Origin of the sequence: Aureimonas sp. ME7 (assembly GCF_903970965.1) — a bacterium.
Taxonomy (GTDB): Bacteria; Pseudomonadota; Alphaproteobacteria; order Rhizobiales; family Rhizobiaceae; genus Aureimonas.
On record NZ_CAJCKW010000003.1, the window covers coordinates 1 to 52,646 of the forward strand.

Sequence of the window (52,646 nt, forward strand, 5' to 3'; positions counted from 1 at the left end):
CGCCCGGTCAGTCGCTTTCCGCCGCGGGCTCGCCATCCGCCTCCATCGGCGACGCCCCAGCCCCCAGACCGAAACGCCGCGCCACACCCGGCGCATAGCGCTCAAGATCCCCCCGCAGACGAAACAGCGCCAGATCCTTCGCCTTCGCTTCCAGCATCACGTCGAAGTCCAGCCCCTCCGCCAGCCCCATGAACATCGAAAACTCGAACGCGTTCACATAGTCCGCATGACCCGTCGATACCGGCGGAACCAGCCGCTTCACCTTGCGGCCCGTCGCCTTGTCCACTACCACCTGCTCGCGCAGCTCCGTGCGCGGCGAGGAATAGTGGACCTTGGCAACCTCGCCCGCAGGCCACGTCGCCAGGATCCCCGCCAAAGCCTCCCGAACCCCAAGCCCTTCCGGGTTCCAGCACCAGTGATGCTGATGGTCGAACACGCACCGGACCCCCGTGCGAGCCGATATCCACAATACGTCCGACGCCGAAAACCGCAGGTCGTCATGCTCCAAAACCAGACGAGACCGTACCCGCTCCGGTAACCCCTCCCACACCCGAACCCACCGCTCCCGCGATAAACCTACATCCCCGTAAACGCCGCCAACGTGAATGACGAGGACGGCAGACGCGTCCAGAGACATAAGGTCGGAAGGTTTTCGAGCGCTCCCCCGTTCGATCGTCATTCTTATGTGCTAGGAGCCGAAGGCATTCAGACCTTGGATTCATCGGAACGTATCAGCCGCTCCCCGCTCGCAGCGTGGAACATCGAAGCCGCTGATGGTTTCCCTTTTCGAAGGCCAACAGGAGAACAGGCATGCTGACCGACGCCCAGACCGACGAGATCTCCGAGAAGATCTCCACCTTATTCCAGGGAATGGAACTCGACGATGTCGCCAGCATCTTGAAGATCCAGCTGGCGATGCTGGTCACCCAAGGGAGCGAGGATGCCGACGGGGCCATGGAGTTCCTCGACGAGATCTACGAAGACGTGGAGCAGATGGTCGACGCCTTTCCGTTCGACGATGATGGCGAAGAGGGTGGGGACGAGGCCGAGACCGATCCCAAGACGCCAAACTGATCGAAGCGACTGGGAACTCGGCACCGCTTCTTGCCGTCTCTCTTTCGAAAAGAAGAGAGACGGAGACGCCCATGTCGAACATCGAGGAAATTCCAGGCTCGGGCGAGCGTGATCCATCCCCGCCCGACAGCCTTCCGCCGGCGGTGGAACCGGGTCGGGATATCATTCAGTCCGACGATATCAGGGAGCCCTCAGACCCAGCCCCACCGATCGAGCCCGATCCGCAAGAAGGCGATCGGACCATACCGGACGATATCGAGCGCGCTTGATCGACACCGCGCCAACGTTTCCACGAGCGCCCGCCATCATCGAACGATGGCGGGCGTCTTGGTAACAAGGGTTCATCGACCCTGTTCGACATGGCGCGCAGGCGCGAGGGTCCTTTTCCAAACGCCGTCTTAACGTGGTCTTCAGCGCCTGACGGCATCATCGAACGCCATGCGAACCGACGTTCCTCCGATCCGCCGCGGTATGCTCGCACGGTTCGTGGCCGGGTTGAGCCTCGGACGACACCGCTCGACGGCCCGATCCATGACGGCCATCGCGGTCACCGGTCCTCAGAGCGCCGCCGTTCGCACGGTGCTTGCCGCCGTGATCATGGCCCTCCTGTTCGTCACCTTCGAGCCGTATCAGTCGGTCTTCACCGGTCCCGAAGGGAGCGGCAACGTCGTGAACCAACTCGGCTATGGCGGGCTTGGGATTCTCTCCCTTCTGATCCATGCCTGCGTCACGCCGAAGTCGGTCGTCGCCGGTCTTCTACGGCCCGCGTGGTTGTTGATGGCCGGACTTCTCTTCCTGTCGTCGTTCCAGTCCATCTGGCCGGAAGCCTCGCTGCGTGCCGTGGTGTTTTCGCTGGCCGCGATGCTGGCCATGACCGCCGCCTTGTGTCTGCCGCCGGACGAGCGCGCCTTTCGGCGGATGCTGGCCTTCGCCGCACTCGCCGTTCTCGCCCTGTCCTATGGCGGGGTTGCGCTGCTGCCGTCCGCCGCGATCCACAACGAGGCGCTCGAAGGGCAGAACATCGGTCTTTGGCGGGGGATCTATTCCCACAAGAACGTCGCCGGCCCGGTGATGGCCATCCTGTGTCTGATGGGGCTGTATCTGATGCGCTGCGGTCAGCGCTGGCTGGGCGCTTCGATCGCCGTCGCCTCGATCGTCTTCGTTCTCCAGACCGGCTCCAAGACCACCGCCGCCTTGCTGCCCTTCGTGACGCTTCTGGTGGTCTTCGGGCGTGCCTTCGGCGGGCGCCGCCTTCCGGTTCTGGTTCTGGCGGCAACCCTGGCCGTGATGGGAACGATGACGCTGGGGGCAGCCTTGTCGCCGCTTCTCTACGATCTCCTGCAATGGGCGTTGCCGGGCACGACGTTCACGGGGCGCCTCGACCTGTGGCGCTTTGCAGTGGATGTCTTGGGCAACCGGATCTGGACCGGCGCCGGCTTCGAGGCATTCTGGACGACACCCGCCGTGATGCAGACCGAGCCGTCGATGGAACTGAGTTGGGATCCACGTGGGATCGTCAACGCGCACAACGGCTATCTCGATCTGGTGATTGCCATGGGACTGCCCGGGCTGGCGCTGGGACTGGGAATGCTGGTGGTTCTGCCGTTCTCGGATTTCGCGCGGATCGACCAGCCCACCGAGGCGGAGTCGCGCCTGGCCGATTTCTTTCTGATGGTCCTGAGCTTCACGCTTCTCAACGCATTCCTGGAATCGTTCCTGTTCGCGCGCGGAAACCCGGTGTGGATGGCGACCTGGATGTCGATCGTCGGGCTGCGGCTTCTGGCGCGGCGGGGAAAGGCGAGGGATGCGCCCGCCCGAGACCCGGCTGCCCGACACCCGCAAGCTCCGGACCCTATCGAAATAGCGCATCGAAGCTTCGCGCGATAATGGTACTTGTCGGTGTTGATATGACGACTTGCTACCACTAATTGTCGGCCTTATGCCGGCTGGCGCCTGCGCGCGGCCGCCTTCGTGAAAATGGATGTATCAAGGTGACAGTTGTGAAGAGTGAGCGGGACCCGATCGACGTTCATGTCGGCGGGCGTCTGCGGTTGGTGAGAACGTCGCGCCGCCTCTCGCTGGAAGATCTCGGACGCCAGATCGGCGTCACCTATCAGCAGATCCAGAAATACGAGACCGGCGCCAACCGCGTCAGCGCGGCGACGCTGTTTCGCCTGTCGCAGGTCTTCGAAGTCAGCCCGACCTTCTTCTTCGACGGTCTGGCGTCGGAAGGCACCGAGGACGAGACGGCGATGGCCAGCCCCGAGGCGCTGCAGTCCTCCATCGCGTTGGGGCGCATTCCCGACGGCGAGGTGCGCCAGCGCCTTCGCCTGCTGATCGACGCGCTCGACCCGTCCAGCAACCGCTGAACCGGCTCAGAGCCTGAGCGCCCGCTCGGTCAGTCGGACCCAAAAGGACGATCCGAAAGGGATCGCCCCGTCGTCGAAATCGTAGGCCGGGTTGTGCAGTCCCGCGCTCGGCCCGTTTCCGATGAAGACGAAGGCGCCGGGCCGCTCGCGCAGCATGAAGGAGAAGTCCTCCGCCGCCATCAGCGGCGGGGCCGCGGCGTCCACCGCATGCGAGCCGCCGATCTCGGTGGCGACGTCCGCGCAGAAGGCCGCTTCGGCGGCCGTGTTCACCGTCACCGGATAGTTCCGTTTGTAGGTCAGCTCGGCGATCGCCCCGTGCGCGGCGGCAATGCCTTGAGCGATCTCGCCGATCCGCCGTTCGGCAAGATCCTGCGAGGCCTCCGTCAGCGAGCGCACCGTGCCCGAAATCTCCGCTTCGCCGGGGATGATGTTGCGCGCGAAGCCCGAATGAAACTGCGTCACCGACAGAACGAGCGAATCGAGGGGATCCACGTTGCGCGCGCTGACCTGCTGCAGCGCCTGGACGAGCGCCGCGCCGGCGAGGATCGGATCGACCCCTTGCTGGGGGATGGCGGCATGGCTGGCCCGGCCGGCGAGCGCGATGTGGAATTCGTCGGTCGCCGCCATGATCGGGCCCGGCCGCATGGCGAAGTGCCCGACCGGCAGGCCCGGCAGATTGTGCATGCCGTAGACGGCTTCGATGCCGAAGCGGTCCATGAGCCCGTCCCGGATCATCGCGAGCGCGCCCGCGCCGCCTTCTTCGGCCGGCTGGAACACGAGGGCGACGTTGCCCCGGAACCTTCGCGTCGCGCACAGCTGCCGCGCAGCGCCGAGCAGCATGGCCATGTGCCCGTCGTGGCCGCAGGCGTGCATGGCTCCGGGCCGGCGCGACGCATGCGCCGCGTTCGTTCGCTCCTCGATCGGCAGCGCGTCCATGTCGGCGCGAAGCGCGATCGTGCGCCCGGGCGCCGCCCCCCGCACGAGGCCGACGACCCCCGTCTGCCCGATCCCCGTCGCCACCTCGTCGCAGCCGAAGTCGCGAAGCCTGTCGGCGACGAAGGCGGCCGTATCGGGCAGGTCGTAGAGGATCTCGGGCATCGCATGGAGCGTGCGTCGCCAAGTGGTGATCTCGGTGGCGCGGGCGGCGATGTCGGGGAGGATGGCCATGAAGTTCGTCCGTGCGGCGCCATCAAAAGGCGACAAATGTTTGTCTTGAGAAAGAAGCTTGTTTCATCTTGCCACGATATGAACGCGGGTGCGAAGAGGATCGTGGTGCCTCGGCGTATCGTTGAGAAGGGTTCCATGACAGCCAGACGTCGGTTCCTCTCGATCCGTGCCCTGGGCGCGTTCCTGGCCCTGACCGGTGCGACGGCGGGGCCCGCCCATGCGGTGAACACGATCGTGGTGGACGTGGCGACCGGCAAGGTCCTGTCGGAAAGCAATGCTACGCAGCGCTGGTATCCCGCTTCCACGACCAAGCTGATGACCGCCTATCTCGCCCTGCACGCGCTGCAGGAGCAGAAGGCCTCGCTGGATACGCCCGTCGTCGTCACCCGAGTGGCCGCCGCGCAGGCTCCGTCCAAGATGGGCTATCCGCCGGGGTCGGTGATTCGCTTCGATATGGCGCTGCGCATGATGCTGGTGAAGTCGGCCAACGATATCGCGATGGCGATCGCCCAGACGCTGGGCGGCGGGTCGGTGGACACGTTCGTCGCTTCGATGAACGCGACGGCCGAGCGGCTCGGCATGCACGACACGCATTTCATCAACCCGAACGGGCTGCCGGGGCCGGGGCAATATTCCAGCGCCAAGGACCTCGCGATCCTCGGCGTCGCGATCCGCCGCGAGTTTCCCGCCTTCACCGACTACTTCTCCACCGAAGCCATCGCCTCGGGCGAGGCGGTGATGAAGAACGGCAACGGGCTTCTCGGTCGCTATGCCGGCGCCGACGGCATGAAGACAGGCTATATCTGCGCGTCGGGCTTCAATCTCGTCGCTTCCGCCACGCGCGACAACCGCACGCTGGTCGCCGTGGTGCTCGGTGCCGAAGGGCCGATCGTGCGCGAGCGCACGGCGGCCGAGATCATCGAGAACGGCTTCAACACCAATCCTCGCTCGATCCGCGAAACGGTGGCAGAACTTCCCAACGGCAGCGGCGCGCCCGGCGACATCAGCGCCGAGGTCTGCTCGCAGGCCGGGCGCACCGCCCGCGCCAACGAGCGCGAAACCGAGGAAAAGCGCCCGGAAACCTTCGGCTCGCCCTACCTGACCGAAATCGAGCGCCCACCCGTGACCCTACCCGTTTCGCTCGGCAACGCGGCGGCGGGTCCCGGCATCGAGGCCGGCATTCCGCTGATCGCCGCCTATGGCATTCCCGTTCCGACCTGGCGCCCGGCGCGCCCGGGCGAGCCGGGATACGAGGGCGAGGCGCTGCCCGGCGAGGCGAGCGCCGCAGCGGCGAGCCCAGGTGCCAGCGCCGACGTCAGCGGATCGACGCCGTGAAGGCGATGACGGCGCCGGTTCCCGTCACGGTTCTGACCGGCTTCCTGGGAAGCGGCAAGACGACGCTCCTGAACCGCCTGCTGCGCGATCCCGAGCTCGCCGACACGGTGGTGATCGTCAACGAGTTCGGCGCGGTCGGCCTCGACCACCTTCTCGTAGAAGCCTCGGGCGAGGGGATCGTGGAACTCTCGGACGGGTGCATCTGCTGCACCGTGCGCGGCGATCTCGTGGACACGCTGGCCGACCTCGTGGATCGGTTCCAGACCGGGCGCCTGCGGGCGATGCGGCGCGTGGTGGTGGAAACGACGGGGCTGGCCGACCCGACGCCGATCCTCGCTTCCCTGATGGGCCATCCCGTTCTCGTCCAGCACTACGCGCTCGACGGGGTGGTGGCGCTGGTGGACGCGCAGTCGGGACGCAGGACGCTGCGCGAGCGGGCCGAAGCGCGGCGGCAGATCGTCTGCGCCGATCGTCTGGTCCTCACCAAGACCGATCTCGTGGCGGACACCGACGATCTCGTTCATGCCCTTCGCCATCTCAATGCGCGCGCCCCGCTGGTCGAGGTCGACGTCGCGTGCGTCTCCAAGCTCTTCGGCTGCGGGCTGATGGACCCCGAAACCCGGCAGGCCGATATCGCCCGCTGGCTGGGGCGGGACGCGGTCGGACACGAGGCCTGCGAGGATCCCCATTGCGGCCACGATCACGGCGGCGACGCTCACTCGCACGGCAACGTCACATCGCTTTCCCTCCGCCATGACGGCCCGATGTCGCTCGGCGATGCGCAGGCCTTCGTCGGCCTTCTCACCGAGCGCATGGGGGCTGGCCTTCTCCGGATGAAGGCGGTGGTGTGGGTTCGCGAGGATCCGAGCTGCCCTTTGGTGCTGCACGGCGTTCGAACCTATCTCCATCCGCCCGCAATGCTCGCCGCCTGGCCGGCCGGAGAGGCGCCGCGGACCGCCTTCGTGCTGATCGGCGAGGGACTGGATGCCGCCCTGGCGCGCGACCTCTTCGCCGCCTTCACCGCCGCGCCGCGTATCGACACGCCGGACCGCGCCGCGCTTCTCGACAATCCGCTGGCGCTCGCCTCGCGCGGGTTCTAGCTGCCCTCCGCCACGAGGATGTGAAAGCGCCAGCCGCCTCCGGCAAGCTCGCTGATGGTCAAGGCATGCCCTTCCGTGCGGCAGAGATGGGCGATGTCGATCGGCGCGAGCGGGTCGTCGGCGAGGATGGCGATCTCGGCCCCGCCGCATGCCTGCGACAATGCCTTGCGCGCTCGAAGAACGGGCAGGGGGCACTTCAACCCGCGAAGGTCGAGCGCCGATTCGCCCTCGCCGTCTTTTACGGGCGCGGTCGGCCCCCTATCTTGCGCATCGGACAAACCCTTCGAACCTTTCCTGTTCCATCCGAAAAAACGGCGTCATGAGCGAATACTCGATCGATCCCCAGTCCGTCGTCGACTTCTGGCGCGATCTCGGCCCTGAGCGATGGTTCGTCAAGGACGAAGAACTGGATGCCACGATCGTCCGCCGCTTCCGAGACGTCTACGAGCGGGCCGCGCTCGGCGAACTGGATGGCTGGGCGGCCGAGCCGAACGGCTCGTTGGCGCTGGTGATCCTCCTCGACCAGTTCCCGCGCAATATGTTTCGCGGCACGCCGCGCGCCTTCGCCACCGATCCGAAAGCCCTGGCACTGGCCAAGACGGCCCTGGAGCGCGGCGACCAGTGGCATGTCGGCGAGGACGTGAACCAGTTCCTGGCCATGCCCCTGATGCATTCGGAGGCCTTGGCCGACCAGGAGGCTTGCATCAGCTGGATGCGGGAGATCGGCGAGGAAAACGTCCCCTTCGCGATCGAGCATCGCGACATCATCGAGCGGTTCGGGCGCTTTCCGCATCGCAACCGGGTCCTTGGTCGCACCTCGACGCCCGAGGAACAGGCGTTTCTGGATTCGGGCGGCTTCGCCGGCTGAACACGAAGCCTTAACGCGGCAAACCCTATCGTTCGTAGGATAGGCCATAGAGGGCGTCCCCTCGCGGGCAGAGGACGGTTTGAGCGTGACGCTGCTTCGAAGCTTGAAGGCCGACAGTCCCGCGCGCTCCGCCGCGTGGCCGCTCGGCCTAAGCGAGGGCGTGCCGCGGCCTGGCGATTTCGCCGTGTTCGACACGCCGCCCGATACGCGGCGCGTCGATATCTACGAAGCGCATGCCGTGTTCGATCTCGTCGAGGAACTCGAGTTTCTCGGTGCGCGCGCCATCGAGGCGAACGTCTTCTTCACCCCGCGCTTTCTCGCTCCCGCCATGCCGCGCCTCGACGAGCGCCGGGTCCGGCTCATGGTGGCGCGCGACGAGAACTCGCAGCGCTCGCGCCTGCGCTTCCTGATGCCCTTCTCGGTGGAGCGCCTCGGCGCGCCGTCGCGGATGACGGCGGTGCGCGCCTGGACCCACCCGTTCGGCCCCCTCGGCTCTCTCCCGCTCGACGGCGACGCGCCGGACCGTACGGCTGCCGGCCTCCTCGATGCCCTTCGCGAGCCAGGCCATGCGCTGCCCAGGCTCCTGGTCCTGCCGGACCTTCCCGTTTCGGGGCGTCTGGCCGACGTGCTCCTGCGCGCGGCCGAAGGCGCCGGGCTCGCCCATGCCTGGACGGACCGGCGGGCGCGCGCCTTTCTGGACGCGGAAACCGGCGATCCCGGCGATGTCCTGCGCCGGCACCTGGGTGCCAAGGGACGGCGCGACCACGCCCGCCGTCTTCGCCGCCTCCAGGCCATGGGCGCGGTGCGCTTCGAGGTCGCGGCCGACCCCGAACCCGTGCGCGCGGCGCTGGAGGACTTTCTCCATCTCGAAGCCTCCGGCTGGAAGGGGCGGCGGCGCAGCGCTCTTCTGATCGACCGCCACCGCGCCGCCTTCGCGCGCGAGGCGGTGAACGGCCTGTCCGAGGCCGGCATGGTCCGCATCTACACGCTGCGCCTCGACACCCGAGCCGTCGCCAGCCTCGTGGTGCTCCATTCCGGCGGCCATGCCGTCGCCTGGAAGACCGCCTTCGACGAGGCCTATCGTTCCTGCCGCCCGGGCGCGCTCGTCGCCGCGCTGGCGACGGAGGCGCTTCTCGCCGACCCCGTGATCCGAAGCGTCGATTCCTGCACCGTGCCCGACCACGGCGTGATGAACCTGCTCTGGCCAGGGCGCCGCGAGGTCGGTACGCTGGTGATCGGTCTGGAGCCGGGGATGGACGGCGCGGTGGCGGACGGCGCGCGCGCGATCGAGGACGGCCGCCACCGTGCCAACCGTCGCCGGATCTGGCGCGAGCGTCTCGCGCGGCTTTGGCCGAGGCGGAGCTAGCGTTTCAGCGTTCGCGTTCGCGCTCGAGATCAAGAACCGCCTCGCGGATGGCGCCACCGTTTCGTGCGAGAGCATCGAGCGCCTGCCTCTCGTCGCATCCAGCCAACTCGCCGACGATCCGGGCGGCCCGGTCGCGCAGCTTGGCGTTGGAGGCACGCATCTCCACCATACGCCCGCGGAACACGCGCCCGAGCTTTGTCATCAGCAGTGTCGAGAAGAGGTTCAGCGCCGCCTTCTGCGCCGTGCCGGCCGCAAGCCGCGTAGAGCCCGCGAGGACTTCCGGGCCGGTGCGCAGGAGGATCGGATGCTCGCCGGCTGCAAGGAGCGGAGCGTCGGCGTTGTTGGCAAGCGCCACCGTCAGCGCGCCCGCCTCGCGCGCCGTTCGGATGGCGTCGAGGGTGAAGGGCGTGCGCCCGCTCGCTGCCAGCCCGACGACCACGTCGTTGGAGCCGGGGCGAAGGGCTCGGATCGCGTCCGCCGCCGCGCCTGCATCGTCCTCGGCGCCTTCCCTGGCCCGCAGAAGGCTCCCTTCGCCGCCGGCCAGGATCACGACCCGGCGCGCGTCCGGCCAGTCGAAGGTTGGGCCGAGTTCCACGGCGTCGAGAAGGCCGATGCGCCCGGACGTGCCGGCCCCGCAATAAACGAGACGGGCGGTCGGATCGTGCCGGAGGCGTTCGGCCGCCGCCGTTGCCGCCCGTTCGATGGCCGGCAGGGCCGCTTCCACGGCATCCAGCGCCCCGCGCTGCCCGGCGAGGAGGGCGGCCAGGATTTCGCCGGGCGCTCGCGTTTCCAGATCCGCAAAGCGTGCCTCCGCCCGTTCCGTTTCGTCCATTCCCGCCGTCCTCGCTTGTTTGAGCGACAGCGAAACGAAGGGAGGGGCCATCGGTTCGAACCGACGCGAACCGGCGGTCGGGAAGGCGAGGGAAAACGATAGGGGTGGGCGGGCAAGGACCGGTCCAGCATCAAGGACCGGTGGTGCGGGTGGTCGGAATCGAACCGACACTCCTTTCGGAACCGGATTTTGAGTCCGGCGCGTCTACCAGTTCCACCACACCCGCATGCGGCGGACGCCCGATGGGCGTTCACGAGCGTTCTCATGCCATGAAAGGGCGCAAGCGTCCAGCCTGCCCGGCTCCGTCTTGCGTCGGCTCGAACCTGTGCTAGAGGCAGGGCCGATCGGCATGGCGCGGCCCGCCAAGGGTCCGAAAGGCATCGACACGGATGGTTGAGCGCATTCCCTTGAAAGCCGGCACCGGCTTTCGCCAGACTTTGGCGGCCGCGATCCTGGCCGCGGGCATGGCGGCGACGGTCGGCGGCGCCCTCCTGTTCCAGCATGTCGGCGGCTACATGCCCTGCGCGCTCTGCCTGGAGCAGCGAACGCCCTATTACATCGGCGTGCCGGTGGCGCTGGCGGCCCTCCTCGCTTCGTGGCTGAAGGCGCCGCCGATCGTGACGCGCGGACTTCTTCTGGCGGTCGGCGGGCTGATGCTGTGGGCGATGGGGCTCGGCATCTTCCATGCCGGCGTCGAATGGGGCTTCTGGGCCGGGCCGACGGACTGCGCGGCCGGGGCGCCGATCGACCTGTCGGGCGATCTCCTGTCTTCGCTCGACGCCGTGCGTCCTCCGTCCTGCAGCGAGGCGGCCTTGCGCATTCTCGGCCTGTCGCTCGCCGGCTGGAACGCGATCATCGCGGCCTGCCTTGCCGCGATCGCGCTGCGCAGCGCGCTGGCGCGCGGCGACCGCTTCGTCCGATCGGTGGCCCGATAAGGAAAAGCCCGCGCGAACCGGTGGGGTTCGCGGCGGGCTTTTATTCCGGCTCCAGCTCGGAGTCCCAGTAGAGGTAGTCGAGCCAGCTTTCGTGCAGGAAGTTCGGCGGGAACTGCCGGCCGTTGTTGTGCAGGTCGTGGACCGTCGGCTGGTAGGGCACCTGATGCGGGTGCATCCCGGCGTCCTTGGGCATCAGGCCGCCCTTCCTGAGGTTGCACGGAGAGCAGGCGGTGACGACGTTTTCCCAGGTGGTCAGCCCGCCGCGCGAGCGCGGGATCACATGGTCGAAGGTCAGCTCGTGCGGCGAGCCGCAATACTGGCACTGGAAGCGGTCGCGAAGGAACACGTTGAAGCGCGTGAAGGCCGGGTGGCGCGCCGGCTTCACGTAGGACTTCAGGCACACGACCGACGGCAGGCGCATGGAGAAGGTCGGGCTGTGAACGGCCCGGTCGTATTCGGCCAGGATCGTCACCCGGTCGAGGAACACGGCCTTGATCGCGTCCTGCCACGACCAGAGCGACAGCGGATAATAGCTGAGCGGCCGGTAGTCGGCGTTCAGGACGAGCGCGGGAGACAGAGAGGACGGCACTGCGATCGTCAAGGAGCTTCTCCTTCACGCAAGGCAGCGGTTCCGCTCGAACGGGAGCCGGTTTTGCGAAACCGTATGCTCATGCACGTTTCATAGGCGTCTTCACTATCGTGGCGTATCGTGTCGCCTTTGTGAAGCCGTTGACGGCGCTGCCAAAACGCCATGCACAGCCATGATCTAGGAATTCGTGTCTCCGCCCGCCAGCGGGGCCACCCCTCCCGCCGGTGCGGCGTCGCGACGCGTGATCGCATGGTAGTAGCGCCAGAGGAGGCGCGCGGCGAGCGAGCGCACCGGGCGCCACGCGGCCGCGATGCGCACCACCTCGCGTTCGCTCGGCCGCGCGGGAACTCCGAGCGCATGGCCGACGGCGACCCGGAGGGCGAGATCGCCGGCCGGGAAGATGTCGGGATGCCCCAGCGCGAAGAGGAGGTAGCATTCCGCCGTCCAGCGTCCGATGCCCGGCAAGGCGACGAGTTCGGCGATCGCGTCGTCCGGCTCGGCGCGCTCGATCCGGGCGAGGTTGAGCGAACCGTCGCCGATCGCACGGGCGAGCGCGAGGAGCGTTCGCTCCTTGGCGGCGGACAGGCCGACGCGCCGGAACGTTTCGGGCGGGGCGGCAAGCACGGCGGCCGGCTCGGCGAGATCCACCGCAAGGGCGAGGCGGGCGAAGATCGCATCCGCGCTGGCGCGCGACACCTGCTGGGCAACCACGGTCGCCGCCAGTCCCGCGAACCCCGGCTGCCCGGCCCGCAGCGGCACCTCGCCCGCGACAAGGCAGACGGCCTCCATGCGCGGGTCGATCGCCCGCAGGCGAGCGAGCCCGCGTTCCACGTCGGCCTCCGTGCGGATCATAGGGAATGCGGGCACGCGGCTCTGCCTCGACTTTTCTTCGGTGGGCTTTCCCCTCACATAAGGGAGGCATGACCGCATCGGAACCTTCCCCCCGCATCTTCCGCTTCGCCCCCAGTCCCAACGGCCGGCTGCATCTCGGCCATGCCTATTCCGCCCTTCTGAACGCCGATCTCTCCGCTCGGGCCGGAGCCCGGCTCCTCCTGCGGCTGGAAGACATCGACACCACGCGCTGTACGCCCGAGCTGGAACAAGGGCTTCTGGAGGACCTCCAATGGCTGGGCTTCCGGCACGAGAGCCCCGTGCGCTGCCAGTCCCGGCACTTCGCGGACTACCAGGCGGCGCTGGGTGCGCTGATCGAGGAGGGGCTCGCCTATCCCGCCTTCATGACGCGCGGCGAGATCCGGCGCTTCGCCGAAGGCTTCGCGGAGCGGGAAGGGCGCCCATGGCCGGCGGACCCGGACGGGGCGCCGCTCTACCCCGGTCTCGACCGGGCACTGGCGCCAAGCGAGCGGGAAGGGCGGATCGCCGCCGGCGAGCCCTATGCCTGGCGCCTCGACATGGAGGCGGCCTTGGCAAGGCTCGGAGAGGATCTGGCCTTCGTCGAATGGGACGACGAGGCGCAGGTGAGCGTTCGGGCCGAGCCGGGCGTATGGGGCGATGTGGTCCTTGCGCGCCGCGACGTGCCGACGAGCTATCACCTGTCGGTGGTGATCGATGACGCGCTGCAGGGCGTCTCCGACGTCGTGCGCGGGCGCGACCTCTTACCCTCCACCTCGGTTCACCGCGTCCTCCAGGCGCTGCTCGGCCTTCGCGCGCCGCGCTATCGCCACCACGACCTGATTCTCGGGGCCGATGGGCGCAAGCTCGCCAAGAGCCGGGGCGACGTTTCGCTGCGCGCCTTCGCCCGATCCGGCCTGACGCCGGCCGACATCCGGCGGATGGTCGGCCTCAGTGCATCAACGCCAGCCAGCCTGTGAGGGTAACAGCCGAGGCGACCGTGGAAACCAGGATCACGCTCGCCGCCAGCCGCTCGCCGGCCCGGAAATGGGTGGAGAACAGGTAGGCGTTGACCCCGATCGGGCAGGCCGCGCCCACCACCGCCACGGATAGCCAGAGCGGGGGAAGGGCGAGAAGTGTGCCCACCGCCCAGACGATCGACGGCTGGACGAGAAGGGTCAGTACGGTCAGGACGCCGGGAACCCGAAGCTGGCCGGCGATCCGGTAGCGCGGCAGCGACATGCCGAGCGCGAAGAGCGCCAGCGGCCCCGCGGTTTCCGCCACGAGGCGGATCACCTCGCCGTGGAGCCCGTTCAGCGGCAGCCCGGTCAGGCGCCACAGGGCGCCGAGCGCTAGGCCCACGACGATGGCGTTGCGCGACAGGTTGCGCGCGACCTCGCCGATCACCTTGGCCGGCGAAAAGGCGCCCTCCGCTCCGCCCTCGCGCGCGTCGCCGAGCGCCGCGCGCTCCAAGAGCAGGGTCGAGACGAGCATCATCACCGGCGTGTGGATCGCAAGGATGAGGGCGAGCGCATCGAGGCCCGGCCGGCCGAACGCCTGCTCCGTCACCGGAATGCCGACGAAGATCAGGTTGGAGAAGCTCGCCGAAACGCCGGCGATGACCGCCGCCCGCCGGTCTGCCCCCGTGAAGCGACGCGCCACGATCATCCCGGCGGCATAGATCGGCGCCACGCCGCTGAAATAGGCGAGCCACAGGATGAGCGGATCGGCCCCGCCGAAATCGGCGGTCGCCACCGTGCGGAACAGGAGCGCGGGAACGGCGATGCGAAACACAAAGGTCGACAGGGCGTCGCCGATCGAGGCGGGAAGATACCGCAGCTGGACCGCGATCGTCCCCAGCGCGATCAGCGTGAAGATCGGGGCGACGATGGTGAGAACAAGCAGCATGACGCTCCCGAAGCCGACGGTCTCCCCCGCGCATAGCGCGGCCCGCGGCCGGACGCGAGGGCTTGCGGACGGCCCGAGGGCTTGACGCCGTCCCGCCGGCTGGTATCGCGAGGGCGGAAGGGCTCCGATCGGCGCCTTGCTGGCGTTCACCGAAAGGGCAAGGCCTTGGCCCGGCTGCTGCCGTTCTTCCCTGCGATCTTCGTGTTTCTCTGGTCCACCGGCTTCGTCGGCGCGCGCTATGCGATGCCGCATGCCGAACCCTTCACCTTCCTGTCGCTGCGCTATGCGCTGGCGCTCGTGATTCTCCTGCCGGTGGCCGGTTTCGCTTGGGCACGGGCGCGCGCAGAGGTCAGCGCGCCCGCGCTCGCCCATGCGGCCTTTGCCGGAAGCCTGATCCACGGCGTTTATCTCGGCGGCGTGTTCTTCGCCGTGCGCCACGGGCTGCCGGCCGGCATCGCGGCGCTGGTGGCCGGGCTGCAGCCGCTCCTGACCGCGCTGATGGCCTCTTCGCTGGTCGGCGAACGGGTCGTGGCGCGCCACTGGCTGGGGCTCGCGGTGGGGCTTCTGGGGGTGGCGCTCGTGGTCGCCCCCAAGCTCGGGGCGGCCGGGGGCTTCACCTTCGGCCAGCTCGCCCCCGCGCTTCTGGCGGTGCTTGCGATCTCGCTCGGCACCGTGTGGCAGAAGCGGTTCGTCGGCACTCTCGATCTTCGCGTCGGCACGGCGGTCCAGTATGTCGGCGCGCTGGTGCCGACCTTCATGGCGGCGTACGCGTTCGAGACGATGCGCGTCGAATGGACGGGCGAACTCGTCTTCGCCCTTCTGTGGCTGACCGTAATGCTGTCGATCGGGGCGGTGTTCCTGCTTCTCTACCTGATCCGCCAGGGCGCTGTGTCCAAGGTCGCGTCCTTGATGTATCTGGTGCCCGCCGTCACCGCGATCCTCGCTTTTCTCCTGTTCGGCGAGGCGCTCGCGCCCGTGCAGCTTCTCGGCATGGCGCTGGCGGCCGGCGGGGTCGCGGCGGCGACGGGAGCACTGCGCTTTGGTCGCGGCGTCAGGTCATGAGGTCGCAAGCGCTCGCGCCGGTGCGCGGATGCGCTTATATGAGGGTGGGGCCGGAGCCCTTCGGATAAGGCCAGATGTCGACGATCTTCTCCATTCTCGCCGTGGTCTTCATGATCGCGGTCGCCGTGGTCTTGGTGATGGGCCTCGCCAACATGATGCGCGGCGGCCCGGGCAACACGTCGCAAAAGCTGATGCGCGCGCGCGTCATGCTTCAGGCCATCGCCGTCGCGGTGATGGTGGGCGCGCTCTACTTCGCGCGCTGACGGACGAACGCTCCCCTTCGCGCGCGTTCGTCCTAGTTGTGGACGGACACTGGCGGATGGGGATGCGAAGGCGATGGTGCGGCTCACCAAGATCTATACGCGCACGGGCGACAAGGGGACCACGGCGCTCGGCAGCGGCGAGCGACGCCTGAAGAGCGATCTGCGCGTCGAAAGCTACGGGACGGTGGACGAGTTGAACTCGGTGATCGGGGTGGCGCGCCTTCATTCCGATCCCGAACTCGACGCCCTCCTGTCGCGCATCCAGAACGACCTCTTCGATCTCGGCGCCGATCTTTCGACGCCTGAAACCGGCGAGCCCTTGCCGTTCGAGCGCCTGGCCATCGTCGCCTCCCAGGTCGAGGCGCTGGAACGCGCGATCGACACCTTGAACGCTGATCTCCAGCCGCTCAACTCCTTCGTCCTGCCCGCCGGCTCCCCGGCATCTAGCCATCTCCACGTCGCGCGCACCGTGGCGCGGCGCGCCGAGCGGCAGATGGTGGAGCTGTCCCGGCGCGAGGGGGAGCGCGTGTCGGAGGATGCTCTCAAATACGTCAACCGCCTGTCCGACTTCCTGTTCGTGGCCGCCCGCCACGCCAACGGCCGCGGGCAGGCGGACGTGCTCTGGGTTCCCGGCCAGAACCGCTAACCGTGCAACGCGAAGAACTTTGACCTTTACGTAAGTCGACCCTAGTCTGCGAACGAGCAAGGACGCACTGTCCGCCTCGCTTGAACCCCCGCGTCGCTCTTCGTATGAAGGGAACGACCCTGTTGACCGGCCTGAACGCGCGTTCAGGCGCGAAAGCCACGGAAGAGCCCCATGAAGATCCTCGTCTGCGTGAAGCGTGTCGTCGACTACAACGTCAAGGTTCGTGTGAAGGCGGACGGGACGGGCGTCGAGCTCGCCAACGTGAAGATGAGCATGAACCCGTTCGACGAGATCGCGGTGGAGGAGGCGATCCGCTTGAAGGAGAAGGGCGCGGCAAGCGAAGTGGTGGTCGTGTCGGCCGGCGTGCCCCAAGCGCAGGAAACGATCCGCACGGCGCTCGCCATGGGCGCGGACCGGGGCATCCTGGTGAAGGCGGAAGGTCGGCTGGAGCCGCTGACTGTGGCCAAGCTTCTCAAGGGCGTCGTCGAGGCGGAAAAGCCCGATCTCGTCATTCTCGGCAAGCAGGCGATCGACGACGACTGCAACCAGACCGGTCAGATGCTGGCGGGGCTTCTTGGCTGGGCGCAAGGGACGTTCGCCTCCAAGGTCGAGCCGGCGGACGGTGGGCTTTCGGTGACGCGCGAGGTGGATGGCGGCCTGCAGACCGTGTCGCTGAACCTCCCGGCGATCCTGACCACCGACCTGCGTCTCAACGAGCCGCGCTATGCTTCGCTCCCCAACATCATGAAGGCGAAGAAGAAGCCGCTCGAGGAAAAGGACGCGGCCGAGTTCGGCGTCGACCTCACGCCGCGCCTCGAGGTCGTGAAGGTCGCCGAGCCGAAGGGTCGGCAGGCGGGCATCAAGGTCGGCTCGGTGGACGAGCTGGTCTCGGCCCTGAAAGGCGCCGGGCTGGTCTGAACCATCCGCGACCGCTTCCCCCTTCCCATCCAGTTTCCGCGAGATCCGCTCCATGACCACGCTTCTGATCGCCGAACACGACAACGCCCACCTGTCTTCCGAAACCGCCAAGGCGCTGACCGCCGCAACGCAACTGGGCGGCGAGGTGCATGTCCTCGTGGCCGGCGATGGCTCCGCCGCTGTTGCCGAGGCCGCCGCCAAGCTCGGGGGCGTCGCCAAGGTGCTGCATGCCGACGCCGCTGGGCTCGGCCATCACCTTGCCGAGCCGCTGGCCGCGCTCGTCGTGCAGCTTGCCCCCTCGTATGAGGCCATCGTCGGACCCGCTTCGGCCTCCGTGAAGAACGTGCTGCCGCGCGCGGCCGCCCTTCTCGACGTCATGCAGGTGTCGGACGTCATCGCCGTGCACGGGGCCGACACGTTCGAGCGGCCGATCTATGCCGGCAACGCGGTGGAAACGGTGCGCTCCACCGACCGGGTCAAGGTCCTGACCATCCGCACCTCGGCCTTCGAGGCGGCCGAGACCGGCGGCTCGGCCCCGGTCGAGGCCGTATCCGCCGCAGCCGATCCCGGCGTGTCGCGCTTCCAATCCGAGGAGGTCGCCCATTCCGAGCGTCCCGAGCTCGGGGCGGCCAAGATCGTGGTGTCGGGTGGCCGGGCGCTGGGTTCCAAGGAGAAGTTCGAGGAGGTCATGCTGCCGCTCGCCGACAAGCTGGGCGCGGCGGTCGGCGCGAGCCGCGCGGCGGTGGACGCGGGCTACGCCCCGAACGACTGGCAGGTCGGCCAGACCGGCAAGGTCGTCGCGCCGGACCTGTATGTGGCCTGCGGTATTTCGGGTGCGATCCAGCACTTGGCCGGCATGAAGGATTCCAAGGTCATCGTCGCGATCAACAAGGACGAGGACGCCCCGATTCTCCAGGTCGCCGACTACGCGCTCGTCGGCGACCTCTTCACCATCCTGCCCGAGCTGACGGAAAAGCTCTGATTCTCGAGCCCAAGGCCCAGCGGAGACTGCCGGAGATGACGGATATCGGGACGGTCGGCGTCGTCGGCGCCGGCCAGATGGGGGCGGGCATCGCGCAGGTTTCCGCCGTCGCCGGCTACGACGTCGTTCTCTACGACGTGAGCCTCGAACTCGCGACCAAGGGCGTCGAGAAGATCGCGGCGGGGCTGGGTCGCCTCGTCGCCGGCGGCAAGCTGAACGCGGCCTCGCGCGATGCGGCGCTCGCCCGGCTCAAGCCCGCCGACGGCGTGAACGATCTCGCCCCTTGCGACCTCGTGATCGAGGCGGCGACGGAGCGCGAGGAGGTCAAGCGGCGCATCTTCGCGCAGGTCTGCCCCGTCCTCCGGCCCGAAGCGATCCTCGCTTCCAACACGTCTTCCATCTCGATCACGCGGCTGGCCGCCGCCACCGACCGGCCGGAGCGCTTCCTCGGCATCCACTTCATGAATCCGGTGCCGGTGATGAAGCTCGTCGAGCTGGTGCGCGGCATCGCCACCGACGACGCGGCGTTCGAAGCCTCCAAGGGCTTCGTCGCAAGCCTCGACAAGGTGATGACGATTTCGGAGGATTTTCCGGGCTTCATCGTCAACCGCGTCCTGATCCCGATGATCAATGAGGCGATCTACACATTGCACGAAGGCGTCGGTTCGGTGGAATCGATCGACGCATCCCTGCGGCTCGGCGCCAACCACCCGATGGGGCCGTTCCAGCTTGCCGACTTCATCGGCCTCGACACGTGCCTTTCGATCATGCAGGTGCTGCACGACGGGCTCGCCGACACGAAGTACCGTCCGTGCCCGCTTCTGGTGAAATATGTCGAGGCTGGATGGCTTGGCCGCAAGACCAAGCGCGGCTTCTACGACTATCGCGGGGAAACCCCCGTGCCGACACGCTGAAGGCGCGGGAGACATCATGAGCGAGACGACGTGTGATTCCAACGGGACGCCGCTGTCCGACGGCGACAGCGTGACCCTCGTCAAGGACCTCAAGGTCAAGGGCACCAGCGTGACGCTCAAGCGCGGCACGCTGGTGAAGAACATCCGCCTCACCGGCGACCCGGACCTCATCGAATGCCGGGCCGAGAAGGTGAAGGACCTCGTCCTGCGAACCGAGTTCCTGAAGAAAGCCTGAGCGGCCTCAGGCCCCGCCGCCCTTCAGGGCGTCGATCAGCCGGATGCCGTCCGGGCTCGCCCATTCGGCCGGCCCGTTCATCGCCGCGCGCGCGCATCCCTCAGCGTCCACCAGAAGCGTCACGGGGAGCCCGAGCGCGGTGCCCGAGCGCTTGAGATCGTTGAAGACGCCCATCGTCTCGTCCCGGAAATAGGGCAGGGAGCGAAGGCCCGTTTCCCGGTAGAAACCGCGGGGCCCCGCGTCGTCGCCCATGTCGACATTGATCGGCACGACCGCGAAGCTCTCGTCGCCGGCTTCCCGCTCCAGCTCGTCCAGCGCCGGCATCTCGGCGCGGCAGGGCGCGCACCACGTCGCCCACAGATTGACGAGAAGCGACTGGCCCCGCATCGCACCGATCGTCGTCGCCGCCCCGTTCGTGTCCTTGAAGGCGAGGCTGGAAACGTCGAAGGGCGCTTCCAGCGGGCGCATCGCGGCAACCTCGCCGCGCGCCGTGCCGTCCAGCGCGGCCGCGAGCGCCGCTCGGGCCGGGCACGATCCTGCCGTCTCGTTGCCAGAGCGCGTTTCCATCACGTATACGCCAAGGGCGCCCGCGGCGAGACCGGCGAGGAGCGCAAGGCTCAGGATCCGCTTCGTTCCCATGTGCCGGGGGGCGGGGCTCTGGTTCTGGTCGGACATCGGCAGGAGACCCTTTTGGTGAACAAGACGACCAGCAACGAGATGTGGGGCGGACGTTTTGCCTCCGGTCCCAGCGCGATCATGGAAGCGATCAACGCCTCGATCGACTTCGACAAGCGCCTTTACCGCGAAGACATCGCCGGGTCGATCGCCCATGCCGACATGCTGGCCGCGCAAGGCATCATCTCCGATGCCGACGCGGCGGAAATCGGGCGGGGTCTCGAGGCGATCCGCGCCGAGATCGATGCCGGCACCTTCGTCTTTTCCAAAGCGCGCGAAGACATCCACATGAACGTCGAGGCGCGCCTTGCCGAGCTGATCGGCCCGGCGGCGGGGCGCCTGCACACCGCGCGCTCGCGCAACGATCAGGTGGCCGTCGATTTCCGCCTCTTCGTGAAGTCCGCCTGCCGGGACCTCGACCGCGCGCTTCTCGGCCTGCAGGAGGCGCTTCTCAGCCGCGCCGAGGAGCATGCGGCGACCGTGATGCCGGGCTTCACCCATCTCCAGGCCGCCCAGCCCGTCACCTTCGGCCACCATTGCCTCGCCTATGTCGAGATGGTGGCGCGCGATCGGGGGCGGGTGCGCGACGCGATTCAACGCATGGACGAATCGCCGCTCGGCGCCGCCGCGCTCGCCGGCACCGGCTTTCCGATCGACCGGCACCGGACGGCGGAAGCGCTCGGCTTCCGCGAGCCGACGCGCAACTCCCTCGATTCCGTCTCGGACCGCGACTACGCGCTGGAGTTCCTGTCGCTCGCCTCGATCTCAGCGACCCACCTGTCGCGCCTCGCCGAAGAGATCGTGATCTGGTCGACGCCCCAGTTCGATTTCGTGCGCCTGTCGGACGCCTTCTCCACCGGCTCCTCGATCATGCCGCAGAAGAAGAACCCGGACGCCGCCGAGCTGGTGCGCGCCAAGACGGGGCGCATCAACGGCTCGCTGGTGGCGCTCCTCACCATCATGAAGGGCCTGCCGCTCAGCTATTCCAAGGACATGCAGGAGGACAAGGAGCAGGTCTTCGACGCGGTCGACAACCTCGCCCTCGCGATCGCCGCCGTCACCGGCATGGTCAGCGATCTCCAGGTGAACGCGGCCAAGATGCGCGCGGCGGCCGGCGCCGGCTTCTCCACCGCCACCGATCTCGCCGACTGGCTGGTGCGCGAGCTGGGGCTTCCCTTCCGCGAGGCCCATCATGTGACGGGCCGGGTCGTGGCGCTGGCCGAGGAGCGCCGCGTGGCGCTGGAGGACCTGCCGCTCGCCGACCTGCAAGCGGTCGAACCGCGGCTTAACGAGGCGATCTATTCCGTCCTGTCGGTGGACGCCTCCGTCGCCAGCCGCACGAGCTACGGCGGCACCGCGCCGGACAACGTGCGCCAGCAGGCGGCGAACTGGCGCGAGCGTCTCGGCCGGGACGGCTGATCGCTGGTGATTTCGCGCGCCGAAGGGTTTAAGCACGAAGGCGAAGCGGGCCGGGCGCCCGAGGGGTTGGGAAACGGGATGCCGGGCACGATGACGAGATCAGGTTACGCGGTTTGTCTCGCGCTTGCGGCTCTGACGGTGCTCAGCGGTTGCGGCCGCAAGGCGGTGCCCGTGGCGACGCTTCCCGGGGGCCAAGTGTCGCGCGCCGTGGTGCCCGATCAGGCCGGCACGGCGCGCCTGCCCAAGATCGCGCCGCTCGCCACCGACCGTTCGGTCCTGCCGACCGAGGTCACCACCAATCCCAGTGCCGAGAAGAAGCGTTTCGTTCTCGACGGTCTCCTGAACTGATCCGGCCATGAACCACTTCGAATACCGCGACGGCATCCTCCATGCCGAGGGCGTCGATGTCAGCGAGATCGCTGCCGAAGTCGGCACGCCCTTCTATTGCTACTCCACCGCGACCCTGACGCGGCACTACCGTGTCTTCGCCGAGGCCTTCGCCGATATCGACGCGACCGTCTGCTACGCGATGAAGGCGAACTCGAACCAAGCCGTCCTGCGCACGCTGGCCCAGCTCGGCGCGGGCGCCGATGTCGTCTCGGGAGGCGAACTCGCGCGCGCGCTCGCTGCCGGCATTCCGCCGGAAAAGATCATGTTCTCGGGCGTCGGCAAGACCGTGGCCGAGATCGACGCCGGCCTCCAAGCCGGCATCTTCTGCTTCAACATCGAATCCGAGCCCGAGCTTCGGGCGATCTCGGCTCGCGCCAGTGCGATGGGGCGGACGGCGCACGTGTCCTTCCGCATCAACCCGGACGTGGATGCGAAGACGCACGCCAAGATTTCCACCGGCAAGAAGTCGGACAAGTTCGGCATCGCCTTCGAGCGCGCCGAGGCGATCTACGATCTGGCCGCCACGCTTCCCGGCATCACGGTCTCGGGCATCGACATGCATATCGGCTCGCAGATCGTCGAGCTCGAGCCCTTCGACCTCGCCTTCGCCAAGCTCGCCTCCCTCGTGCGGCGTCTGCGCGAAAAGGGGCATGCGATCACCCATATCGATCTCGGCGGGGGCCTCGGCGTTCCCTATCGAAACTCCAACGAGCCGCCTCCCGGCCCCCCGGCCTATGCCGAAACGGTGAAGCGGCACGTGCGCGATCTCGGCGCCAAGGTGATCTTCGAGCCCGGCCGCTTGATCGCGGCCAATGCCGGCATCCTGGTGACGGAAGTGATCTACGTGAAGGAAGAGGCGGGCCACCGCTTCCTGATCGTCGATGCGGCAATGAACGACCTGATCCGCCCGACGCTCTACGAAGCCTGGCACGAGATCCGCCCCGTTGTGGAGCCGGACCGCGACACCGCCTACGCCACGGTGGACGTCGTCGGCCCGGTCTGCGAGAGCGGCGACTTCATGGCCAAGGACCGCTCGCTGCCGGAGGCGCAAGCCGGTGACCTTCTCGCCATCGCCTCGGCCGGCGCCTATGGCGCGGTGCAGGCCTCCACCTACAACACGCGTGCCCTGGTGCCGGAGGTTCTTGTTCGGGACGACGCCTTCGCCGTGGTGCGGCCGCGCGTCGCGGTGGAGGACCTGATCGCCCTGGACCGCATCCCCTCCTGGCTGTGACGGCAGGCATCACGCCCGCGTCATCGCCTCGCCTTCGCCTCAAAAGCTGCTAGTCTGCCGAGAACAGAGGCGGTGCCGGGACGAAGATGCCCCGGCGCCCGCGCAACGGGTTGCGGCGACGGCGCGCGAGATTGGCGCCGCTTTCCCAGCCGTTTCGAAAGCGCCGGTATGGATCGTTCGCCCCCGACTTCCGTGACGCCGAGCGCCGCGTCGATGCGCGTGCGCGGCGTCGCCGCCCTGTCGATCCTGGTCGAGCGCGCCTGGCCGACGCTCCTGCGTCTCGGCGGCCTCGTTTGCCTCTTCCTGATCGTTAGCTGGTTCGGCGTCTTCGCCGCCGTGCCGGACTGGTTCCGGATCGCCATTCTCGGCGCTCTCGGCGCCCTCGTTCTCGCCGTTCTCTGGGCCGGGCGCGGCGTTCGCTGGCCGAGCCGTCTCGACGTCGCCCGGCGGATCGAGGCCGACAGCGCGCTCGCGCATCAGCCCCTCCAGGCGCAAAGCGACCATGTGCCGGCGGGCGATGCCTTCGCCGCCGCCCTTTGGCGAGAGCATCAGCGCCGCATGGCCGAGCGCCTCGGCGCCTTGCGCGCGTCCGCGCCGCGCACCCGCACCTATGCGCTCGACCCCTATGGGCTGCGCGCCTTGGTGCTTCTTCTGGTCGCCACCGGTTTCGCCTTTTCCTTCGGTCCCGCCGGCGGGCGGCTCGCGGACGCGCTGGCGCCCTTGCGCACCGAGCTCGTGGCCGGGGTTCGCGTCGATGCCTGGGCGACGCCGCCCGGCTATACCGGCCGCGCGCCGATCCTTCTGTCGGCCGACGAGCCGGGCGAGCGCTGGATCGAGGTGCCCGAGGGCACGATCCTGTCCTTGCGGCTTTCGGACCGGATGGGCAGCGAGGTCACCTTCCAGCCGGACGGCGGCGGGGAGGCAGCGGCGATCGAGCCGGCCGCGCCCGAAGGGAATGGTGCGGCGGAAGCCGTCACGCATGGCCCCGTCCCCGGCGAGTACGAGCAGCGCCTCGAGCGAAGCGGCACGGCCCGCGTCGCCACCGCCTTCCGCACGCTCGGCAACTGGAACTTCACGGTGACGCCCGACCGCGCGCCGACGATCGCCTTCAAGGGCGAGCCGAAGCCCGGCCGCAACGGCTCGCTCGACCTCGCCTTCATCGTGAACGACGATTACGGCATCGCCGGCGGCGAGGCGAAGCTCGCCCTTCGCGAGCCGGTAGCGCCCGGCGCGCGCGCGCTGATCGCTCCGCCGGAACCGGCTTTGTCGCTGCCGCGTCGGCGCGCCGGCGAGGCGGAAGGGCGCACCACCCTGAACCTTGCCGACAGCCCTTATGCCGGCGCCAAGGTGGCGCTGACCCTGGTCGCGCGCGACGATGCGGGGCAGGTCGGAGAAACGCCGCCGCTGGAGGTCACGCTGCCCGAGCGCCCCTTCGCCGACCCCTTGGCGCGCGCCGTGGTGGAGCAGCGGCGCATCCTGGCGCTCGATGCCAACGCCGCCCCGCGCGTCGTCGAGCTTCTGGACGCGGCGACGCTGCGCGGCGACGAGTTCATCGCCAGCTCATCCCAGTATCTGGCGCTGCGCGCCGTGCGCGAGCGCGTCGCCAACGCAAAGGATGACGAGACGCTCCTATCGGCGGTCGATTTCCTTTGGCAGATCGCGCTCGGGATCGAGGACGGCGATCTCGGTGCCACCGAGCGACGCCTGCGCGATCTGCAGGAACAACTGTCTCAGGCGCTGGAGAACGGCGCGGGCGAGGAAGAGATCGCCAAGCTGATGCAGGAGCTGCGTCAGGCCATGCAGGAGTATATGCAGGCCATGGCCGAGGCGATGCGCAACATGCCCCCGCAGAGCCTGTCGCAGATGGGCGAGATGCAGGAAATCCGCCCTCAGGATCTCGATCGCATGCTGGACCGGATCGAGGATCTCGCGCGCTCCGGCTCGAAGGACGCGGCCCAGCAGCTCCTCTTCGAACTGCGCGAGATGATGGACAGTCTGCAGGCCATGCGGCCCAATCCCGGCCAGCAGCAGTCGGGCCAGCAGAACCCGATGCAGGAACAGATGAACAAGCTCGGCGAGATGCTGCAGCGCCAGCAGAAGCTGATGGACGAGACGTTCGAACTCGGCCGCCAGGGGATGCGCCGCCAGATGGAGAACGAGCGCGGCACCGCCGAGCGGCAGGAGGGCGGGGAGGGCCAGCCGGGCCAGCGCTCGCCGATGTCGGAGGAGGAGCTGCGCGCCATGCAGGAGCGCCTCCAGGCCGAGCAGGGGCAGCTGCAGAAGGACCTTCAGGCGCTTCAGGAGGCGATGAAGGGCCAAGGCATGCAGCCGAGCGAGGATCTCGGCCAAGCCGGCCAGTCCATGGGCCGGGCTGAGGGCGCTCTCGGCCAGGGCGACGACGGTGAGGCCGTCGGCCAGCAGGGCGAAGCGATGAGCGCGCTCCGGCGCGGCGCGCAGGACGCGATGAACCAGATGCAGGCGATGCAGGGCCAGGGTCAGCAGCCGGGCCAGCCCGGCCAGGGCCAGCAGCCCGGCCCCGGCCAGTTCGGGCAGGGCTACGGGCCCGGCCAGCAGCGCTCGGGGCGCGATCCGCTGGGGCGCGAGCGCCAGACGCAAGGGCCCGATTTCGGTCAGGACGTCGGCGTCCCCGACGAGATCGACATCCAGCGCGCCCGCCGCATCCTCGACCAGATCCGCGACCGCCTCGGCCGCCAGCTTTCCCCCGAGCAGGAGAGGCAATACCTGGAACGCTTGCTGCACACGCCGTGATCGGTTAGGCGATGCGCGCGAGGATTGCGCTGATGTGACCGGGCGGTGTGGAAATGGCGAAGCCGACGGACGCACCTGACCTGCCGCTGGACTTTCCCTTCGTGCGTCTTCGCGATGCGAAGGTTCAGGCGTTCACCGCTCCGATCGTCGATTTTCCCGTCGGCTTCCGAGGCGGCCCCGTGCTCGGGGACCGGCATTCCGAATTCCGGCACTTGCGAGCGTGGAGGCCTTACGACCGGCCGGACGATCGGGCGGACTACGACGAGCGCCTTTCCGGCAGCTTCACCTATGCCGGGCCGCTCTACGACCATTTCGGCCATTTCATTTCCGAGATGGTCCACCGGATCCTGCCCGGACGGGCGCAAGGTCTGCCCTCGCGCCTTCTCTTCGTGACGGCGCGCGGGCATTCGGTCCATCGCAACTGGGCCGGGCTGCCTCCTCATGTCCGCTCGGTGCTCGAGTTTCTGGATGTCGGCGAAGAGGACATCGTCGTTCTCGATCAAAACGCGATCGTCGACGACCTTTTCGTCCCCAGACAGGGCGCCGTTCTCAACGGGCCACCGACCGAGGCCTATCTCGACCTCCTGCGAACCCACTCCACCAGACGGCTCGATCGGATGTTCGGCGATCGGCCGCGGCCGGAGCGGATCTACGTTTCGCGATCGGCATTGGGCGTGCCGGGCGGGATCCTGGGCGAGCGATACCTCGAACACCAGTTCGCACGGGAGGGCTTCACGATCTTCCGTCCGGAGGAGCATTCCTATCCCGAGCAGATCGATCACTACCGCAAGGCTGAAACGGTCGTCTTTGCGGAAGGGTCGGCTTGTCACGGCGCCGAACTTCTGGGTCGTGGGATGATGGGGAACACGGTTCTCGTTCCGCGAACGGGATGCCAGACGCCGTTGTTCGTGCCGGTGCTCCAGCCGCGCTCGCGTCGGTTCAGCGTCCTTTCGGCATCGCACTATCTCGGCACGCTGTTTGCCGATCCCGCCACCAAGGCTCCCTTGTTCCATCGCGGCGTCGCCCTCGTCGACAGTCGCACTATTGCGGACGAACTCGCCGGCTTGGGGGCCGCCAGCTTCGCCTCTTTCTCGCACAGGCGATACGCGGCGCATGCCGCGAGGGACTTCGTGAGATGCCTGATCTCGGAGCGCCGTGAGCGCTGGGACCGGGTGGAAGCCTCCCGCCTTCTGCGCCGCTTCGGCGCTTCGTTCGTCCGCTCGCTGCAACGAGCAAAACCTGCCGGAAAGCTTGCCCGATGACCGACTGGAACCCCGCGCTCTACTCGCGTTTCGAGGACGAGCGGACGCGGCCGGCGCGTGATCTCCTGGCGCGGTGCCGGCTGGGGGATGGCGGCGGGGCGGGGCTTCGGATCGCGGATCTGGGGTGCGGGCCGGGCAACTCGACCATGCTGCTCGCCGAGCGGTTTCCGCAGGCCGAGATCATCGGTTTCGATACGTCGGAGGCGATGCTGGAGGCGGGGCGGCGGCGGTTGCCGAACGTGCGCTTCGCGCAGGCCGATATCGAAACATGGGCGCCGGACGCGCCCTTCGATCTCGTCTACTCCAACGCCGCCCTCCAATGGGTGAAGAACCACGAAGCGCTGATCCCACGGCTTTTCCGGACCGTTCGCCCGGGCGGCCTCCTGGCGGCGCAGATGCCGGACAACCTGGCCGAGCCCGCACAGGCTCTCATGCGCGATCTGGCACGCGAGGAACCGTTCGCCGCCGTTCTCGGCGATATCTACGAAGCGCGGGAACTCATCCCGTCACGCGCGAGCTACTACGACTGGCTGGCGCCGCTCGCCGCCGAGACGGATGTGTGGACCACGATCTACGACCATCCGATGGACAGTGCCGAGGCGATCACGCAGTGGTTCTCGTCCACCGGGCTGAAGCCGTTCCTGGATCCGCTGGACGACCCGATGCGGGCGCTGTTCGCCGATCGCTACACGCGGGGCATCGAAAGGCTCTATCCCCGGCGTGCCGATGGACGACGGCTTCTCGCCTTTCCCCGCCTGTTCCTCGTCGCGCGCCGCGCCTGAACGGGCTCAGGCGTAGCGGCGAAGAGGCAGGGGCTCGGCATTGCCGGCGCCCTGCCGGAGGGCCGCTGCGACCCGCCCGCGGATCTCCGCGATGGTGAAGGGCTTTTCCACGACGCCGAGGATAAAGGCCGACAGGTCCTCGGCGGCCTCCTTCTGCTCGGCATAGCCGGTCATCAGGAGGATAGGCAGGTCCGCAAACGTCGCGTGCGCGGCGTGCGCGAGCTCGATCCCCGTCATGCCGGGCATGCGGATGTCCGAGAGGAGGAGGTCGAAGGCGCCGTTTTCCTCGGCCAGGATATCGACCGCCATCTCGCCGTCTTCGGCGACGGTGACATCGTGGCCTTCGAGACGCAGGGCGCGCGCGACCAGAAGCCGGATGCCGGTGTCGTCTTCGGCAATCAAGATTCGGGCCATGCGTCGCTGCTCCTGACTTCGGCCGGCGGGTGCCGACAGGACGCGAGGGGAAGACCCGGTCCGTAAGCCGGAGTATGAAGGCCTATCCTTGTGCGAAGCCTTACCGAACAGGGCTAACGGAAGGTGAAGCACGAAAAGCTCAGCCGATGACCCGCCCGACGAAGGGAAGCTCGCGGAACGCGTGGCCGACATCCATGCCGTAGCCGACGACGAAATGGTCCGGACACGCGAAGCCGACATAGTCCGCCTCGATCGGCGCGACGCGCTTCATGCTCTTGTCGAGAAGCACCGCGATCTCGGCACCGGTCGCCCCGCGCGCCAGCATCAGGTCGCGGGCGAAGAGAAGCGTGCGGCCCGATTCCAGGATGTCGTCGACGAGAAGCACCTTGCGCCCTTCGATCGCCCCTTCCACGTCGCGAACGATGCGAACGTCGCCGCCGACCGTTCCCGAGCCGTAGGAGGAGAGCGAGATGAACTCCATCTCGGGCGCGACGCCGTGGCGATGGAGCGCGCGGATGAGGTCGGCCGCGAAGACGAAGGAGCCCTTGAGGACGGCCACCACGAGGAGGTTGTCCGGCCGGCGAGCGGCGATCTCGCCGGCGAGGCGGTCGATCTCGCTGGCGATCGCCTCTTCGGAGAACAGGACTTCGAGCGACTTGCCGCGAAGCGTGATCACTGTACGGTCCTCGCATGGGCGATTTCCGCCCGATGGCCGGCCCCGTCGCCCGGCCCGGCCGGCGCCAGGAGCAGGACGGCGAGGCCGAACAAGGCAAGACCGGCGGGAAGGGCGATGCGCGGGCGGCGCATCGAGGCGGCCGCCGCGTCGGCCGCGCGCAGGGCCGAGCCCCACACAGGCTCGGCTGGCGCGGCGCGCGATGCGGCGGGTCCCCTCGTGTCTCGCCCGATGACCCGAGCCTCGCCCTCGATCACAAGATGGCGTGCCTCGCGCCAGAACTGGGCGCGCGGGGCCCGCAAGCTCGGGGCGGTTTCGTGTCGTGCCATGATGGGCTCCCGGCCGCTACGGACTGCCCCGTTCGAGGGCTTGGTCAGGAACGGTTAAGCTCTCATGGTTAACGGAAGCTTGTGCGCATGGTGCGCGGCCCGAATGCGGCCGGATTGGTGGATCAGGGAAAGGGCGAGGCCGCGCTCCGAGCGACGCGCGGGAAGCTCCAGGGGATGCGTGGCGGCTTGATACGGTTCGAGAACGTGGGTCTGCGATACGACATGGGGCCGGAAGTCCTGCGCGACCTGACCTTCGAAATCCGCTCGCGCTCCTTTCAGTTTCTGACCGGGCCCTCGGGCGCGGGCAAGACCAGCCTCCTGCGCATGCTCTTTCTGGCGCTGAAACCGACGCGCGGCATGATCACCGTGCTCGGCAAGGACGCTTCGACGCTCCGGCGCACCGACCTGCCGGCGATCCGCCGGCGCATCGGCGTCGTGTTCCAGGATTTTCGCCTGCTGGACCACCTGACCACCTACGAGAACGTCGCGCTCCCCTTGCGCGTGCGCGGCAAGGACGAGGCGAGCTATCGGCACGACGTCGTGGAACTCATCAAGTGGGTCGGGCTCGGCGAGCGGATGGACGCTTCGCCCGTGGTCCTGTCGGGTGGCGAGAAGCAGCGCGCGGCGATCGCGCGCGCGCTGATCGACCGGCCGGACATTCTTCTCGCCGACGAGCCGACCGGAAACGTCGACCCGCCGCTCGCCCGCCGGCTCCTACGCCTGTTCATGGAGCTGAACCGGACGGGAACGGCCGTCGTCATCGCCACGCACGACCTCGCCTTGATGGATCAGGTCGAGGCGCGCCGCCTCGTTCTCGCCGATGGCCGGCTGCAGATCTATGACTGATCCGCGCGCGCTCCTCGATCGCTGGCGGCGACGCGGCGAGGCGCGGTCGAACCCGATCGTGCCGCCCGGCAACGTCGCGGGCCGCGCGCTCCTGACCGTCATCGCCATCATGACCTTTCTCGCCAGCCTGACGCTCGGCGCGGTGACGCTGGTGGCCGACACGGCGGCGGACTGGCAGAGCGAGATCGCGCGCGAGGTGACGATCCAGGTGCGGCCCGACGAGGGGCTCGACATGGCGGGCGCGCTGCAACAGATCCAGGTGATCGCGCTTTCGACGCCGGGCGTCGTGTCGGCGAGCATCCTCGACGACGCGGCCACAAGCCGGCTTCTGGAGCCCTGGCTCGGCGAGGGGCTCGATCTCAACGAGCTCCCCGTGCCCCGTCTCGTGATCGTGGGCATCGACGAGCGCGCGCCGCCCGACTTTGCGAAGCTCCGCGACGCCGTGCGTGCGGGCGTGCCCCAGGCGAGCCTCGACGATCACCGCGCCTGGGTGTCGCGCCTCGTGTCCATGGCGCACGCCACCGTCCTGATCGGGGTCGCGATCCTCGCCCTCGTGATGATCGCGACCGTCCTGACCGTCGTCTTCGCCACGCGCGGCGCGATGACGGGCAACCGGCACATCATCGAGGTCCTCCATTTCGTCGGCGCGCGCGGCGGCTTCATCGCCGGCGAGTTCCAGCGGCACTTCCTGAAGCTTGGGCTGACGGGCGCGCTGGTCGGGGGCTTCTGCGCGTTCCTCGTGTTTCTAGCCGTCGGGCAGTGGACGCGCGCCAACCAGGCGACGCCCGAGGCCGACCAGATCAACGCCCTGTTCGGCTCCTTCGCCATCGGCTGGTGGGGCTATGCCGGCACGCTCGGCCTCGTCGTCCTGATCGGCGTCCTGACGGCGGTGACCTCGCGTCTCACCGTCACCAGTCAGCTGGCCGCCATCGACATGCTCTCGCCGGTGGACGGATGAGCGCGCTTGACATGCAACCGGTGTCGCCCCGCGGAATTAACCGATCGAGGTTCATTCGTGCCGGGGGAGGCGATCGATGACGAGGGCTGACCGCCCCGTTCGAAAGGGAAATCGTTGGCCGCGCCGCTTCGCATGGCTGGCGCTGGCGCTGGCGCTCGCCGGCAGCGCCTATCTGGCGGGCGGCTTCGTGCGCTTCGCGCGCGACGTCGCGGCCTTGTCGGCACCCCCGGTGGAGGGCGAAGCCGACGGGATCGTGGTGCTGACGGGGGGCGAGCAGCGCCTTCGCAAGGCGATCTCGCTCCTGCGCGAAGGGCAGGGGCGGCGGCTCCTGATCAGCGGCGTCAACCGGGACACGAGCCCGGGCGCGATCGCGCGCGCGACCGAGACGGAGCGCGCGCTGATCGATTGCTGCGTCGATCTCGACTACGAGGCGATGGACACGATCGGCAATGCCGAGATGACGGCGCGCTGGGCGCGCGAGCACGGGTTCGACCGGCTGCTTCTCGTCACCAGCGACTACCACATCCCGCGTTCGCTTCTGGAAATGAGCGGCATCGAGGGGGCGCCCGAGATCGTTCCCTATCCCGTCTCGCCCGACAAGCTCTGGCGGCAGGACGGCTGGCCGACGCGCCTCGGCCTGCGCCTTCTGGCCACCGAGTACGCCAAGGTTCTGGTGGTCAAGGCGCGCCTGTCCTTCGGGGTCGAACTGCCTGGGCTTTCGACCCATCACCGGATGGCGTCGCGCGCGCCCTGACCGGAGCCTTTCCTCCAGGGGCGAAGCCTCGTATGACGGGCGACGGGGGCGAGGCGCGCCCCGGCCAACCGTTCCGATCCCCGAATGCTGCTGTTTCGCTCCGTCCTCTTCCAGATCCTGTTCTATGCCAACCTCGTCGGCCAGCTGATCCTGTATCTGCCGGTGTTCTTCCTCGTGCCGGAGCGCTGGTGCTGGGCGATCGTCAAGGGCTGGGCGCGCTCCAGCCTCTGGCTCCTGCGCGTCGTGGCGGGCACCGCGTCGCGCATCGAGGGGCAGGAGCGGATTCCCGCCGGCCCCTGCTTCGTCGCCGCCAAGCACCAGTCCTTCTGGGAGGTGATCGCGCTTTGCCCCGAGGTGGAAAAGCCGACCTTCATCCTGAAGAAGGAGCTGATGCGCATCCCCGTGTTCGGCTGGTATGCGAGCCGCATGGGGATGATCCCGGTGGATCGCTCGCGGCGCGGGGCGGTTCTGCCCTCGCTTCTGGCCGGCGCACGCAAGGCGCTGGGGGAGGGGCGGCAGATCGTGATCTTCCCGGAAGGCACGCGCTCGGCCCCGGGCGCCGCGCCCAACTACCGGCCGGGCGTCCATTATCTCTATGCCGCGCTCGGCCTGCCGGTGGTGCCGGTGGCGCTGAATTCCGGCCTGTTCTGGCCGCGTCAGGCGGTGCGCCGCCAGCCCGGCACGATCCACGCCGAGTTCCTGGATCCGATCCCGCCGGGCCTGGCGCGTGAGCCCTTCATCGCCGCGCTCCGAGACCGGGTGGAGGAGCGCTCGCTGGCGCTTCTGAAGCAAGCCTATGCGGAGCGGCCGGACCTGCCGGTGAGCCCGCTCGTCGCCGAGCTTCTTGCCCGCCACGATCCTCATCCGGCGCCCCGGCACACGGCGCCGGAAGGCACGCAAGGACTTTAAAGCCGCGCCACCACGCTTTCCAGCCAGCGGTCGCTGAGGCCCATGGCCTGGATCTCGGTGAGGGCGGAGCGCACGTATTCGTCGTTCGGGCCGGACTGCCCGTGCGAGCGGGCGACCAGCGCGGCGGCTTCCGCGATGCCGATCCGCCCGGCATATTGCGTATGGCCGCGATCCACCACGTAGGCGAGCGCGCGCACCGAGCGCCCGTCCTCCAGGCGAACGGGAAGCGTGGTTTCCAGATAGACGTTGGTCACGAGCTCGCGCTCGCGCAGGTAGGCGACCGTTTCCTCGCGCCGCGCTCCGCCCACGCGGAACGCCATGCCGACGCAGGAGCCGCCGCGATCCAGCCCGAACACGAGGCCGGGGCGCTCGGGCGTTCCCCGGTGGACGTGGGAATAGATGCAGAGCGAACGATGGAACCCGGCGAGCCGGGCCTTTGCCCGCTCCTCGTACTCGAAGCCCGGCCGCCAGATCAGCGAGCCGTAGGCGAACACCCACAAGTCATCCATCGCTCTTGCCATTCCCTCGGGCAGTCCTTCATGAAGACGCCGGTTCGAGGGCGAGAGAAAGGATGCGAGCGATGGCAAGGTCAAGGGGGTATGGCGAGCCCGTGCGTCGTCGCTCCGCGGCAAGCCGCGTGTTTGCCGGCGTCTTCGCGCTGGTGATCGTCCTGGCGGCGGCGTTGACCGGCGCGTGGTACTATCTGGCGGGCGAGCTCGACCGGCGCGTCGCCTCCGCGCTCGACGCCTCGGCCGGCGGCGGCACGGCGATCACCTGCGACAACCACGCCGTCTTCGGCTACCCCTTTCGCATCGGCCTGCGTTGCGACGCGGTGGGCGTCGATGCGCCGCAAAACGGCATCCGCCTGTCCGGCGGCTCGCTTCGCACGGCGGCGCAGGTCTACGCGCCCTCCCATATCGTCGCCGAGCTCGCCGGCCCCTTGCGCGTGTCGGCGCCCGACCTGCCGCCGCTCGACGTGAACTGGTCGTTGGCGCAGGCCTCCACCAGCCTGTGGACGCAAGGCTTGGAGCGCGTCTCGATCGCGGTGGACGCACCGGTGGTTTCGGTCGTCGCCGAGGCCGGCGCCCTGACGCCGCTCGCCCGCTCCGACCGGCTGGAGGCCCATGCCCGTCAGAACGGCGCGGCGCTGGACTTCGCCTTTTCCGACGCGGCCGTCGTCGCCACCATTCCGGCGCTCGGCGAGATTCCCGCCTTCGACCTGTCCGCCGACCTGACGGTGGACGGGGCGGCCGGCTGGCTGCGCGACGGCGTGCCGGGGGGGCAGATCGGCCCGGCGCTGCGCGGCGAGGCGGGCGTCGTGCGTTCGCTGCGGCTCCAGTCGTCCGTGGGTGCCGTTCTCGAGATCTCCGGGCCCTACCGCGTGGCGGAAACGGGCGAGGTGTCCGGCGACTTTCGCGTCGGCGTCGAGAACCCGCAGGCGATCGCGGCGCTCGTCGCCGCTCTCGTGCCGGGCTCGGCCGGCATCGCCTCGACGGTGGCGGGCGGCATCGGGCTTGCCGGGCGCGAGGAGAACGGGCGCACGATCCTCGACATCCAGGTGCGCGACGGCGAAGCGCGGCTCGGCTTCATTCCGCTCGGCCGCCTGCCGCGCATCTGATTCCTATTCGCCGGGTGCGCCTTCGTTCCAAGGGTCCTTGCGCGGCTTGAGGCGGCCGAAATTGGCCTCCTCCGTGTCCTGGCCGGCCTGGACGATGGAGCGGCGGATCGTGCGCGTGCGGGTGAAGAGGTCGAACAGCGCCTCCCCGTCGCCCCAGCGGATGGCACGCTGGAGCGAGGCGAGATCCTCCGAAAAGCGCGCCAGCATTTCCAGCACCGCCTCGCGGTTGGTCAGAAATATGTCGCGCCACATGGTCGGGTCGGACGCGGCGATGCGCGTGAAGTCGCGAAAGCCGGAGGCCGAGAACTTGATGACCTCCGACTGCGTCACCGTTTCGAGGTCCGCCGCCGTGCCGACGATGTTGTAGGCGATGAGGTGGGGCACGTGGGAGACGATGGCGAGCACGAGGTCGTGGTGCTCGGGCGTCATCACCTCGACCATCGCGCCGGTCGCAAGCCATAGGTTACGCAGGCGCTCGGTCGCCGCCTCGTCGGTTTCGGGAAGCGGGGTGAGGATCGTCCAGCGGTTCTCGAAAAGCTCAAGGAAGCCGGCGTCCGGGCCGGACTGCTCGGTGCCCGCGATCGGGTGGCCGGGCACGAAATGGACGTGGGCCGGTAGGTGCGGGCGCATCTGGTCGACCACGGCACCCTTCACAGAGCCGACGTCGGACACGATGGCGCCGGGTTTCAAACGCGGCGCGATGGCCGCCGCCGCCGCCCCGCAGGAGCCGACCGGCAGGCACAGGATCACGAGGTCGGCACCCTCGGCCGCATCGGCCGGGTCGAGATGGTAGCTCGTGCCGAGTCGCAGTTCCTCGGCGCGGCGCAGCGTCGCCTCGCGGCGCGTGGCGATTGCCACGTGGCGGGCAAGGCCCCGGTCGCGGATGTTGATGGCGATGGAGGAGCCGATGAGGCCGATGCCGATCAGAGCGATCTTGTCGAACAGGGGCTCGCTCATGCGCGCAGGAACTCGCCAAGCGCGACGAGAACCCCTTCGTTGGCCTCCGCCGAGCCGATTGTCAGGCGCAGCGCGTTCGGGAAACCGTAGCCCGACACGCGGCGCAGGATGAAGCCGCGCGTGGTCAGGAACGCGTCGGCGTCCGCCGCCGTGCGCCCTGCTTCATCGGCGAAGTGCACGAGCAGGAAGTTGCCGACCGATGGGGTGACGCGAAGGCCGAGCGCGGTAAGTCCGCGCGTCAGCTTTTCCAGCCACTCGTCGTTGAAGCGCACGCTCTTCTCGACGTGCTCGCGGTCCGCGATCGCCGCCGCGCCGCCCGCGATCGCCATGGCGTTGAGGTTGAAGGGGCCGCGAATGCGGTCGAGCGCGTCGACGATCGCCTCCGGGCCGACCATCCAGCCGATGCGAAGCGCGGCAAGGCCGTGGATCTTGGAGAAAGTGCGCGTCATCACGACGTTGTCGAACTCTTCGACGAGTTCGAGCCCGGATATGTAGTCCTCGCGCCGGACGTATTCGGCATAGGCCGCGTCGAGCACCAAGACCACATGCGAGGGCAGGCTAGCATGAAGGCGGCGGATCTCACCTTCCGGCAGGTAGGTGCCGGTCGGGTTGTTCGGATTGGCGAGGAACACGATCTTCGTGCGCGCCGAAACGCGGCCAAGAATCGCGTCGACGTCGGCGCGCTCGTCCCGTTCCCGCGCCACCACGGGCGTCGCGCCCGCCGCGCGAATGTAGATGTCGTAGACCAGGAACCCGTGCTCGGTGTGGATCGCCTCGTCGCCCGGCGCCAGGAACGCCTGCGCCAGGAGCCCCAGAAGCTCGTCCGATCCGTTGCCGCACAGGATGCGCTGAGGCTCCAAACCATGGGCCTTCGCGATCGCGCTCTTCAGGGCGCCCGCCTGCCCGTCGGGGTAGAGTTCGAGATGGCCGGCGACGGAGCGCAGCGCGTCCTGCACGCTCGGCGACGCCCCGAAGGGCGTCTCGTTCGACGACAGCTTGTGCAGCTTGACGCCGTCCGGCGCCCGGCTCTTGCCCGGCACATAGGCTTCGATGTCGAGAACGCCGGGTTTGGGCGTTGGACGCGCGCTGGAGTTCGACATGGGAGATCCTGTGGTTCGTCGAAGACTTGCGAAAATCGCGAGGAATCGCTTGGCGCATAGCGCCGCCCGCCCTTCCTGTCGAGGCAAGCGCGCAAAGATGCGTTGCTTTGGCGGACGTCTGGCGATAGCACGAGCCATGTCCATCATCGCCGATCCCGTCACGCAGGAGAGCTTGAGCGCCCGCGAAGCGCGCCAGCCGTCCTCCAAGGTCGCCTTCTTCGGGGAAGACGAGCCGCTCCGGCTCGACGGCGGGCGCACCCTTTCGCCGTTTCACATCGCCTACGAGACCTATGGCGAGCTGAACGCCGAGAAGTCCAACGCCATCTACGTTTGCCACGCGCTGACCGGCGACCAGTACGTGGCGAGCCCCAACCCGGTGACCGGCAAGCCGGGCTGGTGGTCCTCGCTGATCGGGCCGGGCAAGCCGATCGACACCGACCGCTTCTTCGTGATCTGCTCCAACGTCATCGGCTCGTGCATGGGCTCGACGGGACCGGCCTCGATCAACCTCGCGACGGGGCTGCCTTACGCGCTCGACCTGCCGGTGCTGACCATCGGCGACATGGTGCGGGCGCAAGGCATGCTGGTCAGCCGGCTCGGCATCGACCAGCTCTTCGCCGTGATCGGCGGCTCCATGGGCGGCATGCAGTGCCTCCAGTGGACGGTGGCCTATCCGGAACGCGTCTTCGCCGCGCTCCCGATCGCCACCGGCGCGCGCCATTCCTCGCAGAACATCGCCTTCCACGAGGTCGGCCGGCAGGCGGTCATGGCCGACCCGGACTGGCGCGGCGGGCACTATCTCCAGCACGACGCTCGCCCCCACAAGGGGCTCGCTGTCGCGCGCATGGCCGCGCACGTCACCTATCTTTCGGAGGCCGCGCTCCATCGCAAGTTCGGGCGCAACCTCCAGGACCGCGACAAGCTCGGCTACGGGTTCGAGGCCGATTTCCAGATCGAAAGCTACCTGCGCCATCAGGGAAGCGCCTTCGTCGACCGGTTCGACGCCAACGCCTATCTCTACCTGACCCGGGCGATGGACTATTTCGACATCGCCGCCGAGCACGGCGGTCGGCTGGCGGACGCGTTCCGAGGTGCCCGGACGCGCTTCTGCCTCGTGTCCTTCTCGTCGGACTGGCTGTTTCCGACGGAGGAAAGCCGGGCCGTCGTCCATGCGCTCAATGCCAACGCGGCGTCGGTTTCCTTCGTCGAGATCGAGACCGACAAGGGCCACGACGCGTTTCTTCTGGACGAGCCGGAGTTTGCGGGCGCGGTGCAGGGCTTCGTGTCCTCGGCGGCCAAGGCGAGGGGGCTCCTGTGAGCGCGATAAAGGAAGCCCCAGTTCCCACCGTGGCGGGCGTCGCGTTCGAGGACGCCAGCGCGCGCGTCGATTTGAAGACGATCGCGGCCCTCGTCGCCGACGGGACGCGGGTTCTGGATGTCGGCTGCGGCGACGGCGCCTTGATGGAGATGCTGCAGACCCATCGCGGCATCGACGCGCGGGGCATGGAATTGTCGCAGCCCGGCGTCAACGCCTGCGTCCGGCGCGGCCTGTCGGTTATTCAGGGCGATGCCGACCGGGATCTCGTCCATTACCCCGACGGAGCCTTCGACTACGCCATCCTGTCGCAGACCATCCAGGCGACCGAGAATCCGAAGCTGGTGCTCGCCGAACTCCTGCGCATCGGACGCCGCGCGATCGTGTCCTTTCCGAACTTCGGCCATTGGTCCGTCCGCTCCTCCTTGTTCTTCAAGGGGCGGATGCCGGTGACGCGGAGCCTGTCCTATTCCTGGTACGACACGCCCAACATCCACTTCTGCACCATCCGCGACTTCGTGGAACTGACGCGCGAGGTCGGGGCCGAGGTGGAAAGCGCCATCGCGCTCGACGCTTCGGGCCAGCGGATCGGCATGAGCATGCCGTGGTGGTTCTGGAACCTCTTCGGCTCGCAGGCGGTGTTCGTCCTGAAGCGCTGAAACGCTGCAGCCCCGGCGGTTCAGGTCGTCGCCGGCGCCCTGACGGCGGTCTTGACGAAGCGAGGCGCGGGGTCGGTCTCGATCGTCTCCACCCGGTTTCGCCCGTTCGCCTTCGCCCGGTAGAGCGCGGCGTCCGCCTTGAGGAGCACGGTGTCGAGGTCGGCATGGAGGGGCACGACGCCCGCGCTGGCCGTGACCGGGCGGGGAATGGGCAGGAGAGCGCCCGCCGTCTGCGTGAACATCTGGAGGGACAGCGCGATCCGCGGCACCGCCTGCGCAGGATCGGCCTCCACGACGACGGCGAACTCCTCGCCGCCGAGGCGCCCCACCACGCTGCCCTGGCCGACGGCCGCCGAGACGGTCCGCGCGAAGACGCGCAGCGTCTCGTCTCCGACGGCGTGGCCGAACTCGTCGTTGATCGACTTGAAGTGATCGAGATCGACGATCGCGAGAACCGCGCCGCTCGTGGTCGTCGCCCGCTTGGCGGCGATCTCCAGAAACGCCGACCGCGACAGGACGCCGGTGAGGGAATCGATCTCGGCGGCGATCCGCCAGCGGCTCGCCGCCGCGTCCTGCGCGGCCCTCACGAACAGGTGCGAGGCGATGGAGACGAAGACGATCGCTTCCATCAGATACAGGGTGGGGACGAGATCGCTGGCCGCCGTTCCGGGCGGCAGGGTGATCGACCCGGCGAGGATGATGCGCGAGGTGATGATCGCGCCGTGAAGCGCGAACAGGATCGCCAGGCCGCGACTGGAGATGGTCTGCGGGCGCTGCGTCCCGAAGATCCAGGATGTGCCGGCACACAGGACGGCAAAGGCGATCGAGGTGGCGAGCTGGCGCTGCCCCTCGCTCTCGCCGAGCGGCATGTCGTGCCACTGGAGAAGCCACGTGCCCATCCAGAGGGCGGCCGGCAGAAACGGGAGAGCCGAGCCGCGCCGACCGGTGAAGACCAGGCTTCCGTGCAGCAGCAGGCCGAAGAAGAACAGACGCAGGGCCGGGTTCGCGACGACGCGCCAGCCCTCCGCCCCGTTGAAGGCGAGGGTGGCGAGCTCCATGCCGCCGACGACGAGAAAGCTGATCGCCCAAAGGGCGACGGCGCGAAGTTTGGTTCGGCGCCATTCCACGAAGAGCATGATCGCCGCGACCGAAGCGATCGACGCGAACACCACATGGAACGTCGGCATGTGAAGAAGCATGGAGGCGATCCCTACGACGTCGCCTTCACGTTGTATAAGAATTTCATCAACATTCGGTTTGCATCGCAAGGACGAAGCCTTGGCGGGGCCGGATCACGTTGCGGAAGGCCCGGTCCGTGATGGGCTGGGCACGCGAGGCGCGAGAAGGATCGGGCTTTCAGAGCCCGACCGTCTTCATCCCCCCGTCCGCATAGCGCTGGCCGGCCGCCACCCCCACGGGAAACGCCTCGTCGATCTCCGCGAGATCGTCGGCCGTCAGGTCCACGTGAATGCTCTCCGCGTTCTCCTCGAGATAGCGCATGCGCTTGGTGCCGGGGATCGGCACGATGTCGGACCCCTGCGCCAGCACCCAGGCGAGCGCCAGCTGCGAGGGCGTGGCACCGCGCCGCCGGGCGATCGCCTTGACCGTGTCCACGAGCTTGAGATTTCGGGCGAAGTTCTCACCGGAAAAACGCGGGCTGTCGCGGCGGAAATCGCCTTCGGGCAGATCCTCGGGCTTCTCGAAGCGCCCCGTCAGGAAGCCGCGCCCCAGCGGCGAATAGGGCACGAAGCCGATGCCGAGCTCGCGCAGAACCGGCAGGATCTCGGCCTCCGGGTCGCGGCTCCACAGCGAGTATTCCGTCTGGAGGGCGGCGATCGGATGGGTCGCGTGGGCGCGGCGGATCGTTGCGGGCGAGGCTTCCGACAGCCCGAGATGGCGAACCTTGCCCTGTTCCACGAGCCGACCCATCTCGCCCACCGTGTCCTCGATCGGAACGCCGGGATCGACGCGGTGCTGGTAGTAGAGGTCGATGTGATCGACCCGGAGGCGCCGCAGGCTGTCGTCGCAGGCGCGGCGCAGGTAGTCCGGCCGCCCGTTGATGCCGAGGCGCTCGCCGTTCGGCCCGCGCACGTTGCCGAACTTGGTGGCCAGCACCACCCGGTCGCGCCTGCCCTTCAGCGCCTTGGCCAGAAGCTCCTCGTTGCGCCCCACGCCGTACATGTCGGCCGTGTCGAGGAACGTGACGCCGAGATCCAGCGCGCGGTGGATCACCGAAAGCGATTCGCCCTCGTCCCCTTCGCCGTAGAATTCCGACATGCCCATGCAGCCGAGACCGAGCGCCGAGACGCTCAAGTCGGACCCGAGCTTTCGCTGTTCCATCGGTACGCTCCTTCCAGCGGTTGATGGGCGAGAGTTAGGAAGCTCAGGCGTCGGCGTCGAGGTGCAGCGCCGGCGAGGGGGCCCCCTGCGGCAGGAGAACGGGGCGCATGGCGCGGATGCGGCTTCGCTCGCGGCTCGTCACCGGTATGCCGCGATACACGAGCTTGACCGCCTCGATCACGATCGCGCCGGCGAACATCGGCCACAGGCGCCGGCCCGCCCGCTCCCAGGGACCGGCGAGGTTCAGGAGCCCGGCGCGGCGGAAGGGCGGGAAGAGAAGCGCCTCGGAAAAGCCGGCGGGCGTGAACTGCGTGTCGCGCAGGAGGCGCGTCGCCTGGCCGCGCGACCACGGCCGCCCGAAGCCGAAGGGCGTGTGCTCGAAGCGCGCCCAGACGCCCTGCCGGCTCGGCAGGACCATGACGAGCCGCCCGCCGGGCGCCAGGACGCGCCAGGCTTCGCTCAAGGTCTCGGCCGGGTCCTCGGCGAATTCCAGCGCGTGCACCATCAGGATGCGATCCACCGACGCGTCGCCGAGCGGCAGTTCGGCGGGGTGGACGAGGGCGGCGAGCGAGGGGCGCCCAAGCGGCCAGTTCACCGCTCCTTGCGCGGCCGGCATGAAGGCCAGCGTCCGCTCGGCGTCGCCCGTCAGCCGGTCGAGATAGGGGGTGACGTAGCCGAGGCCCACCAGGCGCTCCTCGCGGATCGGCTTCCACACGGGGGAGAGCGCCATGGCGAGCGAGCGCACGCAGGCCTCGCCCAGCCGCGAAGCGTAGAAGTCGCGAAGGTCGACGATGTCGGCGTTGACATGCGCCATGCGGGATCCGCCTCCAGTCGCCGGTGCCACGAGATATCATGCCGAGTCCGGGACGAGCCAGCGCTTCGCCCTAACTAGCGCGTGAACGCAGCCTCGCGAGGGTTTATCGATGTCCGCCGCCTCCATCCGCCAGTTCACCTGCCGAAGCGACAATTTCGGCGTCCTCCTTCACGACGCGGAGGGCGGCGTCACCCTGTCGATCGACGCGCCGGAGGAAGGGCCGATCGTGGCGGCGCTGGAGCGCGAGGGCTGGCGGCTCACCCATATCCTGACGACCCACCACCACAACGACCACGTGGCGGCCAACGAGGCGCTGAAGGCGCGCTTCGGCGCCGAGATCGTCGGCCCCGCCGGCGAGCGGGCGAAGATCCCGGGGCTCGATCGCGCGGTGCGGGGCGGCGAGACGATCCGCATCGGCAGCCTCGACGTCCACGTCATCGACACGCCGGGCCACACGGCGGGCGAGGTGTCCTATCATGTGCCGGCGGCCGGCGCCCTGTTTGCGGCCGACACCCTGTTCTCGCTCGGCTGCGGCCGCCTGTTCGAGGGGGATGCGGCGACCATGTGGGCGAGCCTCCGGCGGCTTCGCGCCCTGCCCGACGAGACGATGCTCTATTGCGGCCACGAATACACCGCCACCAACGCGCGCTTCGCCGTGGATGTCGATCCCGGCAATCTCCTCCTCCAGGAGCGGGTGAAGGAGGTGGAGGCCTTGCGCGTTCGCGGCGAGGCGACGCTGCCGGTGCCGCTCGGGCGCGAAAAGCGCACCAACCCGTTCCTGCGCGCCGACGATCCCGACCTGCAGGCGGCGTTCGGGATGGCGGGGGAGGACCCGGTTTCCGTGTTCGCGGCGCTACGCGAGAAGAGGAACGGCTATTGAGAGCGCGCGACGTCATCTCGGCGCTGCGTCTCGAAGCCCATCCCGAAGGCGGCTGGTATCGCGAGACCTTTCGCGACACGGCGGTGGACGAGACGGGCCGGGCGCGCTCCACCGCGATCTACTACCTCCTCGATCTCGGCGAGACCTCGGAATGGCACCGGGTGCGGGACGCCGCGGAGACCTGGGCCTGGCATGCGGGCGCGCCGCTCGTCCTCACCGTCTCGCCCAACGGGCACGACGCCGCCGCGCATCGTTTGGGCAATGGCGTCCTGACGGGGGAGGCGCCGCAGTTCACCGTGCCGGCCGGCTGGTGGCAGACGGCGACGAGCCTTGGCGAATGGACGCTCGTGACCTGCACCGTCGCGCCGGGCTTCACGTTCCAGAGCTTCGAGATGGCGCCCCCCGGCTGGCGCCCGACCCCGCGCGCGCCCGGCGCGCGCTGATCAGAAGCCCGAGAGGCGTCGGAACACGGGAAGGGCTGCGAGCGCGGCCCCGCCGGTGATCATCGCGGCGGCCAGGAGGACGGTGGGGGACAGCGGTGCTTCGCCGAAGGCCACCAGCGCCAGCGTCGACAGGATCGGCGCGGCATAGCTCGCCGCGCCCAGAAGCTGGATGTCGCCCCGCTTCACCCCGACATCCCAGCAGAAGAAGGCGGCGCCGACCGGCAGGAGCCCGAGAAGCGTGAGCGCGATCCATTCGCCGGGGGCGGAAGGCCAGACCGTGGTCTCGAACAGGAGGTGGCAGACGAGGGAGAGAAGCGCGGTGGCCGCGCAGAAGCCGCCGACGACCTCGCTCGGAACGCCCGCGAAGCGACGCGACAGAAGCGAGTAGCCCGACCAGAAGAGCGCGGCGACGCCGGCCAAGGCGTAGCCGAAGGCGTACTCCCCCGAAAACGACACGCCCCCGCCTCTCCCCCCGATCAGAAGCGCGGTGCCGGCAAGGCCGACAAGCGCGCCGGCCGCGTGATACCAGCGCAGCCGCTCGCCCGGCAGGGCGGCGGAGCCGAGGACGATCAGGAGCGGCCAGAGATAGCAGATGAGGCTGGCCTCCACGGCGGGCGCCGCGCGCAGCGCCGAGAAGTAGAGCGCGTGGTATCCGAAGAGGCCCCCGATCCCGAGCAGCCAGACGGCGGGCGGCTGGCGGAACACCGAAAGGCTGGCGCCCTGCCGCAGAAGCGGCGCGAGGCAGGTGAGGGTGCCGATCGCAAAGCTCATGGCGGCGAGCTGGAACGGGGGCACGGCGCCGCTGCGCGCCGCGAGCAGCGCCAGGAGCGACCACATCAGAATCGCCAGAAAACCGAATGCCGTCGCCATCTCGCCGCTCCCGAACCCTGCTCGCCCGGCCGTAGAGGAGGCGGGAGCCGGGGTCAAACCGGCCGGTGCGGCGATGGACGCCCCCGGCGCTCCGGTCCATAAGCGGATCCGGGACCAATATCGGGCGAGTTCGATCATGCAGCGGCGCTTCATCCAGTGCGACGTCTTCACCGCCGTTCCCGGGCGCGGCAACGGCCTGGCCGTGGTGCTCGACGCGGACGGGCTGGATACGGAGGCCATGCAGCGCTTCGCGGTCTGGACGAATCTGGCCGAGACCGCCTTTCTTCTGCCCCCGAGCGATCCGGCGCTGGCCGACTACCGGGTGCGCATCTTCACGACGACGCGCGAATTACCCTTTGCCGGCCATCCGACGCTCGGCAGTTGCGCCGCCTGGCTCCATGCCGGGGGCGTGCCGAAGGATGCTTCCCTGATTCGCCAGGAATGCGCGATCGGCATCGTCGAGATCGACCGGAGCGGCGCCATTCCCGCCTTCGTCGCACCGCCGACGCGGATCGAGGCGCTGGAGCCGCAAGCGCTGACCGAGGCCCTGGACGCCCTGCGCGTCGATCCGGCGGATGTCGTGCGCACCGCCCGCCTCACCAACGGCCCGGTTTGGATCGCGATCGAACTCAGGGATGCGGACGCGGTTCTCGCGGCGGACGCCACCGGCGCCTCGTTTCCCGACGAGCGCGGGATCGGGCTGATCGGCCCCCATGGGCCCGGCGGCCCGGCGGACTTCGAAGTGCGGATGATCGATATCTGGCACGGCGTGAAGGAGGACCCGATCACCGGATCGCTGAACGCCGCGCTCGCCCGCTGGATGGAGGCCGAAGGGCGCTTGCCCGAAGCCTACACCGTGGCCCAGGGCACCCGGATCGGCCGGCTCGGCCGCGTCCACGTTCGCCGCGACGGGGCCGGCCGCGTCCTCGTCGGCGGCGAGACGCAGATTCTGATCGAGGGCACGCTCACGCTCTAGGCGTCCGGCGCCGCGAACCGCGAGGCGGACAGCGTCAGCGGCCCGACCTCGGTCGGGATGCGCACGCGCACCGGCGCATAGATGCCGGTATCGCGCACCGGGGCGAACCAGAGCTCGATCCGCTTGCCGCGCAGGAACTTCAGGCCGTTGGACGAGGTGCGATAGCCGCTGACGGGGCGAACCGTCGTGGAGCACACCACGGCATCCCCCGCGAAGCCTTCCGTGCGCACCGGCTTGGTGCCGGCGGGGCTCAGCGGCAGATCGAGGCGGGTCCAGCCGTCGAAGACGGGGAGCGTTCGCCGGCACAGGTCCTCCGGCTTGCCCGGCTTGATCATCAGCCCACTCAACGGGTCGACGACGGCTGCGAGCTCGGCGGGCTTGACGGGAATGAAGTCGGCGGGCGCGGGCGTTCGCGCCGGCGGGGCGACGTCCACCCCCGAGACGCGTCCGGAGCGCAGCCGCAGGTCGCTCGACCAGGACTTGCCGTCGCTGGTATAGGCGAGCTTGTAGCGCTCGGCGAGGAGCCGGTCGCCGCGCACCCGGCCCGAAACCGAGCTCGTGCCGCGCGTCGAGGACACGAGTTCGGCAAGCCCCGCCGAGGAGAGCGTGCCCGAAACGTCGTAGCGCTGGCCGTCGATGCGCGTGCGGAACTCGGCGCGCCCGACCGGGAGCCCGATCAAGGAGATGGTGTAGTTCGTGCGAAGCCGCAGCGGCTCGGCCCCGGCGGGCGCGACGGTGGAGAGGGCGGCGGCCAGAAGAAGCGGCAGGAGGGCGAGGACACGAGGCATGGGGCCACCTTCGCGCGAATGGGCGGGGAGGGCGAGAGGTTTTCTCGCCCGGCATCGCGGCAACATCATGCCCGCACCCGTTCCGCGCACCGTCCGGCTTGACGCGCCCGGCGGGTGCGACTATAGGGACGATCGATTTTCCGATCATGCCATGGGGTCGATGATCGCGCTGCCGTTCCGGCGGCGGCGCGCCCCGGAAGGCCGTATCGAACGTTTGAAAGGTGATCCCATGTCACGCGCTTGCGAACTGACCGGCAAGGCCGTCCAGACCGGCAACAATGTCAGCCACGCCAACAACAAGACGCGTCGGCGCTTCCTGCCGAACCTGTGCCAGGTCACGCTGATCTCCGACGCGCTCGGCCAGCGTTTCCGCCTGCGCATCAGCGCCCATGCGCTGCGCTCGGTGGAGCACCGCGGCGGTCTCGACGCCTTCCTCGCCAAGGCCGCCGAGCACGAGCTGTCGCAGAAGGCCCGCCTTCTGAAGCGCCAGATCGCCAAGAAGACCGCCGGCGAAGCCCAGGCTCCGGCCGCAGCCTAAGGCTCGATCGGCCCACCGAATCGAATTCGATCAGCGCCGCCCCTTCCGGGCGGCGCTTTCGTGCGTTCTCCTTGTCCCCATCGCTGGTGCCATCTCCCAGCCTAAAAAAATGGAAACCCAAGCCCGTGACCCTTTCGCGCCGCTACGTCCTGCCGGTGATCGCCATGACGATCATCGTGCTCCTGTCCAACATCGCCGTGCAGTTTCCGGTAGAGGGCCAGGTGGGCGCCCTGTCGCTCGCCGATCTCCTGACCTGGGGCGCCTTCGTCTACCCCTTCGCCTTCATCGTGACCGACGTGAACAACCGCCTATTCGGCCCTGCCATGGCGCGGCGCGTCGTGTATCTCGGTTTTGCGGCGGCGGTCCTGAGCTCGATCGTGTTTCCGCCGATTCTCCATCGCCTCGGCCTGACGCCCTTCGAGACGGAGGCTGGGCGTCTCCTGCGCATCGCGCTGGCCAGCGGCTCGGCCTTTCTGGTCGCGCAGCTTCTCGACATCCTGGTGTTCAACCGGCTGCGCCGCTTGTCCTGGTGGAAGGCGCCGCTCGCCAGCGGCATCGCCGGCACGATTCTCGACACGCTGGTGTTCTTCTCGCTCGCCTTCGCGCCGGTCTTTGTGCTTCTCGGCCCGAACGAGCCTTTCGCCTTGGAGAGCGCGCCGCTTCTCGGCCTCTTCGCGCTGGAGGCTCCGCGCTGGCTGTCCTGGGCGCTCGGCGACTTCGGCGTGAAGCTGACGATCGCGATCTTCGGCCTCGTGCCGTACCGCGTCGCGATCAACGCCTTCCTGCCCTATCGCGACGCGCCCGCCGTCGCCTGACGCCTCAGGGGGCGGGCTCGGCGCCCGCCTGCCGGTCTTCGGCGAGGCGGAACTCCAGGTAGAGATTGCGCTGGAAGAACGAGCCGTTGTCGTCGGAGATCAGCGACAGGTAGGTGTGGCCGTCCGCGCCCCCCCAGACGTCGAGCCCTTCCATGTTGTCGATCTCGTTGCCGAAATTGGCTTCCATGATCACGGGACCGTCGACCAGCGCGCCGGGACGGATCGCCTCGGCGTCGATGCGCCGGATGCGCATGCCGATGCGCCCGAACCCTTCGAAGCGGCGCTCCAGAAGCAGGAAGTCGCCGCCCGGCAGAAACGCCCCGTCGGTCGCCGCCCAGGGAAGCTGCCGCTTCACGGTGAAAAGGCCCTGGCCGAGGATCGCGGCCCAAAGGTTTCCCGCCGTGTCTACCGATTGTTCGGCGACGATCACCACGGCGCCGCGCAAGGGGCTGTCCTCCGGCGAGGCGGCGATCGTCTCCAGCCCGCCATTGGTGCGCAGCTCGCGGCGCGGGATGGGCAGGGGAAGGCGCCGCGCCCGGCTTTCGAACGGGTCCGGCGCGAGCGCGTAGGCCTCGATCCGGTGATCGCGCTCGAACGACACGAAGGCTTCGTTTCCGACGATCGCCAGCCCTTCCGCGTCCGCCTGCCCCTTGGAAGGCATGGCGCGACCGGCGCCGTTGAGGATCGAAGCGATGCGCGCGTCCTTGATGCCCACAGGTCGCCCGTCCGCGTCGCGCCGGATGGTGCCGGCAAACCAGTAGCCGGTATCGGTCACCGAAAGGAACGACCGCCCGCCATCGCGCATGCGGATCGAGGACACGCCCGACAAGCGGCGATCGCCGGACGAGTAGGAAAAGCCGCCGACGTAGTCGAGCGATCCGAAGCGCGTTTCCCCCGAGCCGATATGGAACCGGGCGATCGGCTGCGACTGGACGAGCGTCTCGGTCGTCTCAGCGCGGGCGGCGGGCGCCAGGGCCGCGCTCGTCGCCAGAAGCGCGGCCAGCGCTGCGCCCTGCAGGAGGCGCCGAGCGGGCGTCATCGCCGGCTCGCCGTCCGCTTCGCGCGCCGGGGTGCGGTTTCGCCTTCGTCCGCGAACAGGGCAGCGAGCTGCTCGGTCATCGCGCCGGCCAGCTCTTCCGCGTCCGAGATCGTCACGGCGCGGCGATAATAGCGCGTCACGTCGTGCCCGATGCCGATGGCGAGAAGCTCTACCGGCGAGCGCGTCTCGATCTCCTCGATCACCGCGCGCAGGTGGCGCTCCAGATAGTTGCCGGGGTTCACCGACAGGGTCGAATCGTCCACCGGCGCGCCGTCCGAGATCATCATCAGGATGCGCCGCTGCTCGGGCCGCCCGAGCAGTCGGTTGTGCGCCCAGATCAGCGCCTCGCCGTCGATGTTCTCCTTCAGGAGCCCCTCGCGCATCATCAGGCCGAGATTGCGCCGGGCGCGGCGCCAGGGCGCGTCGGCCGATTTGTAGATGATGTGCCGGATATCGTTCAGCCGGCCCGGCTGGGGCGGCTTGCCGGCTTTCAGCCACGCTTCGCGCGACTGGCCGCCCTTCCAGGCTCTCGTCGTGAAGCCGAGCACCTCGACCTTGACGCCGCAGCGCTCCAATGTGCGCGCCAGAATGTCGGCGCAGGTCGCGGCGACCGTGATCGGACGGCCGCGCATCGAGCCGGAATTGTCGATCAGGAGCGTGACGATCGTGTCGCGGAAGTCGGTGTCGCGCTCCATTTTAAAGGAGAGCGGCTGCATCGGGTCGGTGACGAGGCGCGTCAGGCGTGCGGTGTCGAGATAGCCTTCCTCAAGATCGAAGTCCCATGCGCGGTTCTGCTGCGCCATGAGGCGGCGTTGAAGCCGGTTGGCGAGGCGCCCAACGGCGCCCTGGAGCGAAACGAGCTGCTTGTCGAGAAAGGCGCGCAGGCGGTCGAGTTCGGCCTCGTCGCAAAGCTCCTCGGCGCCGATCGTCTCGTCGAAGCTTTCGGAAAAGACGCGGTAGTCCGTGTCGGCGAGATCGCGCGGCATCGCCTGGTTGGGGCGGCGCGATTCGCCGGGTACTTGCGAATCCTCGTCCTCTTCGTCGGAGGCTTCCTCGGCCGTGGTCTCGGACGTCTCCGATTCGGACGTGTCCTCGCTCTCGGCCTCGCCCTCCGATTCCTGCGGCTCGGCCTCGTCCTGGCCGGCTTCCTTCTCGTTGCCCGCGTCCTCGTTGTCGCGCGTCTGGTTGTCGCCGGCCTCCTCGTCGGATTCCTCATCCTCCGCCTGCGTGTCGTCGGCCAGTTCCTCGGCCATGTCCATGGACACGAGGAGGTCGCGGATGGCGCGCGCAAACGAGCGCTGGTCTTCGAGCGTTTCGTTCAGCCGTTCGAAGCGCGCCCCCGCCTTGTCCTCGATCCAGTCGCGCCAGACGTCGACGAGGTTCTGGGCGCTGGCCGGAATGGGGCGTCCCGTCAGCTTCTCGCGCAGGAGAAGGGCGACGGCGTCCTCCAGCGGCGCTTCGGCGCGATCGGTGACATCAGACAGGTTGGAGCGGTGGTACTTGTCCTCCAGCATGGCGGCGAGATTGTCGGCGACACCCGGCATGGCGTTGGCGCCGATCGCCTCGCAGCGCGCCTGTTCGAGCGCATCGAACACGGCGCGCGCCCCGCGCCCGTCCGGCGACAGCGTCGCGTGGATGCGCGCGTCGTGGCGGGCCTTGCGCAGCGCCATCGCGTCCGACAGCCCGCGCACCACCGCGACGTCGCTTTGGACGGCGCGCTTCGGCAATTCGGGCAAGCGCGCGCGCGTTCCCGTCAGCCCCGGCCGCTCGTTGCCGTAGACGATCTCGAGTTCGCCATCGCCCGCGATCGCGCGCATGCACCCGGCCACGGCACGGCGGAAGGGCTCGCGGTCGGATGTCCTGTTCGGCTTGCCGCCGCGCTGGTTGTCGCCTGGTCGCGCCATCGTCGTTGATCCCGTCAGGACTGGGGGCCGGCCGAAGCGGAGCCAGCGGTCTGCGCGATCGCGTCCACGGCGTCCGCGACGCTCAAGGTGAAGGCGCCCGCCTGGCCCTCATCCCAGGCCGATCTCCAAGTCGCATAGCCGTCCTCGAACCCGTCCGAAATCGCGCCGTCTTCTTCGAGGCGGATCAGCGAGGGCAGGATCCCGTCCGGCGCGAAGGGCATATGCCCGATCGTCTGCCTTGAAGCGTCCACGGTCGGGATCGGCACATCGGTGACGGCGATCGAGACGACCTGAATGCCGTCACCGAAATCGTCCACACGCCCGATCACAACACGTGAGGTGGGGGAAACCGCGTCCGAATAGGTCCAGACCTGCCCCGGAGCGAGATCGTTCAGGTTCGGCATGGACGGTTCCCCTTCACACGGGCGTTCGTATCGACGCGGCCCGTACCCCTCGTTCAATCCAGAACGAGGTTCGACGCCGATTCCGGCAGTTCTTCCCCGAAGGCGCGCTGATAGAACTCTGCGACCAGCGGGCGCTCGAGGTCGTCGCACTTGTTGAGGAAGGTCAGGCGGAAGGCGAAGCCGATGTCGCCGAAGATCTCGGCGTTCTCGGCCCAGGTGATCACCGTGCGCGGGCTCATCACGGTGGAAAGATCGCCGTTGACGAAGGCCGAGCGCGTGAGGTCGGCGACGCGTACCATCTTGGAAACCTGGGTACGCCCTTCCTTGGTCTGGAAGTGCTTGGCCTTGGCCTGCACGATGCCGACCTCGTTGTCGTGCGGCAGGTAGTTCAGCGTCGTGACGATGGACCAGCGGTCCATCTGCGCCTGATTGATCTGCTGCGTGCCGTGGTAGAGGCCGGTCGTGTCGCCGAGGCCCACCGTGTTGGCGGTGGCGAAGAGGCGGAAAGCCGGGTGCGGGCGGATGACGCGGGCCTGATCGAGCAGCGTCAGGCGGCCGGACGATTCGAGGACGCGCTGGATCACGAACATCACGTCCGGCCGGCCGGCGTCGTATTCGTCGAACACCAGCGCCACGTTGTTCTGGTAGGCCCAGGGGAGGACCCCGTCGCGGAACTCGGTCACCTGCTTGCCGTCGCGAACCGTGATCGCGTCCTTGCCGACGAGATCGATGCGGGACACGTGGCTGTCGAGGTTGATGCGCACGCAGGGCCAGTTGAGGCGGGCGGCGACCTGCTCGATATGGGTCGACTTGCCCGTGCCGTGATAGCCCGACACCATGACGCGGCGGTTCTTGGCGAAGCCCGCCAGGATCGCCAGCGTCGTCTGCCGGTCGAACAGGTAGTCCAGGTCGATCTCGGGAACGTGGGACTCTGTGGTCGAGAAGGCGGGAACCTTCAGATCGCTGTCGAAACCGAAGGTTTCGCGGACGGAGACCATGGCGTCGGGAAGGTTCGCCACTTCCAGTTCCGCTGCACTCATCATACCTCCAGGGGCGCTGCCGCGCTTCGGCAGGCCTTGCATCTCGCGTGTCGGGTCCGTCGGAATGGCTCTTCGCTCGAGGCCGGGAAAAGCCGAATCGTCCTCGCTTAACAGAAGCCCGACGCCTTCAAAAGCTTGTAGGCCTGAATCACCTCGCGAAGCCGATCCTCCGATCCGCGATCGCCGCCGTTGGAATCGGGATGGTACTGCTTCACGAGCGCCTTGTACTGGACGCGGATCGCCTCGCCCCCGGCGTTTTCGGGAAGGCCGAGCGTGGTGAGCGCCTTCACCTCCAGCGTTCGCGCCTTGCGGCGCGGGGCGGGCGCTGCAGCCTCGCCGTCGCCGAAGAGGTTGAAGCTGTCGCGCGGGCGCGCGCCGTTCCAGCGGCGCGGGCGCCCGCTCGGCTTTTGCGATGGCATGGCTCCGCCCGAATTGTTGGAGCCCATGGTCCAGGTCGGCCGGTTGCCGGTCAGGGAATCCTTCAGGTACTTCTGGATGTCATCGTCCCCGAGCCCGGAGAAGTAGTTGTAGGCCTTGTTGTACTGGCGCACGTGATCGACGCAGAAATGAAGGTACTGGCCCTCGTGGTCGCGCCCGCGCGGCGCCTTGTGGGAGCCCGGTTCCTCGCAGCCTTCCCAGGCGCAGACGGGGGCGCGCGTCGGCTCGGGCGCGGAGGAGCGGCCGGACCGGACACGGATCTTGTCGAAATATTTGGAATCGAGCTTCATCACGCGGCGATTATGGGGCTCCGGCCCCGCTTGAACAAGAATTGACAGATCCGAAAACCCGCCCACAACGAAGCCGGCAATGCACCGGCGGACGGCGATCCGACATCGGAAAGGCGAGATGATGACGATGCACGAGACCATCGAGGCGAAGCTGACGGCAGGCTTGGCCCCATCGAGCCTTTCGGTGATCAACGAAAGCCACCTTCACGCGGGCCACCACCATGGGGCAAGCTCCCATCACGGCGCCTTCGACGGCACGGGCGAGACGCATTTTCGCGTGCGCATCGTGTCCGAGCGCTTCGCGGGCCAGAGCCGGGTGGAGCGCCACCGCACGGTGAACGCGCTCCTGAAGGAGGAACTGGCGGGAAGCGTCCACGCGCTGGCGATCGAGGCGGCGGCGCCCGGCGAGCCGGTTCGCGGCTGACACCGCCATGCGGCGGCGCGCGGGGCGGCGGGGTCGCATCCGGCTTGCGACGGGCCTCGGCTTCGCGGCGGCCCTCAGCTTCGTCGCGGGGATGACGGACGCGCTCGGCTTTCTCCTCGCCGGCGACTTCGTATCCTTCATGAGCGGCAATACGACGCGTCTCGGTATCGC

The 52,646-nt window shown here is 68.6% G+C and carries 61 protein-coding genes and 1 tRNA gene (1 of these 62 running past the window's edge); 37 read left to right on the forward strand and 25 right to left on the reverse strand.

The window, feature by feature from the left end; translation table 11 throughout:
- Nucleotides 1–7: 7 nt before the first annotated feature.
- Nucleotides 8–679, reverse strand: a complete 672-nt coding sequence (locus tag H7A85_RS06425) for a hypothetical protein (RefSeq protein WP_182085103.1) — start codon at nt 677–679, stop codon at nt 8–10.
- Nucleotides 680–810: 131 nt separating this feature from the next.
- Here H7A85_RS06425 and H7A85_RS06430 point away from each other — a divergent pair, with 131 nt between their 5' ends.
- From H7A85_RS06430 to H7A85_RS06445, 4 genes are all read left to right on the forward strand, one after another.
- Nucleotides 811–1,074, forward strand: a complete 264-nt coding sequence (locus tag H7A85_RS06430; RefSeq protein ID WP_182085104.1) for a hypothetical protein — start codon at nt 811–813, stop codon at nt 1,072–1,074.
- 71 nt (nt 1,075–1,145) lie between these two features.
- Nucleotides 1,146–1,343 (forward strand): hypothetical protein, encoded by a 198-nt coding sequence (locus H7A85_RS06435; RefSeq protein WP_182085105.1) that lies wholly within the window; start codon nt 1,146–1,148, stop codon nt 1,341–1,343.
- A gap of 262 nt (nt 1,344–1,605) precedes the next feature.
- Entirely contained in the window at nt 1,606–2,961 is a 1,356-nt protein-coding gene (locus H7A85_RS06440) for an O-antigen ligase (RefSeq protein ID WP_182085106.1), read from the forward strand.
- Between the two features lie 104 nt (nt 2,962–3,065).
- Entirely contained in the window at nt 3,066–3,443 is a 378-nt protein-coding gene (locus tag H7A85_RS06445) for a helix-turn-helix transcriptional regulator (RefSeq protein ID WP_210270225.1), read from the forward strand.
- Nucleotides 3,444–3,449: 6 nt separating this feature from the next.
- Here H7A85_RS06445 and H7A85_RS06450 read toward each other — a convergent pair whose 3' ends face one another.
- Nucleotides 3,450–4,610: a M20 aminoacylase family protein gene (locus H7A85_RS06450; protein WP_182085108.1), complete on the reverse strand. Its 1,161-nt coding sequence runs from the start codon at nt 4,608–4,610 to the stop codon at nt 3,450–3,452.
- 135 nt (nt 4,611–4,745) lie between these two features.
- Here H7A85_RS06450 and H7A85_RS06455 point away from each other — a divergent pair, with 135 nt between their 5' ends.
- Together H7A85_RS06455 and H7A85_RS06460 are read left to right on the forward strand one after the other, a co-directional pair.
- Nucleotides 4,746–5,945 (forward strand): D-alanyl-D-alanine carboxypeptidase family protein, encoded by a 1,200-nt coding sequence (locus H7A85_RS06455; RefSeq protein ID WP_182085109.1) that lies wholly within the window; start codon nt 4,746–4,748, stop codon nt 5,943–5,945.
- Between the two features lie 5 nt (nt 5,946–5,950).
- Nucleotides 5,951–7,045 carry a GTP-binding protein gene (locus H7A85_RS06460; RefSeq protein ID WP_182085526.1) on the forward strand — a complete coding sequence of 365 codons (1,095 nt, stop codon included), beginning with the start codon at nt 5,951–5,953 and terminating at the stop codon, nt 7,043–7,045.
- Here H7A85_RS06460 and H7A85_RS06465 read toward each other — a convergent pair.
- Entirely contained in the window at nt 7,042–7,323 is a 282-nt protein-coding gene (locus tag H7A85_RS06465; protein WP_182085110.1) for a sulfurtransferase TusA family protein, read from the reverse strand. The genes H7A85_RS06460 and H7A85_RS06465 overlap by 4 nt on opposite strands.
- A 41-nt stretch (nt 7,324–7,364) precedes the next feature.
- Here H7A85_RS06465 and H7A85_RS06470 point away from each other — a divergent pair, with 41 nt between their 5' ends.
- Complete coding sequence (locus tag H7A85_RS06470; RefSeq protein ID WP_182085111.1) at nt 7,365–7,913, forward strand: DUF924 family protein; 549 nt, start codon at nt 7,365–7,367, stop codon at nt 7,911–7,913.
- 85 nt (nt 7,914–7,998) lie between these two features.
- Nucleotides 7,999–9,279: a GNAT family N-acetyltransferase gene (locus tag H7A85_RS06475; RefSeq protein ID WP_182085112.1), complete on the forward strand. Its 1,281-nt coding sequence runs from the start codon at nt 7,999–8,001 to the stop codon at nt 9,277–9,279.
- A 4-nt stretch (nt 9,280–9,283) separates the two neighbouring features.
- On the opposite strand, the gene H7A85_RS06480 is transcribed toward H7A85_RS06475, so the two are convergent.
- Both H7A85_RS06480 and H7A85_RS06485 read right to left on the reverse strand, forming a co-directional pair.
- Nucleotides 9,284–10,111 carry an N-acetylmuramic acid 6-phosphate etherase gene (locus H7A85_RS06480; protein WP_244631017.1) on the reverse strand — a complete coding sequence of 276 codons (828 nt, stop codon included), beginning with the start codon at nt 10,109–10,111 and terminating at the stop codon, nt 9,284–9,286.
- A gap of 141 nt (nt 10,112–10,252) precedes the next feature.
- A tRNA-Leu gene (locus tag H7A85_RS06485) sits at nt 10,253–10,337 on the reverse strand.
- A gap of 163 nt (nt 10,338–10,500) precedes the next feature.
- On the opposite strand from H7A85_RS06485, the gene H7A85_RS06490 reads away from it, so the two are divergent.
- Nucleotides 10,501–11,046: a disulfide bond formation protein B gene (locus tag H7A85_RS06490; protein ID WP_182085114.1), complete on the forward strand. Its 546-nt coding sequence runs from the start codon at nt 10,501–10,503 to the stop codon at nt 11,044–11,046.
- A gap of 40 nt (nt 11,047–11,086) precedes the next feature.
- On the opposite strand, the gene H7A85_RS06495 is transcribed toward H7A85_RS06490, so the two are convergent.
- Nucleotides 11,087–11,647: an HNH endonuclease gene (locus tag H7A85_RS06495; protein WP_182085115.1), complete on the reverse strand. Its 561-nt coding sequence runs from the start codon at nt 11,645–11,647 to the stop codon at nt 11,087–11,089.
- 165 nt (nt 11,648–11,812) lie between these two features.
- Entirely contained in the window at nt 11,813–12,502 is a 690-nt protein-coding gene (locus H7A85_RS06500) for a DNA-3-methyladenine glycosylase 2 family protein (protein WP_348519695.1), read from the reverse strand.
- 53 nt (nt 12,503–12,555) lie between these two features.
- On the opposite strand from H7A85_RS06500, the gene gluQRS reads away from it, so the two are divergent.
- Complete coding sequence (gene gluQRS, locus H7A85_RS06505) at nt 12,556–13,464, forward strand: tRNA glutamyl-Q(34) synthetase GluQRS (protein ID WP_182085116.1); 909 nt, start codon at nt 12,556–12,558, stop codon at nt 13,462–13,464.
- On the opposite strand, the gene H7A85_RS06510 is transcribed toward gluQRS, so the two are convergent.
- Nucleotides 13,436–14,392 (reverse strand): AEC family transporter, encoded by a 957-nt coding sequence (locus tag H7A85_RS06510; RefSeq protein ID WP_182085117.1) that lies wholly within the window; start codon nt 14,390–14,392, stop codon nt 13,436–13,438. The genes gluQRS and H7A85_RS06510 overlap by 29 nt on opposite strands.
- Nucleotides 14,393–14,557: 165 nt before the next feature.
- Here H7A85_RS06510 and H7A85_RS06515 point away from each other — a divergent pair, with 165 nt between their 5' ends.
- The 7 genes from H7A85_RS06515 to H7A85_RS06545 all read left to right on the forward strand — a co-directional run bounded on the left by H7A85_RS06515 (nt 14,558) and on the right by H7A85_RS06545 (nt 19,412).
- Entirely contained in the window at nt 14,558–15,454 is an 897-nt protein-coding gene (locus H7A85_RS06515) for a DMT family transporter (RefSeq protein ID WP_182085118.1), read from the forward strand.
- A gap of 74 nt (nt 15,455–15,528) precedes the next feature.
- Nucleotides 15,529–15,717, forward strand: a complete 189-nt coding sequence (locus H7A85_RS06520; RefSeq protein WP_182085119.1) for a twin transmembrane helix small protein — start codon at nt 15,529–15,531, stop codon at nt 15,715–15,717.
- Between the two features lie 73 nt (nt 15,718–15,790).
- Complete coding sequence (locus tag H7A85_RS06525; protein WP_182085120.1) at nt 15,791–16,363, forward strand: cob(I)yrinic acid a,c-diamide adenosyltransferase; 573 nt, start codon at nt 15,791–15,793, stop codon at nt 16,361–16,363.
- Nucleotides 16,364–16,534: 171 nt separating this feature from the next.
- Nucleotides 16,535–17,281, forward strand: coding sequence for an electron transfer flavoprotein subunit beta/FixA family protein (locus H7A85_RS06530; RefSeq protein ID WP_182085121.1), 747 nt, complete (start codon nt 16,535–16,537; stop codon nt 17,279–17,281).
- 52 nt (nt 17,282–17,333) lie between these two features.
- Nucleotides 17,334–18,263 carry an FAD-binding protein gene (locus H7A85_RS06535; protein ID WP_182085122.1) on the forward strand — a complete coding sequence of 310 codons (930 nt, stop codon included), beginning with the start codon at nt 17,334–17,336 and terminating at the stop codon, nt 18,261–18,263.
- A gap of 35 nt (nt 18,264–18,298) precedes the next feature.
- The gene (locus H7A85_RS06540; RefSeq protein ID WP_182085123.1) at nt 18,299–19,177 is read left to right on the forward strand and encodes a 3-hydroxybutyryl-CoA dehydrogenase; all 879 of its coding nucleotides are present in this window, start codon (nt 18,299–18,301) and stop codon (nt 19,175–19,177) included.
- Between the two features lie 16 nt (nt 19,178–19,193).
- Complete coding sequence (locus tag H7A85_RS06545; protein WP_182085124.1) at nt 19,194–19,412, forward strand: alkylphosphonate utilization protein; 219 nt, start codon at nt 19,194–19,196, stop codon at nt 19,410–19,412.
- Between the two features lie 6 nt (nt 19,413–19,418).
- Here the strand turns inward: H7A85_RS06545 and H7A85_RS06550 are convergent, their stop codons facing one another.
- A complete protein-coding gene (locus tag H7A85_RS06550) occupies nt 19,419–20,087 on the reverse strand; it encodes a TlpA disulfide reductase family protein (protein ID WP_182085125.1) in 669 nt (222 codons plus the stop codon).
- A 15-nt stretch (nt 20,088–20,102) separates the two neighbouring features.
- On the opposite strand from H7A85_RS06550, the gene argH reads away from it, so the two are divergent.
- The 6 genes from argH (at nt 20,103) to tam (ending at nt 27,940) form a co-directional block, all read left to right on the forward strand.
- A complete protein-coding gene (argH, locus tag H7A85_RS06555) occupies nt 20,103–21,506 on the forward strand; it encodes an argininosuccinate lyase (protein WP_182085126.1) in 1,404 nt (467 codons plus the stop codon).
- 90 nt (nt 21,507–21,596) lie between these two features.
- On the forward strand, nt 21,597–21,854 hold the full coding sequence (locus H7A85_RS06560) for a hypothetical protein (RefSeq protein ID WP_182085127.1): 258 nt from the start codon (nt 21,597–21,599) through the stop codon (nt 21,852–21,854).
- A 7-nt stretch (nt 21,855–21,861) separates the two neighbouring features.
- The gene (gene lysA / locus H7A85_RS06565) at nt 21,862–23,127 is read left to right on the forward strand and encodes a diaminopimelate decarboxylase (RefSeq protein ID WP_182085128.1); all 1,266 of its coding nucleotides are present in this window, start codon (nt 21,862–21,864) and stop codon (nt 23,125–23,127) included.
- Nucleotides 23,128–23,295: 168 nt separating this feature from the next.
- On the forward strand, nt 23,296–25,896 hold the full coding sequence (locus H7A85_RS06570; RefSeq protein WP_182085129.1) for a TIGR02302 family protein: 2,601 nt from the start codon (nt 23,296–23,298) through the stop codon (nt 25,894–25,896).
- Nucleotides 25,897–25,949: 53 nt separating this feature from the next.
- A complete protein-coding gene (locus tag H7A85_RS06575) occupies nt 25,950–27,158 on the forward strand; it encodes a glycosyltransferase 61 family protein (protein ID WP_182085130.1) in 1,209 nt (402 codons plus the stop codon).
- On the forward strand, nt 27,155–27,940 hold the full coding sequence (tam, locus tag H7A85_RS06580) for a trans-aconitate 2-methyltransferase (RefSeq protein ID WP_182085131.1): 786 nt from the start codon (nt 27,155–27,157) through the stop codon (nt 27,938–27,940). The genes H7A85_RS06575 and tam overlap by 4 nt, the downstream gene beginning before the upstream one ends.
- Before the next feature lie 6 nt (nt 27,941–27,946).
- Here tam and H7A85_RS06585 read toward each other — a convergent pair whose 3' ends face one another.
- The 3 genes from H7A85_RS06585 to H7A85_RS06595 all read right to left on the reverse strand — a co-directional run bounded on the left by H7A85_RS06585 (nt 27,947) and on the right by H7A85_RS06595 (nt 29,356).
- Entirely contained in the window at nt 27,947–28,354 is a 408-nt protein-coding gene (locus H7A85_RS06585; protein ID WP_182085132.1) for a response regulator, read from the reverse strand.
- 139 nt (nt 28,355–28,493) lie between these two features.
- Nucleotides 28,494–29,030 (reverse strand): hypoxanthine phosphoribosyltransferase, encoded by a 537-nt coding sequence (gene hpt, locus H7A85_RS06590; RefSeq protein ID WP_182085133.1) that lies wholly within the window; start codon nt 29,028–29,030, stop codon nt 28,494–28,496.
- On the reverse strand, nt 29,027–29,356 hold the full coding sequence (locus H7A85_RS06595; protein WP_182085134.1) for a hypothetical protein: 330 nt from the start codon (nt 29,354–29,356) through the stop codon (nt 29,027–29,029). The genes hpt and H7A85_RS06595 overlap by 4 nt, the downstream gene beginning before the upstream one ends.
- A 186-nt stretch (nt 29,357–29,542) precedes the next feature.
- Between H7A85_RS06595 and ftsE the strand changes: the two genes are divergently transcribed.
- The 4 genes from ftsE (at nt 29,543) to H7A85_RS06615 (ending at nt 32,823) form a co-directional block, all read left to right on the forward strand.
- Complete coding sequence (gene ftsE / locus H7A85_RS06600; RefSeq protein WP_182085528.1) at nt 29,543–30,202, forward strand: cell division ATP-binding protein FtsE; 660 nt, start codon at nt 29,543–29,545, stop codon at nt 30,200–30,202.
- Nucleotides 30,195–31,160, forward strand: a complete 966-nt coding sequence (locus H7A85_RS06605; protein WP_182085135.1) for an ABC transporter permease — start codon at nt 30,195–30,197, stop codon at nt 31,158–31,160. Before ftsE ends, H7A85_RS06605 begins: the two co-directional genes overlap by 8 nt.
- A 76-nt stretch (nt 31,161–31,236) precedes the next feature.
- Nucleotides 31,237–31,914, forward strand: coding sequence for a YdcF family protein (locus tag H7A85_RS06610; RefSeq protein ID WP_182085136.1), 678 nt, complete (start codon nt 31,237–31,239; stop codon nt 31,912–31,914).
- Between the two features lie 84 nt (nt 31,915–31,998).
- Entirely contained in the window at nt 31,999–32,823 is an 825-nt protein-coding gene (locus H7A85_RS06615; protein ID WP_182085137.1) for a 1-acyl-sn-glycerol-3-phosphate acyltransferase, read from the forward strand.
- On the opposite strand, the gene H7A85_RS06620 is transcribed toward H7A85_RS06615, so the two are convergent.
- Nucleotides 32,820–33,332, reverse strand: coding sequence for a gamma-glutamylcyclotransferase (locus tag H7A85_RS06620; RefSeq protein ID WP_182085138.1), 513 nt, complete (start codon nt 33,330–33,332; stop codon nt 32,820–32,822). The two genes, H7A85_RS06615 and H7A85_RS06620, sit on opposite strands and share 4 nt — an antisense overlap.
- Before the next feature lie 101 nt (nt 33,333–33,433).
- Here H7A85_RS06620 and H7A85_RS06625 point away from each other — a divergent pair, with 101 nt between their 5' ends.
- Nucleotides 33,434–34,441 (forward strand): DUF2125 domain-containing protein, encoded by a 1,008-nt coding sequence (locus tag H7A85_RS06625; protein ID WP_182085139.1) that lies wholly within the window; start codon nt 33,434–33,436, stop codon nt 34,439–34,441.
- 3 nt (nt 34,442–34,444) lie between these two features.
- On the opposite strand, the gene H7A85_RS06630 is transcribed toward H7A85_RS06625, so the two are convergent.
- Nucleotides 34,445–35,398: a prephenate/arogenate dehydrogenase family protein gene (locus H7A85_RS06630; protein WP_182085140.1), complete on the reverse strand. Its 954-nt coding sequence runs from the start codon at nt 35,396–35,398 to the stop codon at nt 34,445–34,447.
- Entirely contained in the window at nt 35,395–36,498 is a 1,104-nt protein-coding gene (gene hisC, locus H7A85_RS06635) for a histidinol-phosphate transaminase (protein WP_182085141.1), read from the reverse strand. The genes H7A85_RS06630 and hisC overlap by 4 nt, the downstream gene beginning before the upstream one ends.
- A 136-nt stretch (nt 36,499–36,634) precedes the next feature.
- Here hisC and H7A85_RS06640 point away from each other — a divergent pair, with 136 nt between their 5' ends.
- Nucleotides 36,635–37,816: a homoserine O-acetyltransferase gene (locus H7A85_RS06640; RefSeq protein ID WP_182085142.1), complete on the forward strand. Its 1,182-nt coding sequence runs from the start codon at nt 36,635–36,637 to the stop codon at nt 37,814–37,816.
- A 5-nt stretch (nt 37,817–37,821) separates the two neighbouring features.
- Nucleotides 37,822–38,472 (forward strand): methionine biosynthesis protein MetW, encoded by a 651-nt coding sequence (metW, locus tag H7A85_RS06645; RefSeq protein WP_244631041.1) that lies wholly within the window; start codon nt 37,822–37,824, stop codon nt 38,470–38,472.
- A 20-nt stretch (nt 38,473–38,492) separates the two neighbouring features.
- On the opposite strand, the gene H7A85_RS06650 is transcribed toward metW, so the two are convergent.
- From H7A85_RS06650 to H7A85_RS06660, 3 genes are all read right to left on the reverse strand, one after another.
- Nucleotides 38,493–39,671 (reverse strand): GGDEF domain-containing protein, encoded by a 1,179-nt coding sequence (locus tag H7A85_RS06650; protein ID WP_182085143.1) that lies wholly within the window; start codon nt 39,669–39,671, stop codon nt 38,493–38,495.
- Nucleotides 39,672–39,828: 157 nt separating this feature from the next.
- Nucleotides 39,829–40,812, reverse strand: a complete 984-nt coding sequence (locus H7A85_RS06655; protein ID WP_182085144.1) for an aldo/keto reductase — start codon at nt 40,810–40,812, stop codon at nt 39,829–39,831.
- Nucleotides 40,813–40,855: 43 nt separating this feature from the next.
- Nucleotides 40,856–41,626 carry a class I SAM-dependent methyltransferase gene (locus tag H7A85_RS06660; protein WP_182085145.1) on the reverse strand — a complete coding sequence of 257 codons (771 nt, stop codon included), beginning with the start codon at nt 41,624–41,626 and terminating at the stop codon, nt 40,856–40,858.
- A 109-nt stretch (nt 41,627–41,735) separates the two neighbouring features.
- Between H7A85_RS06660 and gloB the strand changes: the two genes are divergently transcribed.
- Both gloB and H7A85_RS06670 read left to right on the forward strand, forming a co-directional pair.
- A complete protein-coding gene (gene gloB, locus H7A85_RS06665; RefSeq protein ID WP_182085146.1) occupies nt 41,736–42,506 on the forward strand; it encodes a hydroxyacylglutathione hydrolase in 771 nt (256 codons plus the stop codon).
- Nucleotides 42,503–42,949: a cupin domain-containing protein gene (locus tag H7A85_RS06670; RefSeq protein ID WP_182085147.1), complete on the forward strand. Its 447-nt coding sequence runs from the start codon at nt 42,503–42,505 to the stop codon at nt 42,947–42,949. Before gloB ends, H7A85_RS06670 begins: the two co-directional genes overlap by 4 nt.
- Here H7A85_RS06670 and H7A85_RS06675 read toward each other — a convergent pair whose 3' ends face one another.
- Complete coding sequence (locus H7A85_RS06675) at nt 42,950–43,819, reverse strand: EamA family transporter (protein ID WP_182085148.1); 870 nt, start codon at nt 43,817–43,819, stop codon at nt 42,950–42,952. It lies immediately after the preceding gene.
- A gap of 136 nt (nt 43,820–43,955) precedes the next feature.
- On the opposite strand from H7A85_RS06675, the gene H7A85_RS06680 reads away from it, so the two are divergent.
- Nucleotides 43,956–44,795, forward strand: coding sequence for a PhzF family phenazine biosynthesis protein (locus tag H7A85_RS06680; RefSeq protein ID WP_182085149.1), 840 nt, complete (start codon nt 43,956–43,958; stop codon nt 44,793–44,795).
- Here H7A85_RS06680 and H7A85_RS06685 read toward each other — a convergent pair.
- Nucleotides 44,792–45,583, reverse strand: coding sequence for a DUF3108 domain-containing protein (locus H7A85_RS06685; protein ID WP_182085150.1), 792 nt, complete (start codon nt 45,581–45,583; stop codon nt 44,792–44,794). The genes H7A85_RS06680 and H7A85_RS06685 overlap by 4 nt on opposite strands.
- 229 nt (nt 45,584–45,812) lie before the next feature.
- On the opposite strand from H7A85_RS06685, the gene rpmB reads away from it, so the two are divergent.
- Both rpmB and H7A85_RS06695 read left to right on the forward strand, forming a co-directional pair.
- Nucleotides 45,813–46,121, forward strand: coding sequence for a 50S ribosomal protein L28 (gene rpmB / locus H7A85_RS06690; RefSeq protein WP_182085151.1), 309 nt, complete (start codon nt 45,813–45,815; stop codon nt 46,119–46,121).
- Between the two features lie 125 nt (nt 46,122–46,246).
- Nucleotides 46,247–46,936: a queuosine precursor transporter gene (locus tag H7A85_RS06695; protein ID WP_182085152.1), complete on the forward strand. Its 690-nt coding sequence runs from the start codon at nt 46,247–46,249 to the stop codon at nt 46,934–46,936.
- Nucleotides 46,937–46,940: 4 nt separating this feature from the next.
- Here the strand turns inward: H7A85_RS06695 and H7A85_RS06700 are convergent, their stop codons facing one another.
- The 5 genes from H7A85_RS06700 to H7A85_RS06720 form a co-directional block, all read right to left on the reverse strand.
- Nucleotides 46,941–47,975 (reverse strand): esterase-like activity of phytase family protein, encoded by a 1,035-nt coding sequence (locus tag H7A85_RS06700; RefSeq protein ID WP_182085153.1) that lies wholly within the window; start codon nt 47,973–47,975, stop codon nt 46,941–46,943.
- The gene (gene cobT, locus H7A85_RS06705; protein ID WP_182085154.1) at nt 47,972–49,879 is read right to left on the reverse strand and encodes a cobaltochelatase subunit CobT; all 1,908 of its coding nucleotides are present in this window, start codon (nt 49,877–49,879) and stop codon (nt 47,972–47,974) included. The genes H7A85_RS06700 and cobT overlap by 4 nt, the downstream gene beginning before the upstream one ends.
- A gap of 14 nt (nt 49,880–49,893) precedes the next feature.
- Nucleotides 49,894–50,283 (reverse strand): hypothetical protein, encoded by a 390-nt coding sequence (locus H7A85_RS06710; RefSeq protein ID WP_182085155.1) that lies wholly within the window; start codon nt 50,281–50,283, stop codon nt 49,894–49,896.
- Between the two features lie 53 nt (nt 50,284–50,336).
- Nucleotides 50,337–51,323: a cobaltochelatase subunit CobS gene (cobS, locus tag H7A85_RS06715; protein WP_182085156.1), complete on the reverse strand. Its 987-nt coding sequence runs from the start codon at nt 51,321–51,323 to the stop codon at nt 50,337–50,339.
- Between the two features lie 107 nt (nt 51,324–51,430).
- Nucleotides 51,431–52,051 carry a J domain-containing protein gene (locus H7A85_RS06720; protein WP_182085530.1) on the reverse strand — a complete coding sequence of 207 codons (621 nt, stop codon included), beginning with the start codon at nt 52,049–52,051 and terminating at the stop codon, nt 51,431–51,433.
- A 121-nt stretch (nt 52,052–52,172) separates the two neighbouring features.
- On the opposite strand from H7A85_RS06720, the gene H7A85_RS06725 reads away from it, so the two are divergent.
- Both H7A85_RS06725 and H7A85_RS06730 read left to right on the forward strand, forming a co-directional pair.
- Nucleotides 52,173–52,475 (forward strand): BolA family transcriptional regulator, encoded by a 303-nt coding sequence (locus tag H7A85_RS06725; RefSeq protein WP_182085531.1) that lies wholly within the window; start codon nt 52,173–52,175, stop codon nt 52,473–52,475.
- Nucleotides 52,476–52,482: 7 nt separating this feature from the next.
- Nucleotides 52,483–52,646: the 5' end (the start) of a YoaK family protein gene (locus H7A85_RS06730; RefSeq protein ID WP_182085157.1), read on the forward strand. The gene runs 547 nt beyond the window's last position; the window shows 164 of its 711 coding nt (coding positions 1–164); the start codon lies at nt 52,483–52,485; its stop codon lies off the right edge, out of view.

Excerpts from the sequence above, each read along its gene's own strand:
- H7A85_RS06425 (WP_182085103.1), bottom strand. The coding sequence starts at position 679 with ATGACGATCGAACGGGGGAGCGCTCGAAAACCTTCCGACCTTATGTCT.
- H7A85_RS06430 (WP_182085104.1), top strand. The coding sequence starts at position 811 with ATGCTGACCGACGCCCAGACCGACGAGATCTCCGAGAAGATCTCCACC.
- H7A85_RS06435 (WP_182085105.1), top strand. The coding sequence starts at position 1,146 with ATGTCGAACATCGAGGAAATTCCAGGCTCGGGCGAGCGTGATCCATCC.
- H7A85_RS06440 (WP_182085106.1), top strand. The coding sequence starts at position 1,606 with ATGACGGCCATCGCGGTCACCGGTCCTCAGAGCGCCGCCGTTCGCACG.
- H7A85_RS06450 (WP_182085108.1), bottom strand. The coding sequence starts at position 4,610 with ATGGCCATCCTCCCCGACATCGCCGCCCGCGCCACCGAGATCACCACT.
- H7A85_RS06455 (WP_182085109.1), top strand. The coding sequence starts at position 4,746 with ATGACAGCCAGACGTCGGTTCCTCTCGATCCGTGCCCTGGGCGCGTTC.
- H7A85_RS06460 (WP_182085526.1), top strand. The coding sequence starts at position 5,951 with ATGACGGCGCCGGTTCCCGTCACGGTTCTGACCGGCTTCCTGGGAAGC.
- H7A85_RS06470 (WP_182085111.1), top strand. The coding sequence starts at position 7,365 with ATGAGCGAATACTCGATCGATCCCCAGTCCGTCGTCGACTTCTGGCGC.
- H7A85_RS06480 (WP_244631017.1), bottom strand. The coding sequence starts at position 10,111 with ATGGACGAAACGGAACGGGCGGAGGCACGCTTTGCGGATCTGGAAACG.
- H7A85_RS06490 (WP_182085114.1), top strand. The coding sequence starts at position 10,501 with ATGGTTGAGCGCATTCCCTTGAAAGCCGGCACCGGCTTTCGCCAGACT.
- gluQRS (WP_182085116.1), top strand. The coding sequence starts at position 12,556 with ATGACCGCATCGGAACCTTCCCCCCGCATCTTCCGCTTCGCCCCCAGT.
- H7A85_RS06510 (WP_182085117.1), bottom strand. The coding sequence starts at position 14,392 with ATGCTGCTTGTTCTCACCATCGTCGCCCCGATCTTCACGCTGATCGCG.
- H7A85_RS06520 (WP_182085119.1), top strand. The coding sequence starts at position 15,529 with ATGTCGACGATCTTCTCCATTCTCGCCGTGGTCTTCATGATCGCGGTC.
- H7A85_RS06525 (WP_182085120.1), top strand. The coding sequence starts at position 15,791 with ATGGTGCGGCTCACCAAGATCTATACGCGCACGGGCGACAAGGGGACC.
- H7A85_RS06530 (WP_182085121.1), top strand. The coding sequence starts at position 16,535 with ATGAAGATCCTCGTCTGCGTGAAGCGTGTCGTCGACTACAACGTCAAG.
- H7A85_RS06535 (WP_182085122.1), top strand. The coding sequence starts at position 17,334 with ATGACCACGCTTCTGATCGCCGAACACGACAACGCCCACCTGTCTTCC.
- H7A85_RS06540 (WP_182085123.1), top strand. The coding sequence starts at position 18,299 with ATGACGGATATCGGGACGGTCGGCGTCGTCGGCGCCGGCCAGATGGGG.
- H7A85_RS06545 (WP_182085124.1), top strand. The coding sequence starts at position 19,194 with ATGAGCGAGACGACGTGTGATTCCAACGGGACGCCGCTGTCCGACGGC.
- H7A85_RS06550 (WP_182085125.1), bottom strand. The coding sequence starts at position 20,087 with ATGTCCGACCAGAACCAGAGCCCCGCCCCCCGGCACATGGGAACGAAG.
- H7A85_RS06560 (WP_182085127.1), top strand. The coding sequence starts at position 21,597 with ATGACGAGATCAGGTTACGCGGTTTGTCTCGCGCTTGCGGCTCTGACG.
- lysA (WP_182085128.1), top strand. The coding sequence starts at position 21,862 with ATGAACCACTTCGAATACCGCGACGGCATCCTCCATGCCGAGGGCGTC.
- H7A85_RS06570 (WP_182085129.1), top strand. The coding sequence starts at position 23,296 with ATGGATCGTTCGCCCCCGACTTCCGTGACGCCGAGCGCCGCGTCGATG.
- H7A85_RS06575 (WP_182085130.1), top strand. The coding sequence starts at position 25,950 with ATGGCGAAGCCGACGGACGCACCTGACCTGCCGCTGGACTTTCCCTTC.
- tam (WP_182085131.1), top strand. The coding sequence starts at position 27,155 with ATGACCGACTGGAACCCCGCGCTCTACTCGCGTTTCGAGGACGAGCGG.
- H7A85_RS06585 (WP_182085132.1), bottom strand. The coding sequence starts at position 28,354 with ATGGCCCGAATCTTGATTGCCGAAGACGACACCGGCATCCGGCTTCTG.
- H7A85_RS06595 (WP_182085134.1), bottom strand. The coding sequence starts at position 29,356 with ATGGCACGACACGAAACCGCCCCGAGCTTGCGGGCCCCGCGCGCCCAG.
- H7A85_RS06605 (WP_182085135.1), top strand. The coding sequence starts at position 30,195 with ATGACTGATCCGCGCGCGCTCCTCGATCGCTGGCGGCGACGCGGCGAG.
- H7A85_RS06610 (WP_182085136.1), top strand. The coding sequence starts at position 31,237 with ATGACGAGGGCTGACCGCCCCGTTCGAAAGGGAAATCGTTGGCCGCGC.
- H7A85_RS06615 (WP_182085137.1), top strand. The coding sequence starts at position 31,999 with ATGCTGCTGTTTCGCTCCGTCCTCTTCCAGATCCTGTTCTATGCCAAC.
- H7A85_RS06620 (WP_182085138.1), bottom strand. The coding sequence starts at position 33,332 with ATGGATGACTTGTGGGTGTTCGCCTACGGCTCGCTGATCTGGCGGCCG.
- H7A85_RS06630 (WP_182085140.1), bottom strand. The coding sequence starts at position 35,398 with ATGAGCGAGCCCCTGTTCGACAAGATCGCTCTGATCGGCATCGGCCTC.
- hisC (WP_182085141.1), bottom strand. The coding sequence starts at position 36,498 with ATGTCGAACTCCAGCGCGCGTCCAACGCCCAAACCCGGCGTTCTCGAC.
- H7A85_RS06640 (WP_182085142.1), top strand. The coding sequence starts at position 36,635 with ATGTCCATCATCGCCGATCCCGTCACGCAGGAGAGCTTGAGCGCCCGC.
- H7A85_RS06650 (WP_182085143.1), bottom strand. The coding sequence starts at position 39,671 with ATGCTTCTTCACATGCCGACGTTCCATGTGGTGTTCGCGTCGATCGCT.
- H7A85_RS06655 (WP_182085144.1), bottom strand. The coding sequence starts at position 40,812 with ATGGAACAGCGAAAGCTCGGGTCCGACTTGAGCGTCTCGGCGCTCGGT.
- H7A85_RS06660 (WP_182085145.1), bottom strand. The coding sequence starts at position 41,626 with ATGGCGCATGTCAACGCCGACATCGTCGACCTTCGCGACTTCTACGCT.
- gloB (WP_182085146.1), top strand. The coding sequence starts at position 41,736 with ATGTCCGCCGCCTCCATCCGCCAGTTCACCTGCCGAAGCGACAATTTC.
- H7A85_RS06675 (WP_182085148.1), bottom strand. The coding sequence starts at position 43,819 with ATGGCGACGGCATTCGGTTTTCTGGCGATTCTGATGTGGTCGCTCCTG.
- H7A85_RS06680 (WP_182085149.1), top strand. The coding sequence starts at position 43,956 with ATGCAGCGGCGCTTCATCCAGTGCGACGTCTTCACCGCCGTTCCCGGG.
- H7A85_RS06685 (WP_182085150.1), bottom strand. The coding sequence starts at position 45,583 with ATGCCTCGTGTCCTCGCCCTCCTGCCGCTTCTTCTGGCCGCCGCCCTC.
- rpmB (WP_182085151.1), top strand. The coding sequence starts at position 45,813 with ATGTCACGCGCTTGCGAACTGACCGGCAAGGCCGTCCAGACCGGCAAC.
- H7A85_RS06700 (WP_182085153.1), bottom strand. The coding sequence starts at position 47,975 with ATGACGCCCGCTCGGCGCCTCCTGCAGGGCGCAGCGCTGGCCGCGCTT.
- cobT (WP_182085154.1), bottom strand. The coding sequence starts at position 49,879 with ATGGCGCGACCAGGCGACAACCAGCGCGGCGGCAAGCCGAACAGGACA.
- H7A85_RS06710 (WP_182085155.1), bottom strand. The coding sequence starts at position 50,283 with ATGCCGAACCTGAACGATCTCGCTCCGGGGCAGGTCTGGACCTATTCG.
- cobS (WP_182085156.1), bottom strand. The coding sequence starts at position 51,323 with ATGAGTGCAGCGGAACTGGAAGTGGCGAACCTTCCCGACGCCATGGTC.
- H7A85_RS06720 (WP_182085530.1), bottom strand. The coding sequence starts at position 52,051 with ATGAAGCTCGATTCCAAATATTTCGACAAGATCCGTGTCCGGTCCGGC.
- H7A85_RS06725 (WP_182085531.1), top strand. The coding sequence starts at position 52,173 with ATGACGATGCACGAGACCATCGAGGCGAAGCTGACGGCAGGCTTGGCC.